Annotated in this window: 54 protein-coding genes and 1 pseudogene; 24 read left to right on the top strand and 31 right to left on the bottom strand. The window is 62.2% G+C overall.

Annotated features, from left to right (window positions below):
- Positions 1-83: 83 nt before the first annotated feature.
- Genes AC3WLD_RS18110 through AC3WLD_RS18090 form a run of 5 tightly spaced genes read left to right on the top strand, consistent with a single transcriptional unit; the run spans position 84 to position 6,750 of the window.
- The gene (locus AC3WLD_RS18110) at positions 84-2,267 is read left to right on the top strand and encodes a type IV secretion system DNA-binding domain-containing protein (RefSeq protein WP_492558329.1); all 2,184 of its coding nucleotides are present in this window, start codon (positions 84-86) and stop codon (positions 2,265-2,267) included.
- Positions 2,267-5,311 (top strand): MobF family relaxase, encoded by a 3,045-nt coding sequence (gene mobF / locus AC3WLD_RS18105; protein ID WP_011950429.1) that lies wholly within the window; start codon positions 2,267-2,269, stop codon positions 5,309-5,311. Before AC3WLD_RS18110 ends, mobF begins: the two co-directional genes overlap by 1 nt.
- A 50-nt stretch (positions 5,312-5,361) precedes the next feature.
- Positions 5,362-5,562, top strand: a complete 201-nt coding sequence (locus tag AC3WLD_RS18100; protein ID WP_011950428.1) for a hypothetical protein — start codon at positions 5,362-5,364, stop codon at positions 5,560-5,562.
- A 13-nt stretch (positions 5,563-5,575) separates the two neighbouring features.
- On the top strand, positions 5,576-6,085 hold the full coding sequence (locus AC3WLD_RS18095) for a DUF2726 domain-containing protein (protein ID WP_011950427.1): 510 nt from the start codon (positions 5,576-5,578) through the stop codon (positions 6,083-6,085).
- A gap of 5 nt (positions 6,086-6,090) precedes the next feature.
- A complete protein-coding gene (locus AC3WLD_RS18090) occupies positions 6,091-6,750 on the top strand; it encodes a hypothetical protein (protein WP_011950426.1) in 660 nt (219 codons plus the stop codon).
- Positions 6,751-6,787: 37 nt separating this feature from the next.
- Here AC3WLD_RS18090 and AC3WLD_RS18085 read toward each other — a convergent pair whose 3' ends face one another.
- Positions 6,788-7,699 carry a LysR family transcriptional regulator gene (locus AC3WLD_RS18085; protein WP_011950425.1) on the bottom strand — a complete coding sequence of 304 codons (912 nt, stop codon included), beginning with the start codon at positions 7,697-7,699 and terminating at the stop codon, positions 6,788-6,790.
- 100 nt (positions 7,700-7,799) lie between these two features.
- On the opposite strand from AC3WLD_RS18085, the gene pdhA reads away from it, so the two are divergent.
- Genes pdhA through lpdA form a run of 4 tightly spaced genes read left to right on the top strand, consistent with a single transcriptional unit; the run spans position 7,800 to position 12,952 of the window.
- The gene (pdhA, locus tag AC3WLD_RS18080) at positions 7,800-8,882 is read left to right on the top strand and encodes a pyruvate dehydrogenase (acetyl-transferring) E1 component subunit alpha (RefSeq protein ID WP_011950424.1); all 1,083 of its coding nucleotides are present in this window, start codon (positions 7,800-7,802) and stop codon (positions 8,880-8,882) included.
- Positions 8,882-10,252 carry a pyruvate dehydrogenase complex E1 component subunit beta gene (locus AC3WLD_RS18075; protein WP_011950423.1) on the top strand — a complete coding sequence of 457 codons (1,371 nt, stop codon included), beginning with the start codon at positions 8,882-8,884 and terminating at the stop codon, positions 10,250-10,252. The genes pdhA and AC3WLD_RS18075 overlap by 1 nt, the downstream gene beginning before the upstream one ends.
- Before the next feature lie 19 nt (positions 10,253-10,271).
- Positions 10,272-11,534, top strand: coding sequence for a pyruvate dehydrogenase complex dihydrolipoamide acetyltransferase (locus tag AC3WLD_RS18070; protein WP_011950422.1), 1,263 nt, complete (start codon positions 10,272-10,274; stop codon positions 11,532-11,534).
- Positions 11,535-11,554: 20 nt separating this feature from the next.
- A complete protein-coding gene (gene lpdA / locus AC3WLD_RS18065; RefSeq protein ID WP_011950421.1) occupies positions 11,555-12,952 on the top strand; it encodes a dihydrolipoyl dehydrogenase in 1,398 nt (465 codons plus the stop codon).
- A 70-nt stretch (positions 12,953-13,022) separates the two neighbouring features.
- On the opposite strand, the gene AC3WLD_RS18060 is transcribed toward lpdA, so the two are convergent.
- Positions 13,023-14,222 carry a tyrosine-type recombinase/integrase gene (locus tag AC3WLD_RS18060; RefSeq protein ID WP_011950420.1) on the bottom strand — a complete coding sequence of 400 codons (1,200 nt, stop codon included), beginning with the start codon at positions 14,220-14,222 and terminating at the stop codon, positions 13,023-13,025.
- Positions 14,223-14,249: 27 nt separating this feature from the next.
- Here AC3WLD_RS18060 and AC3WLD_RS18055 point away from each other — a divergent pair, with 27 nt between their 5' ends.
- The 4 genes from AC3WLD_RS18055 to AC3WLD_RS18040 all read left to right on the top strand — a co-directional run bounded on the left by AC3WLD_RS18055 (position 14,250) and on the right by AC3WLD_RS18040 (position 16,406).
- Positions 14,250-14,420: a hypothetical protein gene (locus AC3WLD_RS18055; protein WP_017184755.1), complete on the top strand. Its 171-nt coding sequence runs from the start codon at positions 14,250-14,252 to the stop codon at positions 14,418-14,420.
- A gap of 6 nt (positions 14,421-14,426) precedes the next feature.
- Positions 14,427-15,161, top strand: a complete 735-nt coding sequence (locus AC3WLD_RS18050; RefSeq protein WP_011950419.1) for a hypothetical protein — start codon at positions 14,427-14,429, stop codon at positions 15,159-15,161.
- Positions 15,162-15,497: 336 nt separating this feature from the next.
- Complete coding sequence (locus tag AC3WLD_RS18045) at positions 15,498-15,728, top strand: hypothetical protein (RefSeq protein WP_230960703.1); 231 nt, start codon at positions 15,498-15,500, stop codon at positions 15,726-15,728.
- A 3-nt stretch (positions 15,729-15,731) separates the two neighbouring features.
- Positions 15,732-16,406, top strand: a complete 675-nt coding sequence (locus tag AC3WLD_RS18040) for a nucleotidyl transferase AbiEii/AbiGii toxin family protein (protein WP_011950417.1) — start codon at positions 15,732-15,734, stop codon at positions 16,404-16,406.
- On the opposite strand, the gene AC3WLD_RS18035 is transcribed toward AC3WLD_RS18040, so the two are convergent.
- Positions 16,403-16,681 carry a hypothetical protein gene (locus AC3WLD_RS18035; RefSeq protein WP_226952285.1) on the bottom strand — a complete coding sequence of 93 codons (279 nt, stop codon included), beginning with the start codon at positions 16,679-16,681 and terminating at the stop codon, positions 16,403-16,405. The genes AC3WLD_RS18040 and AC3WLD_RS18035 overlap by 4 nt on opposite strands.
- 102 nt (positions 16,682-16,783) lie before the next feature.
- Positions 16,784-17,398 (bottom strand): hypothetical protein, encoded by a 615-nt coding sequence (locus AC3WLD_RS18030; protein ID WP_017184756.1) that lies wholly within the window; start codon positions 17,396-17,398, stop codon positions 16,784-16,786.
- Positions 17,399-17,718: 320 nt separating this feature from the next.
- Between AC3WLD_RS18030 and AC3WLD_RS18025 the strand changes: the two genes are divergently transcribed.
- The 7 genes from AC3WLD_RS18025 to soxR all read left to right on the top strand — a co-directional run bounded on the left by AC3WLD_RS18025 (position 17,719) and on the right by soxR (position 22,328).
- Entirely contained in the window at positions 17,719-18,021 is a 303-nt protein-coding gene (locus AC3WLD_RS18025) for a hypothetical protein (RefSeq protein WP_156842021.1), read from the top strand.
- A 6-nt stretch (positions 18,022-18,027) separates the two neighbouring features.
- A complete protein-coding gene (locus AC3WLD_RS18020) occupies positions 18,028-18,447 on the top strand; it encodes a PIN domain-containing protein (RefSeq protein ID WP_011950414.1) in 420 nt (139 codons plus the stop codon).
- A gap of 1 nt (position 18,448) precedes the next feature.
- Positions 18,449-19,423 carry a CBASS cGAMP-activated phospholipase gene (locus AC3WLD_RS18015; protein WP_011950413.1) on the top strand — a complete coding sequence of 325 codons (975 nt, stop codon included), beginning with the start codon at positions 18,449-18,451 and terminating at the stop codon, positions 19,421-19,423.
- Between the two features lie 99 nt (positions 19,424-19,522).
- Complete coding sequence (locus AC3WLD_RS18010) at positions 19,523-20,587, top strand: PIN domain-containing protein (RefSeq protein ID WP_011950412.1); 1,065 nt, start codon at positions 19,523-19,525, stop codon at positions 20,585-20,587.
- Positions 20,588-20,965: 378 nt separating this feature from the next.
- Complete coding sequence (locus AC3WLD_RS18005; RefSeq protein ID WP_017184758.1) at positions 20,966-21,241, top strand: HU family DNA-binding protein; 276 nt, start codon at positions 20,966-20,968, stop codon at positions 21,239-21,241.
- A 149-nt stretch (positions 21,242-21,390) separates the two neighbouring features.
- Positions 21,391-21,591 carry a hypothetical protein gene (locus AC3WLD_RS18000; RefSeq protein WP_017184759.1) on the top strand — a complete coding sequence of 67 codons (201 nt, stop codon included), beginning with the start codon at positions 21,391-21,393 and terminating at the stop codon, positions 21,589-21,591.
- 167 nt (positions 21,592-21,758) lie between these two features.
- Complete coding sequence (soxR, locus tag AC3WLD_RS17995) at positions 21,759-22,328, top strand: redox-sensitive transcriptional activator SoxR (RefSeq protein WP_081095122.1); 570 nt, start codon at positions 21,759-21,761, stop codon at positions 22,326-22,328.
- A 42-nt stretch (positions 22,329-22,370) separates the two neighbouring features.
- Here soxR and AC3WLD_RS17990 read toward each other — a convergent pair whose 3' ends face one another.
- Positions 22,371-23,546, bottom strand: coding sequence for a DUF8462 domain-containing protein (locus tag AC3WLD_RS17990; protein ID WP_026002697.1), 1,176 nt, complete (start codon positions 23,544-23,546; stop codon positions 22,371-22,373).
- A 115-nt stretch (positions 23,547-23,661) separates the two neighbouring features.
- Here AC3WLD_RS17990 and AC3WLD_RS17985 point away from each other — a divergent pair, with 115 nt between their 5' ends.
- Positions 23,662-23,871, top strand: a complete 210-nt coding sequence (locus AC3WLD_RS17985; protein WP_017184762.1) for a hypothetical protein — start codon at positions 23,662-23,664, stop codon at positions 23,869-23,871.
- 3 nt (positions 23,872-23,874) lie between these two features.
- Here AC3WLD_RS17985 and AC3WLD_RS17980 read toward each other — a convergent pair whose 3' ends face one another.
- From AC3WLD_RS17980 to AC3WLD_RS17890, 19 genes are all read right to left on the bottom strand, one after another.
- Positions 23,875-26,682: a conjugal transfer protein TraG N-terminal domain-containing protein gene (locus tag AC3WLD_RS17980; RefSeq protein WP_017184763.1), complete on the bottom strand. Its 2,808-nt coding sequence runs from the start codon at positions 26,680-26,682 to the stop codon at positions 23,875-23,877.
- A 29-nt stretch (positions 26,683-26,711) separates the two neighbouring features.
- Complete coding sequence (locus tag AC3WLD_RS17975; protein WP_037515325.1) at positions 26,712-28,112, bottom strand: conjugal transfer protein TraH; 1,401 nt, start codon at positions 28,110-28,112, stop codon at positions 26,712-26,714.
- Positions 28,113-28,177: 65 nt separating this feature from the next.
- Entirely contained in the window at positions 28,178-28,969 is a 792-nt protein-coding gene (locus AC3WLD_RS17970) for a conjugal transfer protein TraF (RefSeq protein ID WP_017184765.1), read from the bottom strand.
- A 295-nt stretch (positions 28,970-29,264) separates the two neighbouring features.
- Entirely contained in the window at positions 29,265-31,130 is a 1,866-nt protein-coding gene (locus AC3WLD_RS17965; RefSeq protein ID WP_017184766.1) for a conjugal transfer protein TraN, read from the bottom strand.
- Positions 31,127-31,873, bottom strand: coding sequence for a type-F conjugative transfer system pilin assembly protein TrbC (gene trbC / locus AC3WLD_RS17960; RefSeq protein WP_017184767.1), 747 nt, complete (start codon positions 31,871-31,873; stop codon positions 31,127-31,129). Before trbC ends, AC3WLD_RS17965 begins: the two co-directional genes overlap by 4 nt.
- 11 nt (positions 31,874-31,884) lie before the next feature.
- Positions 31,885-32,904 carry a conjugal transfer pilus assembly protein TraU gene (gene traU, locus AC3WLD_RS17955; protein WP_026002699.1) on the bottom strand — a complete coding sequence of 340 codons (1,020 nt, stop codon included), beginning with the start codon at positions 32,902-32,904 and terminating at the stop codon, positions 31,885-31,887.
- A complete protein-coding gene (locus AC3WLD_RS17950) occupies positions 32,904-33,173 on the bottom strand; it encodes a hypothetical protein (RefSeq protein ID WP_017184770.1) in 270 nt (89 codons plus the stop codon). Before AC3WLD_RS17950 ends, traU begins: the two co-directional genes overlap by 1 nt.
- Complete coding sequence (gene traW, locus AC3WLD_RS17945) at positions 33,173-33,829, bottom strand: type-F conjugative transfer system protein TraW (RefSeq protein WP_017184771.1); 657 nt, start codon at positions 33,827-33,829, stop codon at positions 33,173-33,175. Before traW ends, AC3WLD_RS17950 begins: the two co-directional genes overlap by 1 nt.
- A complete protein-coding gene (locus AC3WLD_RS17940; RefSeq protein ID WP_017184772.1) occupies positions 33,826-34,359 on the bottom strand; it encodes a S26 family signal peptidase in 534 nt (177 codons plus the stop codon). The genes traW and AC3WLD_RS17940 overlap by 4 nt, the downstream gene beginning before the upstream one ends.
- Positions 34,340-35,029 (bottom strand): type-F conjugative transfer system protein TrbI, encoded by a 690-nt coding sequence (locus AC3WLD_RS17935; protein ID WP_026002700.1) that lies wholly within the window; start codon positions 35,027-35,029, stop codon positions 34,340-34,342. Before AC3WLD_RS17935 ends, AC3WLD_RS17940 begins: the two co-directional genes overlap by 20 nt.
- Positions 35,022-35,375: a hypothetical protein gene (locus AC3WLD_RS17930; RefSeq protein ID WP_017184774.1), complete on the bottom strand. Its 354-nt coding sequence runs from the start codon at positions 35,373-35,375 to the stop codon at positions 35,022-35,024. Before AC3WLD_RS17930 ends, AC3WLD_RS17935 begins: the two co-directional genes overlap by 8 nt.
- Before the next feature lie 3 nt (positions 35,376-35,378).
- Entirely contained in the window at positions 35,379-37,964 is a 2,586-nt protein-coding gene (gene traC, locus AC3WLD_RS17925; protein WP_017184775.1) for a type IV secretion system protein TraC, read from the bottom strand.
- Position 37,965: 1 nt separating this feature from the next.
- Positions 37,966-38,976 carry a TraV family lipoprotein gene (locus AC3WLD_RS17920; RefSeq protein WP_017184776.1) on the bottom strand — a complete coding sequence of 337 codons (1,011 nt, stop codon included), beginning with the start codon at positions 38,974-38,976 and terminating at the stop codon, positions 37,966-37,968.
- Positions 38,973-39,848: a DsbC family protein gene (locus AC3WLD_RS17915; protein WP_017184777.1), complete on the bottom strand. Its 876-nt coding sequence runs from the start codon at positions 39,846-39,848 to the stop codon at positions 38,973-38,975. Before AC3WLD_RS17915 ends, AC3WLD_RS17920 begins: the two co-directional genes overlap by 4 nt.
- Positions 39,835-41,172 (bottom strand): TraB/VirB10 family protein, encoded by a 1,338-nt coding sequence (locus AC3WLD_RS17910; RefSeq protein WP_017184778.1) that lies wholly within the window; start codon positions 41,170-41,172, stop codon positions 39,835-39,837. Before AC3WLD_RS17910 ends, AC3WLD_RS17915 begins: the two co-directional genes overlap by 14 nt.
- Positions 41,173-41,176: 4 nt before the next feature.
- Positions 41,177-42,013: a type-F conjugative transfer system secretin TraK gene (locus AC3WLD_RS17905; protein ID WP_017184779.1), complete on the bottom strand. Its 837-nt coding sequence runs from the start codon at positions 42,011-42,013 to the stop codon at positions 41,177-41,179.
- Positions 42,010-42,591, bottom strand: coding sequence for a type IV conjugative transfer system protein TraE (locus tag AC3WLD_RS17900; protein ID WP_017184780.1), 582 nt, complete (start codon positions 42,589-42,591; stop codon positions 42,010-42,012). The genes AC3WLD_RS17905 and AC3WLD_RS17900 overlap by 4 nt, the downstream gene beginning before the upstream one ends.
- Before the next feature lies 1 nt (position 42,592).
- Positions 42,593-42,883 carry a type IV conjugative transfer system protein TraL gene (gene traL, locus AC3WLD_RS17895; RefSeq protein WP_017184781.1) on the bottom strand — a complete coding sequence of 97 codons (291 nt, stop codon included), beginning with the start codon at positions 42,881-42,883 and terminating at the stop codon, positions 42,593-42,595.
- Between the two features lie 59 nt (positions 42,884-42,942).
- Positions 42,943-43,263, bottom strand: a complete 321-nt coding sequence (locus tag AC3WLD_RS17890; RefSeq protein WP_017184782.1) for a TrbC/VirB2 family protein — start codon at positions 43,261-43,263, stop codon at positions 42,943-42,945.
- A gap of 489 nt (positions 43,264-43,752) precedes the next feature.
- Here AC3WLD_RS17890 and AC3WLD_RS17885 point away from each other — a divergent pair, with 489 nt between their 5' ends.
- On the top strand, positions 43,753-44,073 hold the full coding sequence (locus AC3WLD_RS17885; RefSeq protein ID WP_230461512.1) for a hypothetical protein: 321 nt from the start codon (positions 43,753-43,755) through the stop codon (positions 44,071-44,073).
- A gap of 151 nt (positions 44,074-44,224) precedes the next feature.
- Positions 44,225-44,719, top strand: a complete 495-nt coding sequence (locus AC3WLD_RS17880; RefSeq protein ID WP_017184784.1) for a hypothetical protein — start codon at positions 44,225-44,227, stop codon at positions 44,717-44,719.
- Between the two features lie 38 nt (positions 44,720-44,757).
- On the opposite strand, the gene AC3WLD_RS17875 is transcribed toward AC3WLD_RS17880, so the two are convergent.
- Positions 44,758-45,723, bottom strand: a complete 966-nt coding sequence (locus tag AC3WLD_RS17875) for a lytic transglycosylase domain-containing protein (protein ID WP_037515329.1) — start codon at positions 45,721-45,723, stop codon at positions 44,758-44,760.
- Between the two features lie 110 nt (positions 45,724-45,833).
- Between AC3WLD_RS17875 and AC3WLD_RS17870 the strand changes: the two genes are divergently transcribed.
- The gene (locus AC3WLD_RS17870) at positions 45,834-47,129 is read left to right on the top strand and encodes a DUF8535 domain-containing protein (protein ID WP_017184786.1); all 1,296 of its coding nucleotides are present in this window, start codon (positions 45,834-45,836) and stop codon (positions 47,127-47,129) included.
- Here AC3WLD_RS17870 and AC3WLD_RS17865 read toward each other — a convergent pair.
- The 6 genes and pseudogenes from AC3WLD_RS17865 to nadC form a co-directional block, all read right to left on the bottom strand.
- Positions 47,126-47,395 carry a hypothetical protein gene (locus tag AC3WLD_RS17865; RefSeq protein WP_017184787.1) on the bottom strand — a complete coding sequence of 90 codons (270 nt, stop codon included), beginning with the start codon at positions 47,393-47,395 and terminating at the stop codon, positions 47,126-47,128. The two genes, AC3WLD_RS17870 and AC3WLD_RS17865, sit on opposite strands and share 4 nt — an antisense overlap.
- Before the next feature lie 139 nt (positions 47,396-47,534).
- Positions 47,535-47,933, bottom strand: coding sequence for an SGNH/GDSL hydrolase family protein (locus AC3WLD_RS17860; RefSeq protein WP_225900034.1), 399 nt, complete (start codon positions 47,931-47,933; stop codon positions 47,535-47,537).
- A 10-nt stretch (positions 47,934-47,943) separates the two neighbouring features.
- The gene (locus AC3WLD_RS17855) at positions 47,944-48,240 is read right to left on the bottom strand and encodes a hypothetical protein (RefSeq protein ID WP_017184789.1); all 297 of its coding nucleotides are present in this window, start codon (positions 48,238-48,240) and stop codon (positions 47,944-47,946) included.
- Between the two features lie 223 nt (positions 48,241-48,463).
- Entirely contained in the window at positions 48,464-49,696 is a 1,233-nt protein-coding gene (locus AC3WLD_RS17850) for an NAD(P)/FAD-dependent oxidoreductase (protein ID WP_017184790.1), read from the bottom strand.
- 106 nt (positions 49,697-49,802) lie between these two features.
- Positions 49,803-50,117 (bottom strand): 2Fe-2S iron-sulfur cluster-binding protein, encoded by a 315-nt coding sequence (locus AC3WLD_RS17845; RefSeq protein WP_037478039.1) that lies wholly within the window; start codon positions 50,115-50,117, stop codon positions 49,803-49,805.
- A gap of 80 nt (positions 50,118-50,197) precedes the next feature.
- Positions 50,198-50,869, bottom strand: a pseudogene (gene nadC / locus AC3WLD_RS17840) (carboxylating nicotinate-nucleotide diphosphorylase); the annotation flags it as partial.
- Positions 50,870-50,944 lie beyond the last annotated feature (75 nt).

Genomic DNA, 50,944 nt, shown 5'->3' with positions numbered 1-50,944 from the left:
ATCAACCTTGCGCCATCGTGAAAGGGGGTCCCTTTTGCGCGCCGATAGGGGGTCCCGTTTGCACGCCGATTGACACCCATGAGATGCTGATGTGGTTCTCGGGCGCCAAGCTGCCCTTCATCCTCTGGTTCTTCGCCTTTCTCGCCGCCTGGTTCATCATCATGTCGCTCAAGCTCGACGAGCATGGTTTCCAGCTCGTCTGCATGAAGGTCTATGCGACCCTCTGGAACTGGATCGACCTCAATCCGAACAAGCGCGTCAACGTCACGCTGCCGAACGGCGACCTCATGCGCACCGTGATGAAAGCGGTGCCCTATATTCCCGAGGTCATCACAGCCTGGGCCGTCGCGATGCGGGGCCTCATCGGCGCTTTCCTGATCTCGGTCTTCATCACCATTCCGGCCGCCATCTGGTTCGTCGACATCTCGCATCGGCGCGGCCGTTCGATCCTTCAGGAACGGCATGAACGCGGCGCCATGCTGGTTGATCGCAGCGTGCTTCTGGTGGAGATCAACGAGCATAACCGGGTGAAGTTCGAAGAGGAGGCGGCCGACCTCTTCCCCGGCCTGTCCTCGCGGCAGGTTCTCGCGCTCCCGTTCCGAGCGCGCAAGGAAGCCGGCATCCATCATCCCTACACGCTCGCGGGCATCCCCTTTCCGCACCGCACCGAACAATCCCATGCGATGCTCATCGGCACCACCGGATCAGGCAAGACGACCGAGCTCAGAAGCCTCGTCACCCAGATGCGCGAGCGCCAGGACACGGCCGTCATCTTCGATCTCACCGGCGCCTATGTCGAAGCCTTCTACGATCCCACACGCGACACGATCCTCAATCCCATGGACGCGCGCTGCCCGGCCTGGTCGATCTTCAACGATTGCCGCACCCACAGCGAATTCACGGCCGCCGCGGCGGCGCTAATCCCTTCGGATGGCGGTTCGTCCGAACCCTTCTGGGCGCTCGCAGCGCGCACCCTCTTCATCGAGATGTGCATTCGCCTGATGGAGCGGGGGCAGACCAGCAATCTGGCGCTGTCCGAGAACCTGATGACGGCCGACCTGAAGCGCGTCCACCGCTTCCTCGCCAACACCATCGCCGACCCGCTCACTGCCCCCGAAGCGGCCCGCATGGCGGAATCGATCCGCGCCGTCTTCAACACCAATGCGCAGGTCCTTCGCTTCCTTCCCGACGAGGGCGAATCCTTCTCGATCCGCGACTGGATCACGCGGGACAAGAAGCCCGGATCGATCCTGTTCGTGACGTCGAACTATGTCGATCTGCCGATGAACCGGGCGCTGCTCACGCTGTGGATGGATCTCGCGATCAACCGGCTGATGACGCTGCCGCGCACCCGCAGCTTGCGCACCTGGTTCATGTTCGACGAGCTTGGCGCACTGCATCGCCTTCCGGCGATCGAGAATGGTCTCCAGACGGCGCGCGCGTTTGGCGGCGCGATGATCCTGGGCATCCACAGCTTCGAGAAGCTGGTCGAAGTCTATGGCGAGCAAGGGGCACGCAATCTCGCCTCGCTCGCCCGCTCCAAGCTCATCCTCGCGACGGCCGATCTCGACACGGCCGAGCAGTGCGCGCGCTACATCGGCAACCGCGAGGTTCGCCAGATGGATGAGGCCTATAGCTACGGCTACAATAACACCCGCGACGCTTCGACCCTGACCCCGCGCAAGCAGGTCGAACCACTCGTCATCGCCGATGACATCACCAACCTGCCCTCGATGCACGGCTTCGTGAAATTCCCCGACGGCTTCCCCGCCGCGCGCATCCTGCTCGAGTGGAAGGACTATCCCCAGGTCGCCCAGGGCTTCGTCCAACGGCCCGATGTCGGGCCGGTACGCTCAAGGCGCGGAGAGGAGGTGTTCGAGGAAGACGGGGCAGGGGAGGCGGGCGGGCGCGACGGCTCGTTGCAGGTCGTGGAGGAAGTGGCCGAGATCACCAATCTCGCCCGCGATCTCGCCGCACGGATCCTGTCGGCCGAGGTCGAGGAGGAGGACGATGCCGCCCGCCGCGCGGCGCAGCGGGCGGACGACCGGGACGAACAGGCGACGCCTGGCACGCATAGCGCGGACAGGGCGCAGGCGGCGCGCGCCAGCGGCGAGGAACAGCCGGTTTCCGCGCGCGACCGGGACGATCGTCGTGATGGCCACCGGCACGGGGAGACGAGCCCACAGGTCGAGGACCAGACCCTGATCGAGCTGCGCCACGACTTCTCCACCGGCCGCGAGGATGACGGCATGGACATGGGCATCTGATGCTCTCGGTCGCCGGCGTCCGCTCCGCTTCCGGTGCCGCGAACTATTTCGCGAAGGACGACTATTACACGGTCGAGGGCTCGTCCGAGATCAGCGCCTGGGGAGGGGAGGGCGCCGAGGCGATCGGCCTGTCCGGAGAAGTCTCGAAGGACGCCTTCGAGGGCGTGCTGAACGGTATCCTCCCAAGCGGCGAAGCGGTCGCCCAGGTCGAGAACCGGCGCGCCGGCTACGACCTCACCTTCTCCATGCCGAAGTCGGCTTCGGTCATGGCCTATGTCGCCGGCGACAAGCGCGTGCTTGACGCCAATATGGCCGCGGTCAAGGCGACCATGGCCTGGGTCGAGAAGAACCTCGCGGAAGGGCGTCGCGACATCGAGGGGCGCAAGGTCCCGGTCCAGACGGGCAATCTCGTCTACGCGCTCTTCCAGCACGACACGAGCCGGGCGCTCGATCCGCAGGCCCACATCCACGCCGTCATCGCCAACCTCACCCGCATGCCCGATGGCAAATGGCAGGCACTCCACGCCGACAAACTCTGGAGCCACAACAGCATCATCGGCTCGATCTACCATGCTTTCCTGCGCGCCGGGCTCGAGCGGATCGGCTATCAGGTGGACCTCAAGGGCAAGCATGGCACCTTTGAGATTGCCGGCGTTCCCAAGGCGGTCATCGGCGAATTCAGCCAGCGCCGCGAGGAGATCCTCGATCACGCAACGCGGCTCGGCATCAAGTCGCCGGAGGGCCTGCGCGAAATCACCAAACGCTCGCGCGATCCCAAGCTCGACGTCGAGGACCGCGCCGCGCTGAAGCAGGGCTGGATCGACCAGGCCGCTGCCCACGGCTTCGACGGCAAGGACCTGCGGGCAGCAGCCGAGGCGCGCGCCGGGATGGCGTCTTCGGAAAATGCTCTCGAGCGCGGCTACCGCGCCATTGTCGATGCCGTAACTGGTGCCCGCCAGACGCTGGGTGCGCTGCTCCGCCCCCAGGACCCTTTAGTGGACAATGCGCTCGCCCGCGCGGTCAAGTCGCCAGCGGAAGCGCGCGCGCAGCTCGCGGTCGCGTCCGCCGTCCGGATCCTCTCCGAACGTGAGGCCGCATGGCCCGTCAATCTGCTCGGCAAGACCGCGCTCGATCTCGGTCTCAAGGGCGTCACCGTCGACCTGATCGAGAGGCGGATCGACCGGCTCGTGCAGAACCGTCAGCTCATCCCGGGCGTCGCGACAGCCGCGGACCGGACTGGCCGCATGGTGACCACGCAGGAGGCGCTGCGGACCGAAGAGAAGATTCTTGCCGCCGTCGAGGAGGGGAAAGGGAAGTCCGAGCCAATTGTGGCGGCCGCCGATGCGCCGCAGCGATTGCAGGATGCCGCCGAACGGCCGCTCAATCCTGGGCAGCTCGCCGCCGCGACGATGATCCTGTCATCCGCCGATCGTACCGTCTCGGTGCAGGGCGCCGCCGGCACGGGCAAGTCCACCATGCTCCAGGCGGTCGCGCGGGTCGCCGAGGAGGAGGGCGCCCGGATCACCGGACTTGCCTTCCAGAACAAGATGGTCGCGGACCTCGCCGAAGGGGCGGGCATCAAGGCCCAGACGATCGCTTCCTTCGTGCTCGCCAACGAGCGGTTCGTGACCGAGCGTGACACGCTGGGATATGAGGCTGCGCGCGAGAAGCTCGCCGGTACCATGCTTCTCGTCGACGAAACCTCGATGGTGTCGTCGAACGAAATGCTCAAGCTCCACCAGATCACAGCAGCCTTGGGCGTCGACAAGCTCGTTCTGGTCGGTGACCGGCAGCAGCTCTCTTCGATCGACGCGGGCAAGGCCTTCGCCATGATCCAGGCGGGCGGCGGCACGATGGCGCGGATGGATCAGAATATCCGCCAACGCACCGACCAACTGCGCACCGTCGCGGCGCTCGCCAATATCGGCAAGGCCGGCGCGGCGCTGAAAGTGCTGGGGGACCGTGTCGTCGAGGCGGGGGAGCCGGCCGCCGCTGCGGCCGACATGTGGCTCGAGCTCTCCCCTGGCGAACGGGAGGCGACCGCTGTCTTCGCTTCGGGCCGCGACGCGCGCGCCGTCATCAACCAGCGCATCCAAGATGGCCTGATCGCGGAAGGGAGCGTCAAGGGCCAGGCGATCCATCTCACTGTCTTTGAGCGGGTCAACACCACGCGCGAGGAGCTGCGCTATGCCTCGACCTACCGTCAGGGCCAGACGCTCGAGGTCGGCCGCGGCGGCGCGCAGGACGTCGGGATCAAGGCGGGACGCTACGACGTCCTCAAGGTCCACGCCAACGGGAAGGTCGAACTGTCGGACGGTCGGCGCAGGATACGCTTCGATCCCCAGAAGCTGTCGCCGACCGAGCAGCGCGATCGCCTGCAGCTTTCTGAAAAGAAGGACCTTCAGCTGCGCGAAGGGGACCGCATCCGCTGGACGGCCAACGACAAGCAGCGCGGCCTGCACAATGCCGCGCTTGCGCGCGTTGTGGGCGTCGATGCCGATGGCGTGAAGGTTGAGACTGCGGACAAGGTGCTCCTCACGCTCAGCCTCGGTGACCCGATGCTATCTCGGCTCGACCTTGCTTATAGCCTTAATATGCACATGGCCCAGGGGATCACCACCGACAAGGCGATCACCGTCATGTCGTCGCATGAGCGCAACCTCTCGAACCAGCGCCTCTTCAACGTCGGGGTCACGCGCGTGCGCGACGAGCTGACAATGGTCGTGGACGACAAGGAGAAGCTCGCGCGGCAGCTCGACATGAATCCCGGCAACAAGACCTCCTCGCTCGAGACGCTCGGCCGCCTCGATATCGACGGCAGGAAGGGGCCGGGCGCGCAACCCCGCGAGAAGTTCGATCCCGGTCCGATCGACGGCGTCAACCTGTCCGATCTTGCTCCCGTTCCAAGCGATCTGCCGCCTCTGCCCGATGGCGCGGCATCTGCGCCGGCCGCGAAGGCCCCACAAGCGCCGCCCGATCTGAAACCCGATCGCGGCGATCCGCTGCCACCGCTGCCCGAGCGCAGCCTCGGGCTCGACTTGTGAATGGAGAAGTCGCCGGCGTGGTGCCTGCGGCGAAGAGAAGGAGACGAACGATGGGTTGGGAATTCGATGAGGCTGGCAAGTTCGGGAGCGAACGGGCAGCCGAAGACTATGCGAAGCGCAACAACATCGATCCGCGTGATGTCCAGCTGACCCGCAAGGGTGAGGAGGTCGAACTCAACATCCGCCGGTCGGCCCTCGATGGCCGTAAGCTGCGCGACAATGGCGAAGGTCGCCGGGACGGCTGGGGCTGAACGGAGGGCTACAATGAGCACATTTGAATTTCTCGCCTCGCTTCTGCTGGTGGGCGTCATCGTCGCGCTTGGCTGGTCGAAAATGTCCCGAGGCTTCACTCCACAGAAACCGCTCGACCCAGTGGCGCGGCCATTCATGACGCAGCGCGAGCAAGCCATGCTGGCCGCGCTCGAGCACATCCTGCCCATGTACCGCCTCCATGCCCAGGTCTCGATGGGAGCCCTCCTCAAGGTTCCATCGGTGCCGGGCCGGCGGCCGACCCCAGCGGACTGGAATCGCTTCCAGCGAAAGATCATCGACTTTGTGGTCGAGGATCCCACGACGGGAAGGGTGGTCGCCTTGATCGAGATCGACGATCGTTCGCACGATCCCGGCAAGGATCGGGAGCGTGACGCGATGACCGCCCGGGCCGGCTATCACACATTGCGGATCCCCGCTGGTGCAAGCCCCACGGTACAGACGGTGCTCGGTTTCGTGGGTGACCTTCGCGACGGTGCGGCGAGCGCCGCATATCAGGGATAACCGGCATGGGGCTCAAAGATCGCGACTATATGCGCGAGCGCTATCGCGCGCGCGCGAAGGGAACCCGATGGAACGATCGGGCCGGGCGCGTCGAGGGCGCCTGGTTCGATCCCGTCAACCGCGGTTTCGATTATCAGCGCGGCCGGTTGAGGGGATCGCGCGGTAATGCCGGCGGGATGCTGCGCTGGATGTCGCTCGCGTTGAGCCTGTTTCTCATCGCTATCCCGGTGTGGCATTCGCTGAAGCGGGAAGGCTGGCTGGCGGATAGTGAACCCGGATTACCCTTCCCCGAAACGGGCAGCGTGACGGTCAACCCCGCATTGGATCCGGCCGGGGCGACATCGCGGATGGCAGTCACGACCTCCGATGCGAACGCCGTCGTTCAGCTCTTCGACCCTCAAAGCGGGCGGCATGTGATCTCGGTCTATGTCCGCAAGAACGATCGGGCGATAATCGCGGTTCCACCTGGAACCTATCGGATGAAAGTGGCGGAAGGGCAGCGTTGGCACGGCCCGGTGGACTTTTTCGGTTCGTCAACGACCTATGACGCCGTCGTGCCGCTGATGGTGTTCACCAGACAACGGGGCAATGGCATCGACCTGCACAGGCGTCCGAACGGCACATTGCCGACACGGCCCAACTGGCGCGGTCCAGCGCCCCTGTAACGAACGATCATGCGGAAGCGCGGCCGAAGACCCGGTCCTATCGAGCGGCGGGCGCCGATACCTCTTCGGTTTTCAGCGCATGGGCAATTTCGAAGATATGAAGAATGATCGGGTCCTTCTCAGCAGATCGGATCGCTGCCTGCAACAGAATAGGAGGCGGTGACTGATCGAAAACGCGAACGATCTCGCCACTAGATATCTTCTCTCCCACCATGTTGAGAGGAAACAAGCTTACGCCGCCGCTGGACACGATGATATCGATCAGAGAATGCAGGTCGTTGCAGGTGTTTATCTTCCCGTCATGATATCCCAGTCCACCCAAGGCATCATGCATGATCGCATGCATGGGGGAGCTTCGTGCCAATGACCAGAACAGCAGGTCTTTTGGGGGCACGAGTCGCTGCTCCAGCATGTTCGCGAGGCTGGGAGACGCGAGCCATATCAACTCGACCTCGCCGATCCGCCGCGTCTTGATGCCGGGCATTTCAACGGGACCGATCGCGAAAACCAGATCGGCCGCGCCACTTAGAAGTCCATCGATCAGTTTCGATGTCAGGTCGATTTCGATCTCCAGTGAAAGCCCTGGCATCTCCTGACGGATCGCATTCACGAAAGCGGACAGGCAACTGGCGGCCGCAATTTCACCCGATCCGATACGGACGATGCCGGCCACGCTGCTGAGGTCCACCGGATTGAGCAGGGCCTGTTGAAGCGACGGCCACACCTGCTCGCATCGGCGCACCAGTTCACGGCCCTGGACAGACAGGATCATGTTACGCCCTTGTCGCGCGAACAACGGAATTCCCAGGTGATTCTCAAGTTCGCGTATTCGCGCGGAAATGCCCGGTTGCGTGGTGTTGAGGCGATTCGCTGCCGCGCTGAACGAGCCAAGGCGGTTGATCCAAAGCAGGGTTTCCAGATGGTAGAGCGCGATCCGATTCATCACCATTGGTTATACATACATCGAATGAACTATGATTTGAACTGATGTGACATTTATCTCATGGCCAGACCCCGAAAGCGCAGCAGGCAGGGGAAGGGAAGGGTTCGTGGCCAAAGAGCAGCATGTGAAGGCAGAGAGCCGAGCCGGGCCGGCAAGGCGGGCTTCGGTTTCATCTGGATCCGCCTCCAATCGCGAACGTCCGGCCGAGCCCGTCCGCTATCAGGCGACCAATGCGGAGATGCTGGAACTCTACCGCCAGATGCTGCTGATCCGCCGTTTCGAGGAAAAGGCCGGCCAGCTTTACGGCTTCGGCATGATCGGCGGCTTCTGCCATCTTTATATCGGGCAGGAGGCCGTCGCCGTCGGCCTGCAATCGGCTATGAGGGTGGGCAAGGACAGCGTCATCACCGGCTATCGCGACCACGGCCACATGCTGGCCTACGGGATCGATCCCAAGGTCATCATGGCAGAGCTGACCGGCCGCGCTGCGGGCATTTCACGCGGCAAGGGCGGGTCGATGCACATGTTCTCGGTCGATCATGGCTTCTATGGCGGCCACGGCATCGTCGGCGCGCAGGTGGGGCTGGGCACGGGCCTAGCCTTCAAGCATAAATATGCGGATGATGGCGGCGTCTGCCTCACCTATTTCGGCGACGGCGCGGCCAATCAGGGACAGGTCTACGAAAGCTTCAACATGGCGGAGCTGTGGAAGCTGCCGGTGATTTTCGTGATCGAGAACAACCAGTACGCCATGGGAACCAGCGTCAACCGCGCGTCGGCCGAGGACCAACTCTATCGGCGCGGCGAGAGCTTCCGCATCCCCGGCATCCAGGTGGACGGCATGGACGTGCTCGCTGTCCGTGGCGCTGCTGAGGAAGCCCGGCAGTGGGTGCTGTCCGGCAAGGGGCCGATCCTCCTGGAATTGAAGACCTACCGCTATCGGGGCCATTCCATGTCCGATCCGGCCAAGTACCGCTCGCGCGAGGAAGTGCAGGCGGTCCGCGACAAGTCCGATGCCATCGAGCATCTCAAGCAGGAGTTGGAGGCGGCCGGCGTCACCGAGGATGAGTTGAAGGCGCTGGAGAAGGAGATCCGCCAGATCGTTCAGGAAGCCGCCGACTTCGCCGAGCAGGCCCCGGAGCCCGAGCTTGCCGAACTCTATACCGATGTGCTGGTGGGGCAATATTGATGGCGATTGAACTGAAGATGCCGGCGCTTTCTCCCACCATGGAGGAGGGTACGCTCGCAAAGTGGCTCGTCAAGGAAGGCGATGCGGTGAAATCCGGCGACATCCTCGCGGAGATCGAGACCGACAAGGCGACGATGGAATTCGAGGCAGTGGACGAGGGCATCATCGCCAAGATCGTCATTCCTGAAGGCACCGACGGCGTGAAAGTGGGCGCGGTGATCGCGCTGATCGCTGGCGAGGGTGAAAGCGCCGTGACGGTCCAAGCCGCCGCCCCCGCTCCCAAGGTCGAGGCACCCGCGCCCAAGGCGGCGGAGCCGGCCCCGCAGCCGGTTGCGGCGCCTGCGCCCCGCGCGGCGGTTGCCGATCCCGATATTCCCGCCGGCACCGAGATCGTGAAGACCACGGTGCGCGAGGCGTTGCGCGACGCCATGGCCGAGGAGATGCGCGCCGACGACCGCGTCTTCGTGATGGGCGAGGAAGTGGCGCAATATCAGGGCGCCTACAAGGTGACGCAGGGCCTGCTGGAAGAGTTCGGCGATCGCCGCGTCATCGACACCCCGATCACCGAGTATGGTTTTGCCGGCATAGGCACAGGCGCGGCGATGGGCGGCTTGAAGCCGATCGTCGAGTTTATGACCTTCAACTTCGCCATGCAGGCGATCGACCACATCATCAACTCGGCGGCCAAGACCAACTATATGTCCGGCGGCCAGATGCGCTGCCCGGTGGTGTTCCGCGGCCCCAACGGCGCCGCCAGCCGCGTCGGCGCCCAGCACAGCCAGAATTACGGGCCCTGGTATGCTGCCGTTCCTGGCCTGATCGTGATCGCGCCTTACTCGGCCGCCGACGCCAAGGGGCTGCTGAAGGCCGCGATCCGCTCGCCCGATCCGGTCGTGTTCCTGGAAAACGAGTTGCTCTACGGCCAGAGCTTCGACGTGCCGAAGCTGGACGATCATGTCCTGCCGATTGGCAAGGCCCGCATCGCCCGCGCGGGGCGTGACGTGACCCTGGTGAGCTACTCCATTGGTGTCGGTGTCGCGCTGGAAGCCGCCGACAAGCTGGCAGATGAAGGTGTTGACGCGGAGGTGATCGACCTGCGCACGCTCCGCCCGCTCGATAAGGAAACCGTGCTGAAGTCGCTCGCCAAGACCAACAGGATGGTGGTGGTGGAGGAAGGCTGGCCGGTCTGCTCCATCTCCTCGGAGATCATCGCCATCGCCATGCAGGAAGGCTTCGACGACCTCGACGCCCCGGTGCTCCGCGTCACCAACAAGGACGTGCCGCTGCCGTATGCCGCGAATCTGGAAAAGGCCGCGCTCATCAAGGCGGATGACGTGGTCGCGGCGGTCAAGCGCGTCCGTTATCGCTGACGCCTGCGGAGTTTCGAAAATGCCGATTGAACTCAAGATGCCCGCGTTGTCTCCCACGATGGAGGAGGGTTCGCTCGCCAAATGGCTGGTGAAGGAGGGCGATGTGGTGAAGTCTGGCGACCTGCTGGCCGAAATCGAAACCGACAAGGCGACGATGGAATTCGAGGCGGTGGACGAAGGCATTATCGCGAAAATCCTCATCCCCGAAGGTACAGAAGGCGTGAAGGTCGGGACCGTCGTCGCCATGCTTGCCGCCGAAGGCGAGGATATCACCGCTATCGGGGAAGGGGCTGTTCCCGCGCTTCTGCCGGCCCCCGAGATTGCCGACAAGGTCGCTACATCCATTCCCGCCGCTGTTCCTGTCGCGTCGTCAGCCGCACCCGCAATTGGTGCCAGCCGTATCAAGGCCAGCCCGCTTGCCCGTCGTCTGGCGGAGGCAAGCGCCATCGATCTTTCTACGATAAGAGGCTCCGGGCCTAATGGCCGCATCGTCAAGGTTGACATTGATGGCGCGACGCCTGCCTCGATGCCGGCCGTCGCTCCGGGGGTCCCCGCGGCGTTTGCCGCCGCAGTACCGTCGATCGAACCCGACATTCCACACGAAGTCGTCAAGCTGTCAAACATGCGGAAAGTCATTGCCCGACGGCTCACCGAATCGAAGCAGCAGGTTCCGCACATCTACCTCACGGCCGATATCCACCTCGATCCATTGCTGAAGCTTCGGGCCGATCTCAACGACGGGCTTGCCGAACGCGGTGTCAAGCTCTCGGTCAACGATCTGCTGGTCAAGGCCTTGGCGGCCGCCCTTATCGAAGTGCCCAGCTGCAATGTGCAGTTTGCCGGCGACAATCTGCTGCGGTTCAGCCGCGTCGATATTTCGGTGGCGGTATCGATCCCCGGCGGCCTGATCACGCCGATCATCGCGGGCGCGAACGCCAAGGGCGTTGCCGCAATCTCCAGCGAGATGAAGGATAGGGCGGAGCGCGCGCGCAACGGTAAATTGCAGCCGCATGAATATCAGGGCGGCACCGCCAGCCTGTCGAACATGGGCATGTTCGGCATCAAGCAGTTCGAGGCTGTCATTAACCCGCCCCAGGCCATGATCATGGCGATCGGCGCGGGCGAAAAGCGGCCTTATGTAGTGAACAATGCGCTGACCGTTGCCACGGTGATGTCGGTAACCGGCAGCTTCGATCACCGCGCGATCGATGGGGCGGACGGTGCGCAACTGATGGCCGCTTTCAAGCGCATCGTTGAGAAGCCGCTGACACTGTTGGCCTGAATCTCAAGGAATTTCCGAACATGGCTGATAGTTACGACGTGATTGTCCTTGGCTCAGGCCCCGGCGGCTATGTCGCCGCGATCCGCGCCGCTCAGCTCAAGTTGAACACGGCGATTGTCGAGCGCGAGAATCTAGGCGGTGTCTGCCTCAACTGGGGTTGCATACCCACCAAGGCGTTGCTGCGCTCGGCGGAGGTTTTTCGCTACATGCGGCATGCCAAGGATTATGGCCTGGTCGCGGAGAAGATAACCGCCGATCTGGATGCAGTGGTGAAGCGCTCACGCGGCGTTGCCAGGCAGCTTAATCAGGGTGTCTCGCACCTGATGAAGAAGAACGGGATCGCCGTTTATATGGGTGAGGGGAAGCTCACCGGCAAAGGGAGGCTTTCTGTCACAGCGCCGGATGGTAAGACCAGTGAGTTGACCGCGAAGAATATTATCATCGCCACGGGCGCGCGTGCTCGCGATCTGCCGTTCCCGAAAGCCGATGGAAAGCGCGTCTGGACCTATCGCCACGCGATGAACCCGCCGGAAATGCCGAACAAGCTGCTTGTTATCGGCTCGGGCGCGATCGGCATCGAGTTCGCCAGCTTTTACAACGACATGGGCGCGGAAGTGACAGTCGTCGAGATGCTGGACAGGATCGTTCCGGTCGAGGATGCAGATGTCTCGACCTTCCTGGAAAAAGCGTTGGTGAAGCAGGGCATGAAGATCTTGACGGGTGCAGGTGTCCAAAAGCTCGATATCGGTGCCACCGGCGTAACAGTCGCGATCAAAGCCCGGGATGGCAAACTTGTTTCGGACGAATACAGCCATGTCATCGTGGCAATCGGGATCGTCCCAAACACCGAAACCGTTGGGCTTGAGGCACTGGGTGTGAAAACGGAGCGTGGCCACATTGTTACCGATGGCGCATGCCGCACCAATGTCGAGGGAATCTGGGCGATCGGAGACGCCACGGCGCCGCCTTGGCTAGCGCACAAGGCCAGCCATGAAGGTGTTATCGCGGCAGAAACCATAGCGGGTCAGCATCCGCACGCAATGGACCCCAGGAACATTCCCGGCTGCACCTATTGCCACCCGCAGATCGCTAGTGTCGGCCTCACCGAAACAAATGCGAGGGAAGCAGGTCACGAAGTGAGGATTGGCACCTTTCCCTTCATCGGCAATGGCAAGGCTATCGCGCTCGGCGAGCCAGAAGGCTTCGTCAAGACGGTATTTGATGCCCAAACTGGCGAGCTGCTGGGCGCACACATGGTCGGCCCGGAGGTGACCGAAATGATCCACGGCTTCACCATCGGTCGTACACTGGAAACAACCGAGGCGGAGCTGATGGAAACGGTTTTTCCGCATCCGACCATTTCCGAAACGATGCATGAAAGCGTGCTTGCTGCCTTCGGGCGCGCAGTCCATATTTAGGCTATCTTCCATATTTGGGAGAGATCATGCCTCCTTCTGCTGCCGAACCACGAGCGGCGAGGCGTCAAGGTCAGCTACGTACTCTTGAAAGAACCCGTGCGGCGACATTGCTTCGCACCGCGAGCTTTCTACCGTAACGTAGCGCGGTTGTCGGTGAACTCCATCGCAGCGCCTGCGCAATGCCGGCTCCGTCCTCTCCGGCGGCGAAGAGGTCCTGGGTCAGGCCAACGCGCAGCGAATGTGTGGACAGCGCCTGAACCGCATCGGCCAGCTTGCTGGCGCTCAGGTTGACCAGCCCCATTTCGTAGGCGGCACTCGCCACGCGCCTGTAGATCCCATTGACCCCCTGCCGACTGAGGGCCTCCTTGCCGATGGTGTAGGTCGTTCGGGCCAGTGCCGTTTCCGGATCGGAGCCGCGCGCGCGCCGGCGATAGACACCAACCCTGCGAAACAGCAGCCCGTCCTCGATCGCGCTTTCGGCCTGCCACAAGGCGACCCTGCGCATCGTCTCGGCCGACAGCCACGCCCACGCGCCTTCCTGCTCCTGGTCGGTTTTGGAGAAGGGGATGAACAAGGTCGCCGAGCCGTCGTCCTGCGCATCGATATGCGTGGCTTCAACCCTAGTGAGCTCGCTGACCCGGAGCCCTGCGTCATAGCCGAGCGAAAGCAACGCCGCGTCCCGTAACCCCTGAAGATCGCCGCCACACGCTTCGAGTAGCGCAGCCAGGGTGAAGCCTTTGGCGGCGTGGTGATCCAGCGCCTTGCCTAACCGCAGAGGCGCAGCCTGACGCTGAAGTGCGCCTCTCTGCCGGCGGATGGCCTTCAGCGCGGCGCGAACCATCGGGGCGTCGGTCGGCGCGGCGGGCGAGGCCAAGCCCAGCATGCGGTGGACCGAGGCGATGCTGGCGATGCGCCGCGCCAGCGTCGCGGGCTTCCTGCCTTTGGCGTCCAGCGCGTTTACATAGCGCACCATATCTTCGGGATCGGCTGGCAATGGCCTGCGGCCTTCTTCACCGCACCAGTCGCGCCAGCAGTCGAGATCGGCGGCTATCGCCGCCTTCGTCGCGTCGGCCATCGCCGCCAGGGTCGTCTCGAGACCGAGCTGACTGATCGGCGGTAGATCGGTCGGAATGATTTCCCCGATCGTGCGCAGCAGCCGCACATCGACGGATTCGGCGTCTGTCTTGCGCGATCGTGTCGGCAGAGCAGTGTCGTTCGTCCTGACGACGATGATTTCCATGGGGGAGGATTTGGTGGAACTCTCGGTCATCGTTCGCTATATGTCTTCCCGGAGGATATGATGCAGCTCAACTCGGCAAAAGCTCTGGCCCTTGGCCGGGAGGTCCGCGAAACCTTCGGCAGCTGGAAGAAGGCACGCGAGGCGGCCGTCCAGCGCGATGGCGTCTATGTCATCGATCGGGCGAAGATTCGTGCTGAAAAGGCCAAGAAGCTCGCCAAGACGGCCTGATCTCGAATGACATTCGGCTACGCGCTGCTTGGCGCTCTGGTTCTTCTGCTTCCCGGGTTTGCGGGTTATTTCGGTCTTCGTATTGGCGAGGCGAGTGATTTTGTGTCGCCGCGGCCCGACCGGCCCAATTCCAATCTCACCATTTTCCTGATTGTGCTGCTGGCGCTCGCTGCGCACACCGCCGGGGCGGGAATTTTTGCCTTCAACGAAGCGATAGCGGCGTGGAAGCCGCTGATCTCGCTTCCCTATGATCCCAATCCCTACAAGGCACTTCTGTCCGGCCAGGTCCCATCGGGGCTTTCCGCGCTCGCAATCGAACTGGAACTGCTGTTCTGCCTGGCGCTTTCCTTTGGGACCGGCTGGGTCTGCGAGAGAATGGCGCGCGCCAAGCCGATTACGACCCGAACCGCGCCCTTGCGCTTCGGATGGCTCCTGCCGATCGTCGAGAAGGTCGAGGCCGGTGGCCATGTCGCGGTCGGTTATGTGCGCACGACGAGCGGCCACAACGGTGCCTGGGTCGCCTATGAAGGCAGCATCCGGCGCCTGACGCTCGACGATGACGACGGAATCCGCATGGTGGTGCTCGAGCAGTGCGATCGCTTCATTGTCCGGATGACGGACGACAAGATCGAGCGGGTCGACATGGACAGCGCGCCGATCGCCATGATGCATCTTGCCGCCGACCAGATCGCCGATTTCGCAATCGAACTGTTCGAGGTTCCCGAGATCGGCGCTGACTGAGGCGAGCGGCGGCGTTCTGCTCAAAACATGCGGCACAAGGCGCGACACATCTGTGCCGCATGGTTTTTCCCCGTTCGTCATCATCCGCAAAATTTGCCCTTCCCTGCCGTTCCAGCAGCCCTGTACTTACCATAATCTCCCATTATGGTAAGTGAGAAAATCACGCGGGGAGGGCGGTTTACGCGGAGAATCGGCCTTGCACATCCCGCCTGGCCGGATAGCGGATTGGCGCCGTTCTTGTTTTGATAACGCCGAAGCGCTATATGCGCTGAACGATCCACGAGATCATGGTACAGGTTAGAAATGGCAAAGGCGGTAAGCTTGGTGTTGGCGACGGTGAACGCTCCTTATGGGGCGAACCTTTCCGCGCATCAACTCGCTGCGCTGATCGCCGACCCAAAGAGCGCGAGCGATTTCAACGCGCCCGTGTTTTCCTTCTTCTCGGAAGTAAGCCCGGCTCTGCAGCTGCAGTTCGTCGAGGAAATGGGTGTCGACGCCGACAAGGTCTGCGCGGTCGCCGACCAGTTCTCCCACCTCTCGGGCTACGCGCTCCCGCTGGCGGCGTAACGCATGGTCGAGCGCGGCCCAAGCCAGTGGCCGGTCCTGTTCGATCTTGCGATGGAAATCTTCGCCCAATTCGAGGAGAACGTCGGCTTCGTGCCCTCGTGGAGCTTCGGCGGCGGGACGGCGCTCATGCTCCAGATCGATCATCGTGAAAGCCACGACATCGATATCTTCCTTGATGATCCGCAAATCCTGCCTTTTCTCAATCCAGAGATCCAGGATTTCGCAATGACCCGTCGGCCGGACGAATATAAGAGCGACGGGACGCAGGCGCTCAAACTCGCCTTTGACGAACTGGGTGAGATCGACTTCATTTGTTCGTCCGCCATCCTCGATGTTTCCAGTGAGCGCCACGATGTGAGGGGGCGGACGGTCGACCTTGAAACTCCGGCCGAGATTGCAGCGAAGAAAGTTTACTTCCGGGGCTGGAACTTGCAGCCACGCGACATGTTCGATCTTGCTGCCATCGCCGAGCACCATGGTGACGACTATGTCGTGTCAGCATTGCGTGAATGCGGCCATGAGCGATGCCGCAAGGCGCTGGAAGTCGTCGAGAAGGTCAACCCGAAGGCTGTCGAGACGGTGATTGGCCAGCTGCTGTACAGGGAAAAGAACAGCCATCTGGTCGCAGAGGCGCAGGCGATTACGCACCGAATTTTAGGGGCTTCACTTTCCGATTAAGACGGTCGCAGCACGGGCGCGAGGAGCCGTTCGGCACGAGCCGAACCGTATTCCTTCACCGCACGCGCGAGCTGCGCGCTATTCATCTCCCCTGCCTTGGCAAGCGCACGCGGCAGGATGGCCACCTTGTCCTCGGGCAGCCTGTCGATGTTATGGAGGAGGTCGACAAGCAGGACTTCCTTGGACAGCCGCCTGGGCACCGACGGCCGCATCCGGAAATCGTACATCCGGCCATCCAGTTTGAACCGGCCATGGCGTTTGCGATTATAGACCACGGGCTCGTTGTGGAGCTGGGTCGTGCACACGCCAAGCCCATTGAATGCGCTTGGAGAGACCAGCAGGAACCGATCGTCGCCGAGAAATGTGAAGCTGCGATCCTACCGCGCCGCAGCCGCTCGAGGCTGAGCGTGTGCGCCTCGTACATAAGGCTGCCGCCGGTTTTCGCTGGTCACGATGCTCGGCTGAAGCGCGGCGCGGACCGCATCCGTGACCGTATAGACCGCATGACGCTGCGCACCGCGGTTCTCATGGTCCACGAAAAAGCCCTGGTAATGCCGTCTGATCAGTCCTGCCTTCACCAACTCCGACACCGCCCGGCTGATCGCCGTCATGCCGGTTTCGCGGATGCGCTCGCTGAGTTCCGCGTCGACGCGGCGCGCGGCCTCCACCGGATCGCCCGGCAATTCTCCTTTGGCTGCGAGCGCAGCCCGGACCTTATCGGCGGTGGCCCGGCGCTGGTGGTGACGCGCGCCGCTCGGCGCAATCGCCGCGGCCAGCCATTCGCGGATGGGCACCAGAACCTCGCCTTCTCGAACCAGAGGCCCCGCCTCCCCGTTCGTCCGGGCGGCCCTGGCGATGAGATCGAGCACCATGAAGGTGTAGCGCGGCCGACCCGAGTGCTCCGCGATGATGCGCACGATATCCGGCAGGCCAACTACTGGTGCTGGCGCCGGGGTTGGGATCGATGGCGCGAAGAGATCGAACTGAAGCATGGAACGAATCAAGCACAAAGCACGACTCTTGTGAATCCCCCAATCGCTCACAGAAACGACCGAAAGACGTTTTGCCATCCGTGTCACTTTACCCGACCGGTACCTGAAGGGTAAAGTGACGCAGCCGTCATTGATCGATGCATCTGCCCCGTGGCCACAATCATTGACATTTTGTGGCCACGCCCTATAACCATCGTCATTGGCAGCGAAGGTTGGTTGGTATGGACGTGCAGCTTCTAGCCGGAATCGAGAGGATCTGCTCCCTTCCAGAGCATCAGCTAGAGGTTGAACTCGGCAAACTGCTCGAAGGTCGGGCTCCGATGGCCACTATCACCATTCGCGCCGCGCGTGACAGCTTCACCAAGCTGCTTGCGCGTGCGCGTGACGGATCGGTTCAGCTTGTCGGCAAAGACAAGGGAGAGCAGACCGTGATCCTCTCGGTTGCGGCTTTGGCGAATGTCATTAAGGCAGCCGCTGGCGGTATTTCCGCCGGAGAATTTCTTGCCGCCACGCAGTTCCAGCCGTCACGCGGAAAGCTCGTCCATGTCGAGAGCGACGACGACAGCAGCCAGGAATTCACTGTCCGATCCGGAGAAGCTTCCTGGCAGCAGGCCAGCGCCTAAGCGGCCATGTATCTTCTTTCGACCCAATGCCTGCTTGACCGGATCACGGGTCAGGCGCCGGCCTCGATCGATGCGCTGCCTGCCCGAGAGATCCACCTGAGCGCGGTTTCCCTCGGGCAGGCGCTGCTGGCCATCGAGCAAAGCCCGGCGGGTGAACGCCAAGGCCACCGCGATGCGCTGCGCGGCTATGTCGGCATGGTGCGCAGCTTCGATAATATCGTGCCGTTCGACGAAAAGGCCGCCATGCTGTGGCCTGGTCTGCGGGCTCAGAAGCTGATCGCCACCAACCCGGCCGGTGCCGTGATCCCGGTCAGCGAGGCGACGACGATGGTCGTTGCCTCGGCTCTCGCTACCAATCTTGTCTTCGTCGACTATCCGCAGCCCTACCATAGCGGCGTCAGCGGGCTGACGGTGGTGAACCCTTGATATGACCGAGAGCGACGTCGGGATCAGGGAAGGTGCGCGCGCGCAGCCGGCCAAACGGTTCCGCATTCTGGCGCTGACCGGAGGTGGGTATCGTGGCCTCTTTACCGTTCGGATCCTCGAACAGATCGAGCGGACGATCGGAAAGCCGATCAAAGACCATTTCGATATCATCGCCGGCACTTCGATCGGCGGCATCGTGGCCATCGGCCTGGCCCAAGGCATTCGCCCAGCCGTGATCGGCGCCGCGTTTGAGAAGCACGGCCAGGCGATCTTCCCGAAGCGGGGTTTACTCGGTCGCTGGGGGCTGGCGCGCTCGCGCTATGACGCGGCTGGCCTCGCGCAGACGATCGACGCCGTTCTTGGCGAAGCGGGAAAGACGCCCCTGTCCGGCCTGAAGACACCCCTGATCGTGACCGCGGTCGATTTCGGCGCCTGGGCGCCGGCAATATACGAAACCACTGGCATGTCACCGAAGCTCGAAGGAACCTCGCTACGGGACATTGCCCTCGCCACCTCCGCGGCGCCAACCTATTTCCCCGACCATGTGATCGACGGGCATTCCTATGTCGACGGCGGACTGATCGCGAACGCTCCGGATAGTATCGCCCTGATGCGGGCGCTTGGGCGCTATGGGCGCACGCCCCAGGAAATCGACCTCATCAGCGTCGGGACCGCAGGAGAGCTGCGATGGGATGTGCCGCGTGCGCCCAGGCGCCGCGGCGGTGTGATGCTGATCGCAAAAGACGAGCTCGTGTCGAGGACGATGAAGGCGCAGGAGAGCCTGTCGCTCGACCTCGTGCAGTCCGTCCTGGGCTCGAGCTACGTCCGCATCGATAGGGTGCCTTCGCTCCAGCAGCAGAAGGAACTTGCGCTCGATCGGGCAACCGACAAAGCGGCCGAGATCCTGGGACAGCTCGCGCGCGACGCCTATGCGGGAGCCTCGGCGAGCAGCACGTTCAAAGCGATGCTTCGATAGGGGACGGGTGGCGGACTGACCAAGCCTTACGTTCCAGAAAATGCTGCCTGTCCGTCAAGCATCTGCCCAACATGACCTCAACACGGATCTACTCTGACGATGGCGAAGAAAACGACCAAAAGAACGCCGAAGGTCTTCCTGGATGCGAACATCGTCATCAGTGCCGGCAAACCACCAGGCGGGCCTGAAATCGCCCGTGTCGTCGATCTTGTCGATGCCGGTCTGATAACGGTGTTGACCACCGATCTCACCATCACCGAGGTTGCCAAAAAGTACATCCAGAGTGATTTCGACGCGATCAAGGAGATCAGCCAGCCGCATTTCCGGAAGATTGTCGAGGGAGCGACCGGCGTTGCGCTTCCCGCGCTCAAGCGGCCGGAGCTTCGCGCAAAGCTGAAATCGATCTACGATGAGTCGACTACGCAGATGTTCGATGCGCTGGAGGCCAAGACGCTCCAGATCGACGAGGTGAAGCCGTCGGCAGTGTTCAGCGCCTATGCGGCAGGGGAAGGTTTCTTCTCAGGCGACGGCAAGAAGGACCAGTTCCCCGACGCCTTTGCCTTCGAGTGCCTCAAGAAGGAGGCGTCGAGAAATAGCCCGGTGATCATCGTTTCGAACGATGGCGACTTTGATGGCCCGGTCGGGTCTGCGAAGCATATTTCGCTGGTGAAGTCGTTGCCCGAACTGTTCGCGGCGCTTGGCCTCGAGATGGCCGCGCCGCAACTCGATCCCTTCCTGGAGACGCAGGAGGAACAGATCGTCGACCTCGTCAGTCAGGAACTTACGAATTGGGGACTGCACAGTAGCGACGTCATGGATGCGGAGATCGACGAGATCACCGTCAATTCGGTCGAAGTGAAAAAACTCACCGCCTTCAAACCAAGTGAGGCAGGTAAATCAATCCTTGTGGTCGGCACGATCGAGGTCGCAGCATTGGTGTCTTTCACTCATCCCAACTGGGATGAAGCGATGTATGATTCCGAGGACAAGGTGCTTATCCCGTTCGAGGATGAGAGCGGGGAGACCGAGATCGAGCTTACCATCGACGTCGCCATGTCGATCGCGGTCGACGAGGCAGGCAATCCCGAGGAGATTGAAGCCTTGCGGTTTCGCAACAGCGATTTTCAGTATGTGACGCTCTATCCACCCGACATGTACAAATAGGGTCCGTGGATGAGACGATTCGAGGTCGAGAAGCAGTTCTGCGACATGGTCAGCCGGATCACATCGTTCAGGTCGAGTCGGCGACTCTGTTTCGGGTAGAAAAAAGCCGCCCACAAGGAGGCGGCTTGATAGTTGGGAGAGGATGCCTGAAAGGCCCGTCTCTTGTGCATTGCATCATAGAATATTGCAACTGCGAAATTCGCAACTATGGACACGCCTGATACCGGCGTTTGCCACTAGGTGCCGGCAAAAACTATCGCTCATGGCCTGTCCGGCCAATAAGCCGGAATCCTTCAATAAGGTCGAGCATTGAGATAGCGCCGCACGCTCCTCGCCACTATTAGAGGAATCCCGAAAAATTGCAGAAGGAACAGCATGATGAACAATAGCGACCTTGCCGATCATCTCGCCGGTGCGACCGGGGCCACCAAGGCTGATGCCCGCAAGGCGGTCGATCTCGTCTTCGCCGCAATAGCTGACGCCGCCGCCAAAGGCGAAGAGGTGAGCCTCAACGGCTTCGGCAAGTTCAAGGTCAAGGACGTTCTCGCCCGCGAAGGCCGGAACCCGGCCACCGGCGAAACCATCAAGATCGCAGCGTCGAAAAAACTCTCCTTCAGCGTGGCGAAGGCCGTCAAGGACCGGCTCAACAGCTAAAGCGGGCTTGACGCCTCGATACCAAGAGATCGAGGCGTCCCCCTTCCCCGCAAGAGGCTTCCCGCAAGACCGCCACTCGCGGCTTTAATGATCGAACGACGCGATAATCTCCGGGAAGAACATTGCAACGGCCTGTATCGGCGAACGGCGTGACCTGCCTGGACCTGCTGACACGACAGATCGCCATCCATGTTCCAGCATTGCAGGATTGGTCGTTCGTAGCGGTCGATGTCGAGCTGGCGGTACATGACATTGCCCCTCGCGAGCAAGGTACGCAAATTCTCGCGGCTATCGTAGGGATTGTCCCGCACGCAGAGCAAGTGCTGAATTCGGGCACGTCGATACCGTAAAGCCGGGAGTGACCAAACGCCTCGCACCGGATTATAGTCGCCGTCGTAGATGTAGGGGCGGATGCACGGCACGGGCTTGGTCTGCGCGGTCGAGAAATGACCACATCCTGAGTCCTGAAGTAGTTTGCCGGTGCTCTAGCACCGACATTTGGTAACGAGTCTTTGCAATGACTGTTGACAAAACACGTCCTCTATCTGTTGGCGCCATCGCGCAACGTAGCGGAGTCGCGGTTTCGACGATCCATTTCTACGAGGCGAAAGGCCTCATCAAGGGCGAGCGCACAGCCGGCAATCAAAGGCGGTATCCTCGATCCGTATTGAGACGGATCGCCATTATCAGAACCGCCCAATATGTCGGGCTTTCGCTCTCCGAACTAAAGGATTTTCTTGACCGGATTCCAGAGGGGCCGGTTACGTCAACGGATTGGCGTCGGCTCAGTGCCGAGTGGAGTACGCTATTGAACGAGCGGATAGCTAGTCTCATGAGGCTGCGTGACCGCCTCGAAACCTGCATTGGATGCGGCTGTATGTCCCTCACCGACTGCCCCTTGCGAAACCCCGAAGACAGGTTGGGCGCAGTTGGGTCAGGCCCTCAGCTCCTCTTGGTGAATTTCGCTCGTGAACCTCGTGATGATGAAGATAGCCCCGTTCATTTTCGCACCAAACGTCGCTCCTTGGCGGCGGTCAAATCCACTCTTGACGTTAACCAAGACACAAAAGGGAACGATGACTCATAGCTTGGTGCCCTTCCCCGGTCGTTCGGGGCGGTGCTTCAAAAATCATCCTTCCGGCATCACTCTTCGCATGAATGCATCGAACAGGGGCACGGTGAACGCTGTATCTCCATGCGCGGGACTATAGAGCATTCCTTTCGCGATCAGGCTGTTTCGCGTCGGCGCCACGCTTGAAACCTTCACGTGCAAGGCATCGGCAACATCTCCCGACCTGTGCGGTCCAGTGCCCAAAGTGGCCATGGCGCGCAGATAGCGCTTCTCGGCAGGGGTCAGACGATCGAACCGAACGCGGAAAAAGCTGGCGTCAAGTTCCGCGAGCGCGCTACGCGTTGCCGCCGCAACATCGTCTTGGGTGATCGGCGACGCCTCAGCTGCATCCCAGCTATGCTTTCCCCACTCCTGGAGGAAATAAGGGTAACCTTGGGTCTGCTCGCAGATCGCGTCCAACGCCGCATCATCGACAGCTTCGCCTTCCCGCTCGATTGGAAGCCGAATGGCATCGCGCGCGGCGTGATCATCGAGCGGTCCGACGGAGACGAACTCGAAAAGTCGCTCCGCATAGGACTTGGCCCGGCCCATCTGCCCAACGAGTTGCGGCAAGCCAGCGGCGATCATTGTAATGGGAAGCTGCTTCTGGCTGGCCCGGTGGAGCGCACTGATCAATGCGGCCAATTGCTCTTCAGGCACATATTGGAGCTCGTCGATGACGAGTACCACAGCTGACCCCTTCTCTCGCGCCGCCTCGCCGATTGCAACCAACAGATCGGCGAGATCAGCTTCAAGGTCGCCGCTGTCGGCCAGGCCCGGCTCGACGTCGAAATCGAGTCCCACTTCGAGATCGTCATATTTGACCTTGAGCTTTGCGAACCCGGCCAGCGCGCGAAGCGCGCGCTTAACGCCGTCCGAAGCTTGCTTCATGCGATCGAGCCTCAGCAGCGTCGCCCGAAGGGCAGGCACGAGGATGCCGGGGAGCGAACGGTTCTCGGGAGCCTCGATGGCGACGATAGCCATGCCCTCCCCCTCGGCTGCGTCACGCATCGTCGTGAGCAGAACGGTCTTGCCTACACCGCGCAGTCCATAGAGGACGCTCGGGCGTGCCGCGCGCCCCGCGCGGATTCGGTCGAGCGCGACCGCGTTGCGTTCAAGCAACGCATCTCGCCCCGCCAACTCTGGAGGGCGAGTGCCGGCGCCAGGCGCGAAGGGGTTACGACGAGCATCCATAGCGAGGTTATGGTGGTTTATCGTTTTTTTGTAAACTTGATAATCTCGCTATAAGTCGCGTCTCAAGGGTTGCGGAAAAGCGCCCCAACCGCTATTCTCCGTCACAGGAGAAAGCATGCGCTTCCCAAAATTCGACCTCGACACATATAATCGAACGAAGGATTTGTCCGGCGGTCCCATCTACGCGATTGTCGAGGAAGAGATTCCTGAGATCGAAATGATCACCGACGAAAACGGGAACCCCACTCGTGGCGGTCTAATAGGCTACGCCCTCGCCTACGTTTGCATGGCCGGCCTCGTGGGAGCGATGTTCTACATCCTCTAAGCTCTATTCGCGAAGCTTGGGGTCTTGGAAGAATCCGCGATCGTGGTCGCGGTTCACCTCCTGCTCAAGATCAGCGGCCCCTTGAACCCGCTGCCCTCGCATCGTCTGCGCCGCAGCGCGGTCGCCCCCCAGCTCTGCCTTGCCGGCCTCGATGATCGCAGCGGCGCCGACATCCCCGCCGCCGCCAGGACCGGCGGGCAGCCGCCCAGGACCATGCGGCCGGTAGGAGGCCCTGACATCCGCCTCGTTCCCCACGCTCGGCCGATTGACATCGACCAGGTCCGGATCGTGGAGGCGCCCCGCAATCTCCGCCCGGATGCCATCCTGCTTGTCATGCATCCAGCGCGTGATCATCTCCTGGCGCACAAGCCGCTGCTGGTCTGTGAGATCGGTTGCCCAAAGCTCGGGCGCGTCAAGCCCCGGATTTTCGACCTGTTGGCGGCGATACCATTGCGCAAGATCCTGGCTCAGATTCTCGCTGAGCTGCATGCCATGCGTCTCGGCATAGCTGGCGTCGCGTGACAGCTGCTGGGAAAGCTCCTCAAGGCGCCGGGCCGTCTCAGAGTACGACTTTGCCAGCGCCAGAGAATCCTCCGTACTCGCCGACGCCGATGATGTGGCGGATGCCCGGCTGAAGCTACCGCTGCGCGAATAGGTCCCATCGGACATCGAGGCGCCGCTTCCGCTCGAATGTTCGTCACGCACGCCACTCGAGGATGTGTTGGCGCTGTCGCTGCCGCGGGTTTCGTCAGTCGCATGCCTTAGCGCATCTGTCTGAGACCCTGATTTCGATACGCTGCCGCCAATGCCGGGAAGGCGGCCCAAAATTCCTCCGCGACCGCCCGACCCTCCAGCCGTCTGCCGTCCCGTTCCTGCGGACACCACCCCGGAGATCTGGTCGCTCGTCTGCGCCTGACGATCATGGCCCTGAGATATTCGCTGACCTTGAGAGATCGTATCCCGTTCCTCCAGACCCTGCGTGCTGCTCCCGGTCCGCCGGTCGAATTGATCGACGGACGTGTTCGCCTGCCGGCCGCTGCTCGAATCCCAGCCGGACGACCGCTCGGTCGAGGTGCCGAATGCACTGCGGTTGGCATGCGTAGCGGTCAGGACCTCGGCCGCGGCATTCTCATAAGCCTGCGACTGTCGGTGCGCCTCGCTCGCCATCTCCCGCCATTCCGCGACCGACCCGGTCGTCATGGTAGGGGTGAAGCCGAGGCGCGAAATGGCCCCCGACGTGTCGAAGACGTCCTGACCATTGCCAAAGCCGTTGATCATCGCGCCATTATCCTGGCGCCAGCCCATGCTCGGGGCGCCGCTCATATAGCTCGGCGCCGTGGTCCACTGATCGGCCTGCCGCATATTCGAAGTCGAGTTCGCCCAGCTCACATTGCCATAGGAGTAGTTTCCGGTGGTCTGCTCGAGCGCGGCGGCCTCCGCCGCGTTCTGCGCCGGCGCCAGCATCGACATGGACTGGCCAGCAATCGACATCGCGCCGCGAGCAAGACCGGCCGCGAGGAAAGGCACGCTCATCAGCATGAAGCCGGCGATCGTCGCCGTCTCGCCGTTGACCGCGCCGATGCCGGCATAACTTCCAAGCGTCACGCCTCCCCCGGCCACGCCGTTCGCCGCGGATTCCGCCCTTGTCATGCAGATCATGTGGAGGATGACATAGAGCGGGCCCCAGGCAGCCAGGTAGAAGAAGCCCATGGCATAGCCCTTGAGCGTGCCAACCCCCGTCTGGGGCATGAGGAACAGCGGGAAGATGACTGGGAACATCGCGAAGAAGACGACGGTCAGGACGATGTTGAGGATCGGCACCCAGGCCATCGCCTGCTGGGCAATCGAATTATAGGTGTTGCGCGCCTGGATGTCGGCGCGCGTCTGGGCGAAGGTGTCTATCGCGGCCGCGCCTGCCCCACCAGCCATGCTGTTGCGTGCTTGCATGAAGGCGTTGATCGCTGTGTTCTGCCGCATCGTTTCGGTGAAATTGCTCCCCGATCCGGTGAACGCCGTGTTCGCGATCGGCACGTCATGCTTGAGCTTGTCGGCGGCCAGGGCGTTGCTGAGCCTGGGATAGACCTCCTTACCCCAGATCGGAGCATTGGCCTCGATCATCGGCGCCCATTGCGCGTCGAGCGCCTGGTAGGCCTGGCGGCAGGTGATGATGAAGTTCTGAACGGTGCCGTCGCCCTGGCGCTCCAGCCATTCCTGCGAGCGCGCTTCCGAGCCCGGCCCGATCGCGGCCCACAGGTCGGGCGCCTTGGCGAGGTTCGTGAGCGACTTCTGATAGAGCATCACGTCGCCGAACACGCAGTTCTTGAAATGGTTTTCGAGGTTGGTCGAGAACTCCGCGTCGCGAACAACGAAATTGCGGGTCGCGTCGAACAGGCGCGCGCCATAGACCATGCCATTGCTCGAATAATTGAGCTCGCTGGGCATGACGAACACCGTCTCGGCCGTCCGCGTCAGCCAATCCCCGACCTGCGTCGTAAAGCTCGCCAGCACACCCAGGCCCATCGGCACATTGTCGATAGTCGATGGCGCGAGGCTCGGGTTGATCCGGTCGGTCACCTTGATGCTCACCGTGGGCACCATCAGGCAAAGATAGATCGCCGTCGCCTGGAGGAACCAGTTCATCCACGCCTTGTAGTTAAGCGTGAAGGCGACAACGAGCAGCGAGTAGATGAGGCCCATCACCATCACGACCCGCAGGAGCGAGCGGTAGCCCCCTCCCCCTGACCAGGCAGCGACGGCGTTGAACACGTTTACGAGATACTCGCCGCCCCCGACCGTGAAGACCTCCAGCATCGACGCGCTCCCGCTTCAGTTCAGCCGCACTAATTCAGACCTTGGGCGTTCAGCCCGCGCGAGAAGTTGAGCGCGGACGCCATCCCCGGCGTCATCGAGTTCTGCAGGGTAGACTCCAGCATGATGCTGCGGTTGATGATCTGCATCGTCACCTGCAGTTTGTTGTTGAGACGGACATCCCGCTGGCTGAACTTGGCGCGCGTGGCCGCGATCTGTTGCTTCCACTGCGTCGCGGTCTCCTGGTCGAAGGTCTGGTAGTGAACCTTCGCCTGCTCGACCCGGTCCAGCATATTGTCGAGCATGGCAGAGAGCAGGTCGACGGCCACAATCTCGGACAGCGTCTGGATCTCGCCGTCGGTCAGCGCATAGTGGGCATAGGCCTGCACGGCGAGGATCTTGTAGATCGGCACGGTCGCGAGGTTGAGGAGCTGCTTTTCGGCGGCGTTGAGCGGCGTGTCCGACCGGATCTTGTCGCTCATCGACTTGATCATCGTGGCGATCCGCGGGCGCAGCGCCGACGATGCCGGGACCGACAGGGTCTGTTCGCCGACATCGTAGCAATTCTCGTCGTTGCACTTCAGCATCTTGACCGGCGGCGCGTCCGCCGTGCCGTCGAGCAGCGCAGTGACGACGGCGTCTTCCGCCGGACCGAACATCACCACCTTGCCGCCAACGCTCGGGTCCGTCGACGGCGTCGTCACGACCGTACCAACGAGCGTCATGATATATTCGGAGAAGGACTGGTCGAACGCCCCGAACTTGGCGGACTTCTTCAGCGCCTCCCAGGTATAGTTGTGCGGTTCGCCGACCAGCTGGTCCTTCATCGACGCATCGGTGTTCCCGGCGATTGTCGAATCCCGCCGATTGCCGTTGTTGCAGCCCTGACGCGAGGCGGCCCAGTCGGAAAAGACGCCCTGGCTGTTGCCGACCGCCTCGCAAATGGTCGCCCGGGTCGAATCCATCTGGGGCCAGATTCCGCCGACCAGCGCCTGAGCGGTCTCGCAGCTGGAGATGTTCATCTGGTTGAGGAGCTGCGCCTTCTGGCTGAACTCGTCCATGACCTTACCGATCTCGGGCGAGACGGAATCGATGGCCAGCTTGAAGGCGAACCCAAGCGCGTTGTTGGCCGTCGCCTTCAGCATCGCCACGATCTCGGACGCATTGATGAAGGAGAAGCTTCCAGAAAACAGGTCGATGCCGCCGCAGCCCGCACGGGCGCTCGGAAGCTGAAGATTGAACGGCTGCACGCTCTTCTGCGGGAAACGCGTCCAGACATTGCCGAGAGAGTAATAGCCGGCCGACTGACCCTGATAGGCCGAGGGGCCGGTCACGTTGGCAGCGCCGCCCGCGTCGGAGAAGAAGTTGTTCATCTCGGACGCGACGTCGGCGCGCGCGACCCCGACGATGGAAAAATTGAGCGCGGCCATCATGGCCATCGAGCCGGCGGCCGAGCGGAAGAAGCGGCGGGCGCGCCCTTTGCGATGATCCTGTCCCATCAGTAATCGCTCCCCACTTTCGTGTTCGTGAGCGTGAAGATGCGATCCATGATCTCATCGGCGCTCAGGATGCCGTATCCAACCGGAATGGTCCGTTTGGTCACCGTGTCGAAGAGGACCAGCGCCGGTGTCTCATTGCCCGGCACGCCCATGCGCGCCCGCTGCCCGGAATCGACGACATGTTCCGGAAAATCGCGGCTCGGCCCCCCGTCCATCGATACGGCCATGACCGCCATCCGGTGGCTGTCGGTCACCGAGCGAAGGATCGGGGCGAACAGCTCACAGGCGCCGCAGCTCTGCGCGAAGAAGTAGAACAGCCCGTAGCGCTGCCCCAGGTTGGTCAGGACCGCGTCGCGATCGGCCTTTCGATTGTCGAGCCAGGCACGCTTGCCGACCGTCGAGACGGGCCTTTGCAACGTGTAGTCGATGTCGGGGTTCTGCCAGAGCGCGCGCTGCCACACGTCGGAGAAAGTCGAGGCGCGGTCGAGCTGCTCGCGCTGGAAGCGGACGTAGGCGATGACGTTCTCTTCGGTCGGCTCCAGGATCGCCTTGGCCTTCAATTCGTCGAGCTGCTTCGTGATCGCCGCCATCCGGTCGACCGCGCTCGGCGGCGGCGACGGTTGCGCCTCGCGCGGCAAGGGTCTGGGCTTGTCGCAATAGAACCATTGTCCGAGCTTCCGCTCGCCGCAGTAGAAAGCATCCGGCCGGTTCTGCTCGATCGTGTCGCGTGACGGCGGCGCATCCTGCGCCAACAGGGGAGCAGCAGTCCCAATCGACAGGGCGAGCAGCATCGAGAGTTTAGCGACGGGGGACATCACGCTTCGTCCTTTCATCGGCTGAGGCGGTTTGCGCGGAAGGGAGTGCGAGCGGTGGGTTGGGTGTCAGACTGTCCCAGGCTGCGGGGTGGACGCAGCAATCGGCCACGGTCGCGGGAGAGCCACCGCAACGATGGTGGGGCGTTGGGGCCGACGGTTGCAGCGCCAGGGATGCCAGGACGAGGGGCAGCTCGAGAACAGGGATAGGCATGGTCACTTTCCTTGGGTTTGCGCTGCGGCCCCTGCGGCAAGGAGATCGGATCGGCCCATCTCACTTGCCGTGGAGGTCGTAGTAGTTCTGAATTTTCTGCTGGATTTCGGTCATGGTCTGGACTTCGTCCGGCAGCTTGGCCGCATCCATGAAGTCCGCATAAACCTCGGTGAAATCCATTACCGACAGGTCGAGCCGCGAGAACTCGTCGATCGTGAAGCCAATGCACTGTTCCTTTTTCGGCGCCCCCCACGGCTTGCCGAGCTGCACACGGCCCTGCTCCTGGAGGATGCGGGAGAGCTTGCTCTCGAAGCAGCAATAAGCGGTGCGCCGCGTGCTGCAGATGCCGAGGAAACTCGACGAGCAATAGGTGCCGAGATTATGGCACAGGCCCATCCGGTCCTTGATGTCGAGCCTCATCTCGTCCTGTGAACATGCGAAAAGGACCAGGAAGGGGGTCGCGAGCGCGGCGATCGCCGCGGGACCGCCCGCCAGCGCAGCCGCGCCAGCGCCGACCGTCAACAAACCCGACGTCTTGCCCGCACAGCAGTTGATAAGGCCGAACACCGGCTTGTGGCAGGTCTCGCGCGTGCCGCTGAAGACCCGGAGATCGGCTTCGTTGAACTCCTTGCCCGCCTGGTCGATCGCATGCAGCGCAACGAGCGCGTCCTTGAACTCGGTCGACGCTTCGCGAACGATCGGCTCGCAGTCGCCGTTGATGCAATAGACGTCGTCGCCGCAGATATATTGCGGCGCATCGCTCGTGCCTCCGGAAGGCGTCGGGCACCTGTAGACGCGGTTCTCGACTTTGCAGGGCCCGCCATCAGGCTCCTCGTCAAGGCATTCTGTGCGCAGATAGGTGCAGCTCCCGTTCGCCTCGAGATCACCGCAGTCATTGGCTGTTGAGATCCGGTGGCATTGATAGGTCCGCTGCCAGGCCCAGCAGGGCTGGGTGACAGGAACGCCGTCGACGATCCGGGTGACCGGGTCGCTCGACGTGCACACTTCGGTCTCGAGCGTGCAGTTCGGGTCGCCGGCATTGGCGGCGCATAGCCCCTCGTTGCGCGTGATGACCGGCACGGCCGGTTCTTCCTGCTTCGTGAGCCAGTAATTGCCGGTCGAGAGCACATAGCCCGGATGATACTCGCCCGGCGTGATCCCCTGGGCCTCGGCGGTGCATTTGACCTCGACGGCGGTGTGGCCAAGGCTTTTGCAGGTCGGCGCCGCAGTATATCCATAGGCGCTCATATTGTCGCAATAGTCGATCGGGCGGCTTTCCCAGCAGATGCCGGTGGCGATCTCGTCGTCAAAAGCCGCGCGGGCGGGATAGGGCCCGCCATCTGTCGGCAGGAAGCTCAACCGACCCGTGTAATAGGTGTAGATCGTCCGCTTCTCGGTGTGAACGTCAAGGCTGACGTTGCAGGTCCGGGCTTCCGTGGTGACCTTGCTGCCGGCGTTGCAACTCGCCTCATAATAGCCCGCGCTCCCCGGCGCGGCGGGCAGCGGCACGCATGTGCCCTTGGTGCCGCCCATTTCCTCGCCAGCGAGATAGGTCGAGGGATCGTTTTCGACCGATGTCGCGCGCGCCGTGGTCGCGAGGATCTCGGAATTGCTGAACGTGGCCCGGCTGTGATCGGCATCGGTGGTGATGCGATATTGCTCGTTGGACGACTTGGCCGCCTGGGCGTCGGACTCAAGCTTACCGGGATCGTCGAAATAGGATCCTTCGGGCAAGCTCGTGCCGGAATAGCCGGGGACCGCGGCGGCTTGCGCATCGCTGGACGGCACCAGCGTGGAATCGTTGCGCTTCTCCGTACCCAGCGCCTTCCCCTCCTGGCGCGCCTCGTCGAGCGTCATCTGGGCAAGCGCGGGCGAACTCGCCATAACGACGCCGAAGAGCGCAGCCAGGACGAGATACGCCCTCATGGATGGGCCTTGCGCATGTTGGCGAGGCCAACCGCTGCGACCCGTGCGCCCGGGCCATTACCGTCCGCGAACTGCTCGAGCGCATATTCGACCGAGACGTTGCCGACGAGCCGATCATAGGGCGGCAGCTTGGTCTGGCAGGAGAAGCCGGCGCAAAGATCGAAGTCCGACGAGACACTGACGTATGTCGGCACTGCCTGGACATCGAAAGCGCGGAACAGCCGCGGATCGATGCCGACATTGGCGAAATCGTCCTGCCGGTCGATGATCTTGCCAAGGCTCGTGGCGAACTCCTTCATCGAATTGTTGGGGAAGCCGCGGAACACGACCACCCCGCCGGCCCTGGCCGTGTCGCCGATCAGCTTCTGCAGCGACTGCGGTGGCATCGACAGGCTCGCGAAGACGATGAACTGGGGCGCCTCGCCCTTCCCTGCCGTCGCGTTCGACGCGGCACCGGCCACGATCTCGTCGAAATCGACGGGGCCTGCCGGTCCCTTGGGCAGATCGCTCTTGGCGACCCGCTGCATGTTCTCCATGCCAGCGTCGCGAACGGTCTGCGCGTCCTCGCGGAAGGCGTCGCCCCTATCCTTCACATGGTTGACGAAAGCCTCGGCATCCGCCTGTAGGTCCGCCGAACGCTGCTTGATCGCCTGGACGTCGATCCCGTCGACGGTCTGCGCGAGCAAGGCCGTCACGCTCGCCAAGCCAAGGATCGCTGCGAAGCCCCAGAGGTATTTGCGCATTGGACGGCCCCCTACAGCACGCAGCAATTGCGTTTGCGCCAGACGAGGTAGCCCATGTCCTCGCCGGCGGCGGGATAGGCGCGACCTGCGTCAGGCGGCATGGTGGATGCCCCGATCGTGGAGCAGGCGAAGCGGCCGCTCACGGTGGGGATCGGATTGACCATCTGGAAGCGGTATTGCTGCTTGCGCATGATCGGCATGAGGTACTTCTTGCAGAGCCCGGCCGAGCCCATCGTCCCCCAGGCAAGAGCTTCGCGGTGCATCTTGTAGGCGAAGCGCGACAGTGCGAGCCGCGAGGACTGAACATGGCCGATCGAGGACGGCACGTTGCCGTTGAGCGGATACATGCTGCCCTGGCACCCCGCACACCAGAACAGCGGATCGAGCGGCAGGTGGACGGTCCCGGCGATGCAGTCGCCGGCGCAGGCGACCTGGGCGATCGGGTTAGCGAAGACGACGGCTTCCGGATTGATCAGCGCCGTCAGACTATCGTCCTGCCAGAGCGGATCGACCTCGGTCATATAGGCGATGTCGAAGCTCGCCTGCTCGAAGCAGACGAAGTCGGTCAGGATCTCCATCCAGTAGAGCAGCGGATAGACGTACCAGTGCACGTGCCATTTGGCCGTGCTCTGCGAGCGGCCGCCCACCATCGAGGGGCCGGCCAGATAGCCCTGGCCGATGTCGAACCCCGGCGCGATGCGCACACCCCCGAGATTAGGAAAGCACCAGGGCTTCATTGTGACGTCCGCGAGCCGCACCGGCTCCCAGAAGCCGACCGAGATGCCGATCCTGGGAAGCGGGCTGCCACAAAAGCAGATCGGGGAAGCGGGATTGCTCGTATCCGGCCGGCCGCTCGGCCAGATCTTGAGGCCGCCGACCGAGAGTGGGAACAGGCAAGACCAACACACGTCGGTGATCGGATTGACGAACTTCCCGTGACAGGTCGGCCCTGCCGCCTGTGCGCTCGGCGCCAGAAAGAAGGCTGCCAGCGCCATGACGAGAAGCCGCAGAGCTGATCGAAAGCCGCGCATCACTGATCCTCCCCGGCAGGTTCGAGAAAGGCGGTGTCCGCGCGATGCTTGCGCGCGAGGTAAAGCGCCGTGGTCAACAGCGTGGCCGCCAGCAGCGACGCGATCGCACAGGGCGCCGCCTGACCGCTGATCCGCATCAACGGCTGCAAGCCCGCGACACTGGCGGCCAGTAGCAGGCAAAGAACCTGCCAGATCCGGCGCAGCCGCCGAAGATCGCGAGTCTCGGGTGCCGCCATCGGCGTTCGGAGCATGTCGAGCCACAGCGGCATCAGCCCGGGCTCCCGGACTTCAACACCACCTCGGAGACGCGCATCACCTTGCCAGCCTGGGTGACCACGGCTGGCGTATGCTCGATGCCGAAGCGGGAAGTGAGCTTGCCTTGCTGATCGAAGTAGAAACGCCGCTTCTTCGCGGTCATCTGCTCGACCGGCGATCCACGCACGAAGATTATCTTCGCCTTGAGGTCCGTGTAGCGCGTCGTGGCCCAAGCGAGCTGCTCGCTATCGTCACCGTCGATGAAGACAAGGTCCTGACGGATCGAGACGAAGTCGAGCGGGTTGATCCGCTGTCCCGCTGGGGCGATCAGGTTGCCCTTCTGGTCGCGGATGTCGCGTTCCATCGTGACCGACGGATCGAAGTCCCAGCTCCGGGCGGTCCGGGCCGGGGTGACCCCCGTGACGGGATCGGGTCGACGAACTTTCGCCTCGACGCGCTTGGCGAACATCTCGTTGGTCCGGGCGAGCTCGCCGCTTGCCTCTGCGCGGCGCAGGCGGTTTTCAATGGTGGAGAGCAGATCGGGCTCGATGACCGGGAACGCCTGCGCGGCCTGGCCATAGTCCTTGGCCTCCGACCGCATCGGCCCAACGACGATCAACCCGCCGACCGTTGCGGCGATGGCCAGCCCGCCTGAGATGAGCACCCTCATAGGATCGGCTCCCCGGTTCCTATGACCTGGCGCGCGCATACGAAGCCGATTTCGGCATAGCGGCTGTCGAAGCCATCCTTGTGCGGCGTAGCCGCGAAATAGCATCCCTGCGGCACCGGGCCGGTTGCGCCCGGCGTCAGGCGTTCACCAAAGCGTGTGAGCGGTTTCATCTGCGCGACGAGGTGGCCGTTCACCGCAACCTGGCGGCCAACGTGGCTGATCGTGTCGCCCGGCATGCCGTAGACGATCTTGCCGAACATCCGCGGCTTCGCGCCGAAGTGGCGACGCAGGAGCGTGCTTGGCGGCGGGTCGAAGAAAACATAGTCTCCGCGCGCCGGCAGCTTGTGGCGCTGGATGAGGAAGGCCCAGTTCGGAAGCGAACCCGTCGTGTTGATCAGCAGCAGATGATCGTCGCGCCATGCGCTGATCGCGCTGAGCAGAACGCTGCCCGCGATGAACAGGCCGAACAACAGCCATAGCCGCGTGCGTGGCCGCCAGCTTGGGCGCGCCTCACTGGCCGCCGATGCCATCGGAGCCTCCGAAGGTCGAAACTTGCGCAGCTGGCGGAGCATATTGCGGAACCGGCTGCTGCTGCCCTGAAGACACCATTCCTGGCGCCGCCATGCCCTGTGCGGCCATCATGGGATCGATCGGAGGAGCAGCCCCGGGCATCTGGCCCGGCATCTGAGCCGGGGCTGCAAGTTGGGGTCTCGCGGCCGCCATCGCCTGGGCATTCATCTGCTGCAGCTCCTCGGCCGAAGCTTGGCGCGGCCGCGGGACGCCCGAGGCGTAGACCGATTGTCTGAGGCTGTCGGTTATATCGGGCACGTTCTTCGTGAGCACGGCTTCGCCGACGAGCACGATCTGGCCGCCAGCACTGCGCCGCTGCAGTTCCTTGTCGAGCGACGCCATGAAGCCCCGCATCTCGGCCTCGACCTGCGCCGGAGGCGATGTCGAGCGCGCCTGCGCCTGCACATATTCCCCGACGATCGAGGAGAGCCGCGCCGAGACGATATGATCCTGCTTGGGCGTCACCAGTGTCTTGGTGACCCACATGCCCCAGACCACAGTGGCCAGAAGGATCAGCCCGGCGAGGATCTGCATACGGCTGAAGCCAGCGAAGAATGTTCGTCTGGGCTTCGCTGGCGCTGCTGGCGATACCGGTGGCGCGGGAAGGTCGAGTTCGGGTTGCTCAGCCATGGCGGGGGTCTCCCTGCGATCGGGCCGAAGGCAGGATCCTGCCTCTCCGCAGGACCATGAGCCCCACGGAAAGGATGAGATGTGCGACGGCGAAGATGGTCTTGAACGATGCGACCCGATCCGGGGTCGCGATGACGTAGCGGGTGCTGAGGTTGTTGAGCTGGTTCATCAGGCCATCGAGCGAGAAGCCGCCAAGGGCGAGAAAAAACAGCGCGAACAGGCCCCAGGTCATGAGCAGCGTTGATGCGAGGAAGCCGCCGAAATACAGGGTGAAATGAAGCATCGCGCGCGCGTCGATCGACGGCGGCGCGGATGGCTGTACCCTCGGCTCTGTGCTGCTGGCCATGGCTCACTCCGCCGCTTGCGCGAGCTCGGGATCCTCGTGAGAGGCCCATTTTTCCGGGTTGTCCGGGAAGGCGATCCGCTCGATCGCCTCATCCATGGTGAGGCCCTGCGTGACGAGATCCTCAATGGCGGCGTAGACGGCCGGACTGGAGGAATAGACCGTGGACGAGAAGGGATCGAGCACCAGGCGGCCGACCGCCAACGTCTCTGGCCCCTTGATCAGAATGTCGGAATATTCGCGGCCGTTGATCTTCAGCGAGCGCAGCAGCGCGTCGGTATAGTCGTCCATCTCGAAACGATCATGCTTCTTGAAGTCGGCGATGGTCTCCGGCTTCTGCTGGAGAATGACGAACCAGTCGCTGTTCTCAAGGGCGGCGATCGAACCCGCAGACTTGTAATAGTCGTTGAGCGACTGGGTCGCGGTGATGAGCGACGCATAATATTTACGGCAGGTACGCGCAAAGGCCTCGATGAACTCGGCCATCGCCCCGCCGCGCATCATCTGCCACGCTTCATCCAGGAATAGCGCCTTGGGGATCGAACGGTCGACCTTACGCATCATTTGCTGTGACATGAACATGATCGCGGCCAGCACTACGCTGCGCAGTTCCTCACGTGACGAAAGATCGGAGAGTTCGAAAACGGTGAGCTGGGCCGACAACTCGAAGGACACTTCGCCCTGGAAGAAGCGGCCATAAGTGCCGGCGGAGGAGAATGGCCGCATAGCTATGCCAAGATCGGTGGCCTGCTGGTTGCCGGTCGCATCCAGGGCGGTGATGATATCATCGATCGAACCAGCCCGCCCCTTCTCCGCCCAGACCGTGTTGACTGCGCCGTCGATCAGGCCGCGCTCGGTATCGTTGAGCCGATCCATGTGGCGCGACATCTGGTTCACGATGGCCTTGAGCATTGCCATGCAGTCGAGGAGATAGTCCTCATCGGTCGCCGCGAGTTCCTCGTCGATCATGCTGAACGGGTTGAGACAAAAGCCCGAAGCCATCGTGAACTCGACGAAAGCGCCGCCCTGGAGCTTGGCGGAATGCTCGAACGAGCGTCCGTCGTCGATGACGACAACGCGGGCGCCGGCGCCACAGAATGACGCGCACAGCTCCTGCAGCGTCACCGATTTGCCGGAGCCCGACTTGCCGAAGACAGCGACATTGTGGTTGCCGGCCGCATTCTCGAACGGGCTCCAGAAGAAGGGCTGACCACGTCTGCCGATCAGCATCAGATGGGGCACCTGGCTCCCGAGGAACTCGCCCTGAATGGGGGCGAGATTAGCGGCGGTCGTGGTCAGCAATGTGCGCATCCGCTTCATGCGCTCGAGATCGCGCGCGAGACCGTTGGCCATCGTCATCGGCATCGCGCAGAGCAGACCCATGATCTGCAGGTAGCGATCGTCGAGAAGATCCCAGCCCGCTGCCCGGTACACGGATTTGAGTACCCGTTCGTTCGCGTCCCCCCGGCCCTTCGGGGAGAAGGCGGTGACACTGAAGAAGACGCGCACGAGCTTGCGGCCCTGGCGCAGCTCGTCGTTCACATAGCGCCATTCCTGGCTCTGATCGCGCAGCTGCGGCAGGAAGCGCGACGATTTTGAATCGGCCAGGCTCGTTGTGCGCATGAACTTGAAGCTGGCCTTGTTGCTCGCGGCCATCGGATCGGGGAATTCGACACAGAGATTGGTCGCGACCGGGCACGGCATGCGCAGCTTGTCGGTAAACATGTCGCCGATCAGCCGGGCGACGTCCCATGGCGCCCAGCGTGCCGGCAGGTTGCGCACCGAGAACGAGCGGACGTCGAAGACGTCCGGCAGAATTTCACCGATCTCCGGCGCTTCGTCGATGGTCTTGCCGGTGGGCCGGAATCGCTCGGTGCGAAGCAGCATCCGGTCAGACTCGATATGCAATTCGACGTCCCGGCGGATTGCCTGGTCCGCGATCGGATCGAGCGGATTATAGCTGACCACGTCCTCGCCGGCAGCAGTAGTCGGCGAGGTAATGTCGTCGATCCAGGCAATGAGTGCCTGCGGATCCATCGTCCTGGCCGACACATTGATCGAGGCAAGCGCCGAGATGATGCCGTCCATGACGGCGACGATCTCCTCTGCCGTCACGCTCGAGCTCTCGGGCGTCGAATAGGAGATCGCCACGCGGTGATTGCGAAGCGAAAAGGGCGCGTCGGCCGAAAGCGACTTCCAGACCCCGTCGGTCAGGAAGTCGACCCGGTGCTTGGCCATGCGCTCATAGACGCCGCGCGCGGAATAGCGCGGGAGATACCATTTGGAGAGGCGCTCGCCGATCCGCGGACTCATCCATTGGTGGAACTGCAGACAGCCGGGGGCAGGAATCGCCTCCGAGAGAAACTGGGTCAGGATCTCGCCCGTGCGTTCGTCCGCGCCGACGAGCGGCGCTGCTTCGATCACGAAGCCGCGCGATGCGCTGTTGTAGAATATCCCGGTCTTGGGATCATAGCTGCGATAGGGCAGCCAATGCGCCAGCATCGGCACGCCAAACTCCGGCCGCTCGGCGTCGGGCCGCTTGGCGTCGCCCAGGATCCCGGACAGCAGGCTCTCGAAGAAGCTCCCCGCCATCTCACTTGTCCTCCGGCACGGCAGCAGGGAAGTTCGCGGCCTTCACCGTCGCGCCGATCGCCGCCGGCGCGGCTGCCGCTCCGGTCTGCGCAACGCCGGCATCCCGGGCATCCTTAGCCGCGCCATTGGCGACCTCCTGATAGTGGGGATCGGCCTTCACGCGCGCGACCGCCGCCGCGCCGGTCGCGCTCATAGGCTGCGGAGCGGGTGCCGAGGCCGCCTTGGCTTCGGGACTGCCGCTCGCCGGTGCATCAGAGGGGGGATGAGGCACCGTCGAAGCGGCAGCCGGCGGAGTATGGCTCAAAGCCGCCGCCGTTCCCGAACCGGATGTCGCTGGCGCCCTGGGAGCGAGACGCGCCCTGACATCCGCTTTGATCGCACTGACCGGATCGGGGGCCGGATCAGGCTTGCGCGCCCGGGCAGCCGCAACGGCCGCCGGGTCCGGTCCGTTCGGATCGCTGTCGGCGAAGCCTGTCAGCGGCGGATCGATGCGGTCGACCGCATCACCAAGCGATTCCTGGATGTCTGGTGCCACCGCCGACGCCCGCGCCGGCATGGACGCCTGCATCAGAGCCTGCTGCCGCCATTCCCCGCTCGCGACGACCGCATGGACCGCACTGGCCTCGTGGAGCCGGCCACGCTCGTCGATATAGGGCTGAAAGACGATCCGCAGCACCTTCTCTTGGCTGCGTCCGGCATCGGTCGAGGCAAGGCGCGCGGATTGGCCCATCGCCACGCGATTGGTTTTCCCGCGCATCGGCTGCCGCATATTGCCGGTGGGCAGAGCATCGCCGTCCGAAGGGTCCGCCGAGATGAGCGCAAGCGCCCTGTCGTCGATCGTCGAACTCGGCGCGCAGATGCCGTCGGGCGCCGCGCAGGAAAAGCTGCCGCGCACATTGCCGCCGAAACTGGCGCAGCCATTGAGCGCCAGGAGACTGGTCAACCCGAGCACACCCGGCAGCCACAGACGACGGCGGCCGCCGCCATGCCCAACCAAGGACCGCCGGATCACGACTGGCCTCCCTTGAGCCAATTCTCGAGGAAGGCGCGCGGCCGGTAGCCCTCGATCACCGCACCGTCGCCGCGCACGATGACCGGCGTGCCGCTGAGACCATGGCGGTGGGCGAAGGCCTCGTTCGCATCGAGCCCCGAGGTGTTGCAGGAAGGTCCTGCCTTGATTTCCTCTCCGGCATAGGCTGCATGCAGCGCGGCCTCCCGGTTCCTGGCGCAGTAGACGCGGTCGGCGACATCGCGGCTTCCGAGCACCGAGATCGGCCGTTCGACGACCCGCACGTTCATGTCCTTCAGGACACTGGTGAGCGCCCGGCAATAGCCACAGCGGAAATCGGTGAAGACCGTGATCGTCTGGCCCGAAGGATTGCCCCAGACGATCGCACCGTCTCGGGGCAGCTCGGCGAGCGAGAGCTTCTGCGGCGTCGCAGGGCGGACTGGCTTCTCCACCCGGCCCGGCGTTGCCGCAGCGAGCTGTGAAGTATCGTCTTCGCCGCCCGCATTTGCCGCCGCATTGGCCTTCGCGGCTGCGCCGACGAGCATGTCGGGGTTCATCTCGAGCAGACGGGCGGCCGTGATGTCCTGCCGGGTCTGCATGTCATAGACGCGGCCGATGACGAGGAAACGCGCGCCCGTATCGACGTAGAACAGGTTGGCGCCCGCGGTAATCTCGCAAAGGCCGCTGATCTTGCCGCAATCGATAGCGGTGACCGGTGTCTTGGGCAGCCGCGTCTTTAGGAGCAACCGGACCCGGTCTTCCGGGCTGTTCGTGTCGGCCGCGAGCGCGATGCCGGCGACGCTCAGCCCGAGGAGCGTGGTGAGGACGAGGCGCGACGGGCGGCCCAGCGCGCGCAGACGATCAATTGCGAACATAGACACCCTCCAGGAAGACAATCTCAACATCGATGCCGGTCGGCATCTCAATCACGGGCTGGTATTGCTCGGCGCGTTCGATCAGATATTTGGAGACCATGTCGCCAGTCTGGGCGACGCCCTCGCCGAAACCGCCCTCGAGGATGTCGCCCGTCGAGAGCTTCTGGCGCTGGCCGTTGGTCGTGATGTTGGTGCCCTGGAAGACCGAGTTGGCATTCGCCGAGAAGCCACGGCCGAAGCCGCCAGCAAGGCCCGCCAGGAAGGCCTGGGTCACGAGCGAGCCTTCGCGGGACACCACCCGGCCACGCACGCCCGTCTTACCCCCGAAGGCGATGAAGCCCTTGACCTCGGAGACCGCGTAGCGGCCGCCGGGCTGCGGGCAGGTCATCTTCTGAAGCTTGACGTAGACCTTCTCGCTCGAGAGGTCGCCGCGCGCCGCGCCGTTGATGAGGCAGCCCTCTATCTTGGTCGTGAGCAGGCGGCCGTTCTGGTAGACCGAGCGCGCCGGACCCGTCACACGCAGCACGACGGGCAAGGGATCGCTCTGGCTGTTGACCCCCGCGCTCGCATCCACGCCCACGATCACCTTCGCACGCGCGAAGCTGTTGGGCGGCAGATAGTTGACGCTGTCGGTATAGACCGTGTTGCCCTTGGCAATGCGGGAGGCGTTGCCGCTATCCGTCGTCGTGAAGTTGACGAGCTTCACTTCCGCGGCCGAAGCGATCGGAGCCGCCGCTTGCGTTCCGCCCTGCGCGCCCGGTCGCTGATAGGCCTGCGGACCATAGGGCCCGTACATTGCGGCCGGGCCGGGCGCCGGTGCTGCGGCAGTCCGGCGATCAGCGACCTGCCGGCGAAGTTGCTCGTTTTCGGCCTGGTAGGCGGACAGGACCCGCTGGCCATCGGCCTGCATCGCCTGATTCTGGCCCTTCAGCGCCTCGACCTGCGCGGTCAGCGCCTCGAGCCGGCTATTCTGCCCGTCGATCGACTTGAGTTGGTTTTCTGTCGACTGAAAGCGGTTCTCCGAAAGCGCCATCCATTCCTGCTGGGAGAGGTTGCGGTTGACGAGATCCTTGGTGGAGACGTCGACCTCGCTGACGCCGTCGTCGGTCTCCTTCGATTTGTCGCCGTCGCCGCCGAAGATCCAGAAGGACGAAAGGACCAGGCCCACGCCCGCGACGCCGGCGAGGAGCAGACGCTGGCGGCGGCGGACTGCGTCATTGGCACCGAGATCGCCCGACAGCGGGGAAACTCCCTCTTCGGTGCCGCCCTCGCTGCCGCCGTCGAGAGGACGGCGACTGCGCTTCAGGAAATCGGAAAGAGCCATATCCTCACCTTCCCGTAGGAGTATTTTGGCCAGCCAAGGGGCTCGGACCATTTTGCGAGACGAGGTAGGCCGTGGTGACCTTGCCCGGTGCGAGCTTGGTGTCGGCGATCGAGACGGCGAGCGCGCTCGAAGGAGCGACCATGCTTGTGGTAAGCTCGACGCTCTGGTCACCCTTGTTCTCGATCCGAAGCACCCGGCCGGTCAGCTCGGAACCCCGATATTCGGCGATCATCTGGACCTTGAGAGTGCCAACATAGACGGGGCGCAGGGTGCGCTGGCGCATCTCGTAGCCATCGGCGACGGCATTCGAATACATGGCCTGGACAAGCTCGACGGCGGCATCCTGGGGTCCCAGCTGATTGGCGGGACCATTCTCGGCCGCCTTTTCGTTGGCGATCGCAGGGTTCGAAACAAAGACCTGGGCGGCCTGGTCCCCGCTGATCCGGCACACGAACTTGTAGACGTAGCCGCGCTTGCTGGTCGCGAAGAAGGAAAGCGCGGGTCGGCCAAACCCGTCTGGCACAGACAGGTAGATGTCACCGCGGACCGGCTCGTTGACGACCGAGAAGTCGTCCTGCGGATTGCCGGTCGAGATCTTCGACACGCTCGCGAACTCGTCCTCGACGAGGCTGATGCGGGTCAGATCCTTGGCCGACGCGGTGCAATCAACCTGCGCGCTGTCGCTCGCCATGATCGTCTGATCGGCGAAGGCCGGCTCGGCGATGAGGAAGACCGCCAGGGCGACGAGGCTTGCGCCGATGAAGCGGCTCGCGTGGCAAGTCACGCGCGAGAGGAAGGCAGTGCCGAGCGCGGCACTCCCGATAGCATAGACCGGCATCATGATGAGCTCCCCTGTTGGTCTTTCGCGGAGCCGGTCTTCACCATCCCGAAGCCCACCAGCTTCAGCGACAGGCCGGAATATTCCCAGTCGTAGCGGAAGGTGCGGTTCTCGCTGGAGATGACCTTGTTGCCGACGATCGTGTGCAGTTCGCCGGTCACCTCCGAGCGGAGGTTCCTGGTGTCGATCTCCATCTTCTGGATGGTGAAGAACTGCGAGATCGAGGAGCCGCGCTGCTCGCTGACGATCTTGAGCAGGTCGGCCTTGATCTTGCCCTGCGTGCGCGGGCTCGCAATGTCGAGCACCGCATTCATCCAGTATTCGAGGTTCTGCGGGCTGCGATCGAGCGTCAGCACGACCGTGTCGCGCGTGATCATCTCCAGATATTCGCGGCTGACGCCGGCAGAGCTGACCGTCAGCGGAGAACGCAGCACTGGTTGCAGCACCACCTCGCGGTCGCGCGACAGGCTGACCGTGCAGAGCAGCAGGGTGATCACGGCGAGCGCCACCGCGGCGACGGCCAGAATGTTGCGCTGGCGCAGGATCCGCTGGCTGTTCGTATGGCTGTAGGAAAGTTCCATATCACCCCGCCATCAGTCGAAGATATGAGGGTGGCGTGGCTCTCAGGCCGGTGAAGCCGGCCGGAAGATGCCAATAGGCCAGGTGAAGCAGCCAGGACGTCGCCCGGCCTGCCTTAGCTTTTCTGAGACCCCACCAGCCCGCCCCCGAAAGAAGCATGCCGATAAGGATGTGCTGAGACAGGATCCCCCAGACGAATGGGATAACCATCGCCAGGAACTCATCCAGCGTCCACAGCCCGATCAGCTCGGGATCGTCGAGATGAGTTGGAATGACGTACTTGTCTGCGGCCATTGCACCACCCCCTCCTGGACCTGGGCGGAGCTGCTACTCCGCACAGGCCTGGGATCGGTTCAGATCGTCGCGGTCACGGTGGACGTGACGATCGGCACGCCGGTTCCGGCACCGACGCCGACGCCGACCGGGATCGCGATCTGCCCCATCGAGAAGCGACCCGAAGCGAGGGCGACCACGCCGCCGGCGAGGCTGAGCACCGTGATGATCTTGCCGCCGGATCCCTCGAGGAAGTCGGTGAACTTAGTGAGCGCGGTGTTGAACGTCGTGTCGGCGCCGGCGAAGGCGGGACCGGCGAAGAAGAGAAAAGCGAACAGGAGTACGGCGAGGGCGAGGATCGCCAGCTCCGCGTGTCCGCTCTTTTGGAGGACAGACTGCATGTGGATTTCCTTCGATTGGAGACGCGACGGAACCGCGCCCAAACAAAGCTGGCCAATCACATCGCCGCACCGCAACGACGTATGGGATCAGCCCCCTCCCGAATCGGGAAAATTTTCGATCATGTTCGATGTCGGTGATGAAAATGGGGCACCGTGTCCCGGTGATCAGGGCATCCTGCCCCGTCATATGGGGCAAATTGGCCGGGTTGACGGGGCGTTATGCCCTGCAATTGCGGACAGGCTTCATTCGCGGTAGATTCGCGGCGCAAGACTCGTCAGATATTAACCATTGCCTGTTCATAATCCCGGCAAGGCAACCGACCATCGATCGGGCTCTAATGGATGAGGGCAGTTCAGGACGTGGGCACTATGGGCGCTGACTCACGAGACTTTACACTGGATATCTCCGAACGCTTCTTTCATCTCACGACTGAGAGCCTTCGCCTTCATTCTAATAGTACTAAGTGCTATCAGACGCTCGAAAATCTCGTGAACAGCCGCGTTCCAGGAATAGAAAAGATAGATGATGAGGATGCGGAGAACCTAAAGCGCCATCTGGTGGCTGTCCCTACAGGCGGAAGCATTCAGATCCATTTAGAGATTACGGAGACGAGTGCCAAAAATCTTGAGAGAATAAAAGAATTGCTCGAAACAAGACTCGAAACCAACATTTCTGTTGGGGACGCTCTTTCTGCCCTTTTATTCAACTATATAGTCGAGCAGCGGGCAGCTCGCGTGATTTCCAAGCTCCAGTTGGACGAGTTCGATCAACCTCGCGAGACCGGCCCATTCAAGGGGTCCCGGCACTAACAAGCGCGGTCACCAATGCGTTAGCCTTTCGGTTCGGACAAATCTGGTCGAAACCACGCTTGCATTGGCTTTTCTGCTATGATTGTCTTCCCCATCCGAACGGCATTGGGGGATCGATATGACATCTCTTGCCAAGTTAGGGGCGTAAGTTGTGGAGCTCGCCCAAGGCGACGAGCTGCAGAGGGACTATGTGCCTCTGATCCTGCGGGCGATGGCTTGCAAGAAAGCAACTCAACGCAAACTCGCCCACCTGACCGGTATCAGCAAATCGAGGCTGGGCGTTTTGCTGCACAGCAAGCCCGAAAAACGCGTCACCATGACGCTTCCTGAATTTGAAACAATATTGCACGCGCTCGGCATGAATCTAGTGCACGCATATGTGTGCCTGAAAACCTTCAAAGGTCTCGATGAATATTATCAGAAATGTTATTCGACGGCTGTCTTCATGCTCTGCGACATATGCGTGCGCGCGCCTGAGCGAATGATTGATGTGCTCGAGGAATTGGGTGGCTTCGATGGAACCGAGATCAGGCTGGCCTGGAGCCCGTCGCTCCAAAACGCATTGATCAAGAAGGTGACCGAGGAGGTCCAAGCTATTCATGAGCGCAGAAATCGCCTCACCCATGGCGACGATTTCGACCTCTAGCCGAACTGTTCGTGGACATGGATCAGCAAACCATGCGGCTAGAATGTCGAGACGGACGCCTTCCTTCCGATTGTTGGGCGCAGCTGCGTGTTAGGGCCGGCTGTCGTCGAAATGATTGTCGCCTGGCGCCCGATCCCGCTCAATCGCGACCAGTTGAGCAGAACATTGTCCACATAGGCTTGCGTTTCAGGGATCTGCGGGACCAGGCCATTCCGAATCCGCCCCGGTCCTGCATTGTAGGCGGCGAGCGCGAGATGATAGTGGCCGAAACGGTCGAGCTGCTGGCGCAGATATTTCGCGCCCCCGCGCAGGTTCTCATTGATGCTGTAACGGTTGACGCCCAGTGCAACTGCCGTGTCGGGCATCAACTGTGTGAGCCCGAATGCGTTCTTGCGCGAGAAAGCGTCGGGCCGATACCGGCTTTCCCGGATGATCATGGCATCGAACAGGCCAACCGGAATGCCATATTGGCATGCGATGTTGCTCATCATGTCGTAGTAACTAGCCCGGCGCATCTCGGCATCGGACGTCAGAAATCCGGTCGGCCGGTAACCCGGCGAAGAGCAGCCAGGCACATAATGATAAGCCGCCGACGCGAACATGGCGCCGCCTCGCATCCAGAGCGGGACAGGCACGCTGGATGCAGGCGGGAGCTGTGCTTCGACCGCCATCGCGCCCAACTGCGCGACGCCCACATGGGCGAACGGATCTTCGGCATCGGCAGGCGCCGACCGGGGATTTGTGTCCATGAAATTGTTCGCCATCTGGAATTCCACCCATTGCCGACTGAGGTCATGCACCCGAAAGTCCCCAACCGGCGGCAACAGTGTCGCATCTGGCAGATCCCGAACTGGCGCAGCCGGCGCCGCGACGTCTTGCTTCACCGGGGCGCCCATCGCGATGAGCTGGACGCTTCGGACCGCGTGTTCAGGCCTCGAGACGGCGGGCGCTTCGACGGAACAGATCAGGCCGACGGTGGCGACACCCAAGAAAAAAGCACGCATGACGACCTCCCCATTCTTGAACCGAGGAAAATGGACGCCAGCCGAGTCCATCTTGTCAATCCGCCCCGAGACACTCTGACGGCCGGCCGCACAGCTCTTGCGAGAGCGAAATGTGGCTGATCGCGCGATACAGCAATGGCTGCGGAAAGGGCCGAATTCCTCTTCCAGAGGCCGTTCGGAATGCCCTGGTTCGCTGGTACATCGGCCAAGGTGCCCGGGCCGATGAAGAAGCGGGGATCATGCTCGTCCAGCAAGCGCGCATCGGCGAAAAGTGGATCGCCTGTGACTGCTTGCCGCCAGGTGAACCGCCGCCCATCCTGACTCCCGCCTTCCTCTCGGAAGCTGAAACCTACTACCTGCGGCGTCTTACGAGCACTGATCGGCCCGAGCATCAACCCGATTGCCCGTTTTTCCGCGAACAGGCAACAAACCGCATCACCGAAGTGTGGACACAGGAAAGCCCTGCGGAACCGCCCGCCGGCTATTTCGAGGTTCTGCGCCCCGCGCCCGAGAAGCTTGCCCAACGTCCCGAGGAGGACAGCACCGATGATCGTACCCGTCAGGCATCGATCCCGCGCCTGGCGCGGTTGCTTTGGCGGCTTCTTGCTCTTTCCGGCTTGAATCGTTGCCTGCCTCCATCGTTCGATACGGCCGAGCGTTCCATCAAAACCGAATTCCGCGTGCTCTCCGTTGCGGCCGGAAAAGTCGAAATCGCGCCAGGCATTGAACTGGGTCGCGCGTTCTGGACGCATGCTCAGGCGCTACACAGCCGACGCATGTACGCGCGTCTGCGTGAACTTGCCCGAGGCTGGCCCCGCGGCCATGCTCCGCAGGCGTTCCTGGCCCTATTTGCTCAGGATGTCCGCGGCTCCACCATATATGTGCCGGGAAGCGATCCGGTTGTCCTCGCCAATCGCGTCCAATCGCCGTCGATCCGTGGAAACCAGATCAAGGGGCCTTACCTGACGATCGTCGTTGCTGGGGAATATCCTGAAGCCCATGGGTATGCGCCGCTCCGTGCCTACGCCCAGCCTATTTTCTCAGGGAAACGCTTCGTTCCGGTAGATTCCGAATTTGAACGCGCAGTGCTCCGCGAATTGATCAAACTCCAATGGACGTTCGATCGCATCGGAATCGACCTCACCATTGAGAAACCGGTTTTCGACACACTTACGCCGATCGGCGCCTGCCGGCCTGACTTCATCCTGGAACTGCGCTCTCGCGAAACCGGCGAGATCAGGTCGATCATCGTGGAAGCCATGGGATCAACTGATGAGACGTATCTAGCCGCAAAAGCTGTCACTCATCCGCGCATGGCGCAAATTGGTCCACTCGTGTGTGTATCACCGGCGGATGTGGAAACGGGCCGCATCGGCGCTATCGTCCGTCGCGCGGCGGGCGCCTAGCTCCAGCGCATCGATGTGGCGAAGAGAATGACGATGCCGAGCGTCACAGGCATGGAAGTCAGGTACAGCTTTTGCCAGCGCCACCATATTTTCGGGACAAACAGGATGGCGGACCGAAGGGAATTGACGCTGGACCAGCCGCGCTCGCGAACCACTTCCACCATTGTCGTCGCGCAGGAGAGCGCCATGGCGATCACGCAGCACGAACCGGCAGCGACATAAAGCGCCATCCAGTTCGCCAGTTCGATCGCCGTCAGATATCGCATCTCAGCAACCTGTATAGCCGATAATCGTGCACAAAGGCTAATCGGAGTATCAGGTACCGCAAAATTGGAACTTGCCTCATCTGAGATGCACAGATGCCAAAGGTCGGCGTTGCAACGCGATGCAGAAGATGCGTGCGCGTCAGTCCGGGTCCGACCGCAGTAGTACCCGCGCTACGAGGTCGTAGCGCGTCGGGTGTATCCGATCCCGCGTCGGAAAGCGCAGCAGATCGATCGTCTCATCAGCATAGGTCGCAGCGACCGAGTTCACAATGTAGGCATGTTGACGACTGTAAGGAAGAAGCCAAATGACCCGATGGCAGATGGTCCGGATACGGATACTCGTCAGCCTGGCGGCGAGATCAGACCTTGCATCGTCGTTGGATCCGACCGAAAAGACGCATGCGCCGTACTTCTTCGTTGGGAAACGCCATCCAAGTATCTGATGTGCATGCACACGCTCGGCCGCTAGCACATCGCACTGGGGGGCATATTTCGCGTTGATGGCGCGTGCGGTCCCCAGCCCGATGCTGTCGCCCAATATGAGGCACTCAAATACGGACCTGCTCCCCGGCATCGGGAACGTTGCTGTCTTGGTCTTCGATTTGTTGCCGGATTTCCGATACGTCCACCTTGCCGATCAGGTAATCCCCCTCATCCTTGAAAAACGCCTCAATCCGCTTCGTTTCGTCCAGAGGTGGCAAAAGCGAACCGAAGCGGGCCTGCCATTGCTGCTCTACAAAACCCAGGAGTGCCTTCCAGGAAGCCGCCTCGCTTGCGTGGACCTGGAGCATCTTATGACCCTCATGCAGGATGATAAGGACGGAGGCGTGCATGATGCTATCCATCGTAAGCGGCAAATCAGTACGGGCAGGCACGACCTGCCTTTTCGTCGCAAAACATGCAATTCCGGCCACCCGAAATCAAAAATACATATCAACTATGTCTATGTACTGCCAAACTGATTCTAGAAAATACAAGAAAAACCTTCACATGTGTAAAGAGAAAGTTTCAGTTAATTTTGTATATACTCAGAAATTTATCAGAATTGTTATTATAACAACAGTTCTATCAACTCACCAAAAGTGACTTGATAGGAATCTCAGGGTTTGCAAGTACAGATTTATCAGGAGTGGCCTGCGTGATAACGAGTGCCTTACCCTGAACATAGTCCTTCACAGAGTTGACGCAGTCAAGGGCCAGCACCTTACCCTTGCTAAGATATACGAGCGTGAAGCTGCGCGCTGCGCTCTGGCCCCGCACGACGACTTCATCGTATCCCAAGCTAAGCCCGATAGTCTGGAGCTTGAGATCATATTGGTTCGACCAGAACCAGGGAACGGCGTGGTACGGCGCGGCGTCACCAGCAATATGCCTGGCGGCCGTTATGGCCTGGTCATTGGCGTTCTGAACTGACTCCAACCGGATCCGCTGACCGCCAGCAAAGGGGTTGGCATGGATCGCGCAATCGCCGATCGCGTAAATGTTCGGCAACGAAGTCTGACAGAATTCATCGACTTCTACCCCGTTCCCGCTTGCCGCACCCGCCGCGATCAATGGCTCTACGGCCGGAACGATCCCGATGCCGACGACAACCATGTCTGCGGGTAAGACCGAGCCGTCAGACATCCGGACACCCGTTACCCATCCATCATGTCCAATCAGGCAATCCATTTTGGCGTTCAAATGGATCTCAACGCCATGCGCCCGATGTTCAGCCTCATAAAAACGAGAAAGCGGTTCACCAGCGACCCTTGCCAGCACACGATCCATCGCTTCCAGCACCGTCACTTGCTTGCCGAGCTTGGCGAGTACCGCAGCCGCCTCGAGGCCGATATACCCGCCACCGATCACCACGACATTCTGCACTTTCGGCGTCTCGGCCAGCATGCGGTCAGCGTCAGCACGAGTGCGGACGTTGTGGACACCCATGAGATCGCTTCCCGAACAGCTCAAGCGACGAGGCGCACCGCCAGTTGCCCAGATCAGCTTGCCATAGCCAATGCGGCTTCCGTCGGAGAGCACAACATTTTGCTCCGCCGGATCGACGGCCACAACCCGTCGCAGGAGCTGCAACTCGATATCGCGCTCGGCCCAGATTGCCTGAGGTCGAATGAGAATTCTTTCGAAGCTCTTTTCGCCTGAGAAATATTCCTTGGAGAGCGGCGGGCGTTCATATGGCGGATCTGGCTCATCTCCCAGCAGTGCCACACTTCCCGCATATTTATGCTGGCGCAGCGCGAGCGCGGCTTGAGCTCCCCCATGCCCGGCCCCAACAATAAGAACATCGTACCGCTCGCTCATGGGATAGATAGCTTCCTTACAGGATTACATAAGCCGTGCTTTGCTTGTCACGCCGTCGGTTAACGGCAAGAGCCTGATTGAGCTCTCTTTGCGAACTCAAGTGCCCTCAATCTTCCGGCGCAATCGTGATGCAAAGTCCGTCCAGAGCATCAGAGATAGTCAACTGACAGGATAACCGAGATCTTGAGCAACGGTGCTCGGACGAGTCCAGAAGATCGTCCTCATCCGTACTCATGGGTGGCAAGCGATCGAGAAACGCTTCATCGACCTGGATATGGCAGGTTGCGCAGGAGCAACACCCTCCGCACAATGCAAGCAACTCGTCGATGCCTGCGTCGCGGATCGCTTCCAGTAACGTGGTTGCGCCATTCGGTGTGACGGTCACGCGCTCGCCAGTGCGCGTTGTAACGGTAATCTCCATTAGTCCTCTAATTTCCAAATATGCTTTTTGGCAGTCTGCTATCGACTGAAAAACCTCCACGCCGCCTTGGCGCGCAAGGCTCATGGGGAAAGCGCGTAGTCCAATCCGATATCGGCCGCGGGAGCACTTTGGGTGATGCGCCCGACTGATACAAAATCGACGCCAGTCGACGCGATTTCCCTAATCGTATCGAGCCGCACGCCGCCTGACGCTTCGATGGGGACGCGGCCGCCGACAAGGGCGACGGCCTCTTTGAGCTTGGCAGGAGACATGTTGTCGCAAAGCAGACGATCCGCCCCCGCCATCAGCGCAGGCTCGATTTGTTCGATCCCGTCAACCTCGACCTGGACTTCCAGCCCGGTATTGGCGGCTTTCGCAGCCTTGACCGCTTCGACAATGCTGCCAGCGGCGGCGATGTGGTTGTCCTTGATCAGGATACCGTCATCCAGACGCATGCGATGATTCCGCGCCCCGCCCACCTTGGCGGCATATTTCTCGATCGCCCGAAGACCGGGAATTGTCTTGCGCGTATCGAGAAGGACGCAATCCGTACCGGCGATCGCTTCGGCATAAGATCGCGTCACCGTCGCGATGCCGGTCAGGTGCTGGAGCGTATTGAGAGCGGACCTCTCGGCCGCGAGCATGAGCTGCGCGCTTCCCGCAATTCGCATGAGGGGCTGCCCAGCGGCAACATTGTCCCCATCCTGCACCAGGAATTCGATAGCGACCTCGGGGTCGAGCTTACCGAAAAAGGGACTGTCAGGATTTCCGTGTGTGGCCGGGCATAATGGGCAACAAGGAGTCCCACTATGTCACGACGCAAAGAA

It is taken from the genome of Novosphingobium sp. FW305-C-111, assembly GCF_058783565.1.
The sequence above is the reverse complement of the archived record's forward strand: the minus strand, read 5'-3'. Positions and strand labels throughout refer to the sequence as shown.

Excerpts from the sequence above, each read along its gene's own strand:
- AC3WLD_RS18110 (WP_492558329.1), top strand. The coding sequence starts at position 84 with ATGCTGATGTGGTTCTCGGGCGCCAAGCTGCCCTTCATCCTCTGGTTC.
- mobF (WP_011950429.1), top strand. The coding sequence starts at position 2,267 with ATGCTCTCGGTCGCCGGCGTCCGCTCCGCTTCCGGTGCCGCGAACTAT.
- AC3WLD_RS18100 (WP_011950428.1), top strand. The coding sequence starts at position 5,362 with ATGGGTTGGGAATTCGATGAGGCTGGCAAGTTCGGGAGCGAACGGGCA.
- AC3WLD_RS18095 (WP_011950427.1), top strand. The coding sequence starts at position 5,576 with ATGAGCACATTTGAATTTCTCGCCTCGCTTCTGCTGGTGGGCGTCATC.
- AC3WLD_RS18090 (WP_011950426.1), top strand. The coding sequence starts at position 6,091 with ATGGGGCTCAAAGATCGCGACTATATGCGCGAGCGCTATCGCGCGCGC.
- AC3WLD_RS18085 (WP_011950425.1), bottom strand. The coding sequence starts at position 7,699 with ATGGTGATGAATCGGATCGCGCTCTACCATCTGGAAACCCTGCTTTGG.
- AC3WLD_RS18075 (WP_011950423.1), top strand. The coding sequence starts at position 8,882 with ATGGCGATTGAACTGAAGATGCCGGCGCTTTCTCCCACCATGGAGGAG.
- AC3WLD_RS18070 (WP_011950422.1), top strand. The coding sequence starts at position 10,272 with ATGCCGATTGAACTCAAGATGCCCGCGTTGTCTCCCACGATGGAGGAG.
- lpdA (WP_011950421.1), top strand. The coding sequence starts at position 11,555 with ATGGCTGATAGTTACGACGTGATTGTCCTTGGCTCAGGCCCCGGCGGC.
- AC3WLD_RS18060 (WP_011950420.1), bottom strand. The coding sequence starts at position 14,222 with ATGACCGAGAGTTCCACCAAATCCTCCCCCATGGAAATCATCGTCGTC.
- AC3WLD_RS18055 (WP_017184755.1), top strand. The coding sequence starts at position 14,250 with ATGATGCAGCTCAACTCGGCAAAAGCTCTGGCCCTTGGCCGGGAGGTC.
- AC3WLD_RS18050 (WP_011950419.1), top strand. The coding sequence starts at position 14,427 with ATGACATTCGGCTACGCGCTGCTTGGCGCTCTGGTTCTTCTGCTTCCC.
- AC3WLD_RS18040 (WP_011950417.1), top strand. The coding sequence starts at position 15,732 with ATGGTCGAGCGCGGCCCAAGCCAGTGGCCGGTCCTGTTCGATCTTGCG.
- AC3WLD_RS18030 (WP_017184756.1), bottom strand. The coding sequence starts at position 17,398 with ATGCTTCAGTTCGATCTCTTCGCGCCATCGATCCCAACCCCGGCGCCA.
- AC3WLD_RS18025 (WP_156842021.1), top strand. The coding sequence starts at position 17,719 with ATGGCCACTATCACCATTCGCGCCGCGCGTGACAGCTTCACCAAGCTG.
- AC3WLD_RS18020 (WP_011950414.1), top strand. The coding sequence starts at position 18,028 with ATGTATCTTCTTTCGACCCAATGCCTGCTTGACCGGATCACGGGTCAG.
- AC3WLD_RS18015 (WP_011950413.1), top strand. The coding sequence starts at position 18,449 with ATGACCGAGAGCGACGTCGGGATCAGGGAAGGTGCGCGCGCGCAGCCG.
- AC3WLD_RS18010 (WP_011950412.1), top strand. The coding sequence starts at position 19,523 with ATGGCGAAGAAAACGACCAAAAGAACGCCGAAGGTCTTCCTGGATGCG.
- AC3WLD_RS18005 (WP_017184758.1), top strand. The coding sequence starts at position 20,966 with ATGAACAATAGCGACCTTGCCGATCATCTCGCCGGTGCGACCGGGGCC.
- soxR (WP_081095122.1), top strand. The coding sequence starts at position 21,759 with ATGACTGTTGACAAAACACGTCCTCTATCTGTTGGCGCCATCGCGCAA.
- AC3WLD_RS17990 (WP_026002697.1), bottom strand. The coding sequence starts at position 23,546 with ATGGATGCTCGTCGTAACCCCTTCGCGCCTGGCGCCGGCACTCGCCCT.
- AC3WLD_RS17985 (WP_017184762.1), top strand. The coding sequence starts at position 23,662 with ATGCGCTTCCCAAAATTCGACCTCGACACATATAATCGAACGAAGGAT.
- AC3WLD_RS17980 (WP_017184763.1), bottom strand. The coding sequence starts at position 26,682 with ATGCTGGAGGTCTTCACGGTCGGGGGCGGCGAGTATCTCGTAAACGTG.
- AC3WLD_RS17975 (WP_037515325.1), bottom strand. The coding sequence starts at position 28,112 with ATGATGGCCGCGCTCAATTTTTCCATCGTCGGGGTCGCGCGCGCCGAC.
- AC3WLD_RS17970 (WP_017184765.1), bottom strand. The coding sequence starts at position 28,969 with ATGCTGCTCGCCCTGTCGATTGGGACTGCTGCTCCCCTGTTGGCGCAG.
- AC3WLD_RS17965 (WP_017184766.1), bottom strand. The coding sequence starts at position 31,130 with ATGAGGGCGTATCTCGTCCTGGCTGCGCTCTTCGGCGTCGTTATGGCG.
- trbC (WP_017184767.1), bottom strand. The coding sequence starts at position 31,873 with ATGCGCAAATACCTCTGGGGCTTCGCAGCGATCCTTGGCTTGGCGAGC.
- traU (WP_026002699.1), bottom strand. The coding sequence starts at position 32,904 with ATGCGCGGCTTTCGATCAGCTCTGCGGCTTCTCGTCATGGCGCTGGCA.
- AC3WLD_RS17950 (WP_017184770.1), bottom strand. The coding sequence starts at position 33,173 with ATGCCGCTGTGGCTCGACATGCTCCGAACGCCGATGGCGGCACCCGAG.
- traW (WP_017184771.1), bottom strand. The coding sequence starts at position 33,829 with ATGAGGGTGCTCATCTCAGGCGGGCTGGCCATCGCCGCAACGGTCGGC.
- AC3WLD_RS17940 (WP_017184772.1), bottom strand. The coding sequence starts at position 34,359 with ATGGCATCGGCGGCCAGTGAGGCGCGCCCAAGCTGGCGGCCACGCACG.
- AC3WLD_RS17935 (WP_026002700.1), bottom strand. The coding sequence starts at position 35,029 with ATGGCTGAGCAACCCGAACTCGACCTTCCCGCGCCACCGGTATCGCCA.
- AC3WLD_RS17930 (WP_017184774.1), bottom strand. The coding sequence starts at position 35,375 with ATGGCCAGCAGCACAGAGCCGAGGGTACAGCCATCCGCGCCGCCGTCG.
- traC (WP_017184775.1), bottom strand. The coding sequence starts at position 37,964 with ATGGCGGGGAGCTTCTTCGAGAGCCTGCTGTCCGGGATCCTGGGCGAC.
- AC3WLD_RS17915 (WP_017184777.1), bottom strand. The coding sequence starts at position 39,848 with ATGTTCGCAATTGATCGTCTGCGCGCGCTGGGCCGCCCGTCGCGCCTC.
- AC3WLD_RS17910 (WP_017184778.1), bottom strand. The coding sequence starts at position 41,172 with ATGGCTCTTTCCGATTTCCTGAAGCGCAGTCGCCGTCCTCTCGACGGC.
- AC3WLD_RS17905 (WP_017184779.1), bottom strand. The coding sequence starts at position 42,013 with ATGATGCCGGTCTATGCTATCGGGAGTGCCGCGCTCGGCACTGCCTTC.
- AC3WLD_RS17900 (WP_017184780.1), bottom strand. The coding sequence starts at position 42,591 with ATGGAACTTTCCTACAGCCATACGAACAGCCAGCGGATCCTGCGCCAG.
- traL (WP_017184781.1), bottom strand. The coding sequence starts at position 42,883 with ATGGCCGCAGACAAGTACGTCATTCCAACTCATCTCGACGATCCCGAG.
- AC3WLD_RS17890 (WP_017184782.1), bottom strand. The coding sequence starts at position 43,263 with ATGCAGTCTGTCCTCCAAAAGAGCGGACACGCGGAGCTGGCGATCCTC.
- AC3WLD_RS17875 (WP_037515329.1), bottom strand. The coding sequence starts at position 45,723 with ATGCGTGCTTTTTTCTTGGGTGTCGCCACCGTCGGCCTGATCTGTTCC.
- AC3WLD_RS17870 (WP_017184786.1), top strand. The coding sequence starts at position 45,834 with ATGTGGCTGATCGCGCGATACAGCAATGGCTGCGGAAAGGGCCGAATT.
- AC3WLD_RS17865 (WP_017184787.1), bottom strand. The coding sequence starts at position 47,395 with ATGCGATATCTGACGGCGATCGAACTGGCGAACTGGATGGCGCTTTAT.
- AC3WLD_RS17855 (WP_017184789.1), bottom strand. The coding sequence starts at position 48,240 with ATGGATAGCATCATGCACGCCTCCGTCCTTATCATCCTGCATGAGGGT.
- AC3WLD_RS17850 (WP_017184790.1), bottom strand. The coding sequence starts at position 49,696 with ATGAGCGAGCGGTACGATGTTCTTATTGTTGGGGCCGGGCATGGGGGA.
- AC3WLD_RS17845 (WP_037478039.1), bottom strand. The coding sequence starts at position 50,117 with ATGGAGATTACCGTTACAACGCGCACTGGCGAGCGCGTGACCGTCACA.